The sequence below is a fragment of the Pseudomonas sp. NFACC16-2 genome (assembly GCF_900119205.1).
In the GTDB taxonomy this organism is placed as follows: Bacteria; Pseudomonadota; Gammaproteobacteria; order Pseudomonadales; family Pseudomonadaceae; genus Aquipseudomonas; species Aquipseudomonas fluorescens_Q.
On record NZ_FPIX01000006.1, the window covers coordinates 18,828 to 76,498 of the forward strand.

The 57,671-nt window shown below is 62.1% G+C and carries 50 protein-coding genes (1 of these 50 only partly in view); 26 read left to right on the plus strand and 24 right to left on the minus strand.

The features are described from left to right. Positions 1 to 198: 198 nt before the first annotated feature. The 6 genes from pepN to BT116_RS07435 are packed head-to-tail and all read right to left on the minus strand — an operon-like array spanning position 199 to position 6,733. The gene (gene pepN, locus BT116_RS07410; protein ID WP_072341746.1) at positions 199 to 2,856 is read right to left on the minus strand and encodes an aminopeptidase N; all 2,658 of its coding nucleotides are present in this window, start codon (positions 2,854 to 2,856) and stop codon (positions 199 to 201) included. A gap of 13 nt (positions 2,857 to 2,869) precedes the next feature. Then, positions 2,870 to 3,700, minus strand: coding sequence for a DUF2797 domain-containing protein (locus tag BT116_RS07415; protein WP_072341749.1), 831 nt, complete (start codon positions 3,698 to 3,700; stop codon positions 2,870 to 2,872). After that, positions 3,697 to 3,957 (minus strand): YeaC family protein, encoded by a 261-nt coding sequence (locus BT116_RS07420; RefSeq protein WP_063320747.1) that lies wholly within the window; start codon positions 3,955 to 3,957, stop codon positions 3,697 to 3,699. Before BT116_RS07420 ends, BT116_RS07415 begins: the two co-directional genes overlap by 4 nt. Before the next feature lie 45 nt (positions 3,958 to 4,002). After that, entirely contained in the window at positions 4,003 to 4,875 is an 873-nt protein-coding gene (locus BT116_RS07425; RefSeq protein WP_072341751.1) for a rhomboid family intramembrane serine protease, read from the minus strand. Then, on the minus strand, positions 4,872 to 5,846 hold the full coding sequence (locus tag BT116_RS07430; RefSeq protein ID WP_170845917.1) for a metallophosphoesterase: 975 nt from the start codon (positions 5,844 to 5,846) through the stop codon (positions 4,872 to 4,874). Before BT116_RS07430 ends, BT116_RS07425 begins: the two co-directional genes overlap by 4 nt. After that, on the minus strand, positions 5,843 to 6,733 hold the full coding sequence (locus BT116_RS07435) for an NAD(+) kinase (protein WP_003202709.1): 891 nt from the start codon (positions 6,731 to 6,733) through the stop codon (positions 5,843 to 5,845). Before BT116_RS07435 ends, BT116_RS07430 begins: the two co-directional genes overlap by 4 nt. 270 nt (positions 6,734 to 7,003) lie before the next feature. Here BT116_RS07435 and BT116_RS07440 point away from each other — a divergent pair, with 270 nt between their 5' ends. After that, the gene (locus tag BT116_RS07440; protein ID WP_072341756.1) at positions 7,004 to 7,969 is read left to right on the plus strand and encodes a DUF1853 family protein; all 966 of its coding nucleotides are present in this window, start codon (positions 7,004 to 7,006) and stop codon (positions 7,967 to 7,969) included. Between the two features lie 120 nt (positions 7,970 to 8,089). Here the strand turns inward: BT116_RS07440 and BT116_RS07445 are convergent, their stop codons facing one another. From BT116_RS07445 to BT116_RS07455, 3 genes are all read right to left on the minus strand, one after another. After that, positions 8,090 to 9,373 carry an arsenic transporter gene (locus BT116_RS07445; protein WP_072341759.1) on the minus strand — a complete coding sequence of 428 codons (1,284 nt, stop codon included), beginning with the start codon at positions 9,371 to 9,373 and terminating at the stop codon, positions 8,090 to 8,092. A 37-nt stretch (positions 9,374 to 9,410) separates the two neighbouring features. Continuing rightward, positions 9,411 to 9,761: a metalloregulator ArsR/SmtB family transcription factor gene (locus BT116_RS07450; protein ID WP_072341761.1), complete on the minus strand. Its 351-nt coding sequence runs from the start codon at positions 9,759 to 9,761 to the stop codon at positions 9,411 to 9,413. Between the two features lie 261 nt (positions 9,762 to 10,022). After that, positions 10,023 to 10,580, minus strand: coding sequence for an NADPH-dependent FMN reductase (locus BT116_RS07455; protein ID WP_072341764.1), 558 nt, complete (start codon positions 10,578 to 10,580; stop codon positions 10,023 to 10,025). A gap of 185 nt (positions 10,581 to 10,765) precedes the next feature. Here BT116_RS07455 and BT116_RS07460 point away from each other — a divergent pair, with 185 nt between their 5' ends. Continuing rightward, complete coding sequence (locus BT116_RS07460) at positions 10,766 to 11,029, plus strand: hypothetical protein (RefSeq protein WP_072341767.1); 264 nt, start codon at positions 10,766 to 10,768, stop codon at positions 11,027 to 11,029. 86 nt (positions 11,030 to 11,115) lie between these two features. Further along, positions 11,116 to 12,009, plus strand: coding sequence for a LysR family transcriptional regulator (locus BT116_RS07465; RefSeq protein WP_072341770.1), 894 nt, complete (start codon positions 11,116 to 11,118; stop codon positions 12,007 to 12,009). Here the strand turns inward: BT116_RS07465 and BT116_RS07470 are convergent. The 4 genes from BT116_RS07470 to BT116_RS07485 all read right to left on the minus strand — a co-directional run bounded on the left by BT116_RS07470 (position 11,975) and on the right by BT116_RS07485 (position 15,209). Then, positions 11,975 to 12,589: a GNAT family N-acetyltransferase gene (locus BT116_RS07470; RefSeq protein WP_072341773.1), complete on the minus strand. Its 615-nt coding sequence runs from the start codon at positions 12,587 to 12,589 to the stop codon at positions 11,975 to 11,977. The genes BT116_RS07465 and BT116_RS07470 overlap by 35 nt on opposite strands. A 328-nt stretch (positions 12,590 to 12,917) precedes the next feature. Further along, positions 12,918 to 13,679, minus strand: a complete 762-nt coding sequence (dnaQ, locus tag BT116_RS07475; RefSeq protein ID WP_072341776.1) for a DNA polymerase III subunit epsilon — start codon at positions 13,677 to 13,679, stop codon at positions 12,918 to 12,920. 229 nt (positions 13,680 to 13,908) lie between these two features. After that, on the minus strand, positions 13,909 to 14,361 hold the full coding sequence (gene rnhA / locus BT116_RS07480; RefSeq protein WP_030142629.1) for a ribonuclease HI: 453 nt from the start codon (positions 14,359 to 14,361) through the stop codon (positions 13,909 to 13,911). A gap of 89 nt (positions 14,362 to 14,450) precedes the next feature. Then, positions 14,451 to 15,209: a class I SAM-dependent methyltransferase gene (locus BT116_RS07485; protein ID WP_057452232.1), complete on the minus strand. Its 759-nt coding sequence runs from the start codon at positions 15,207 to 15,209 to the stop codon at positions 14,451 to 14,453. 65 nt (positions 15,210 to 15,274) lie between these two features. Between BT116_RS07485 and gloB the strand changes: the two genes are divergently transcribed. The 8 genes from gloB to fabI all read left to right on the plus strand — a co-directional run bounded on the left by gloB (position 15,275) and on the right by fabI (position 26,073). Then, the gene (gene gloB, locus BT116_RS07490; RefSeq protein ID WP_072341779.1) at positions 15,275 to 16,042 is read left to right on the plus strand and encodes a hydroxyacylglutathione hydrolase; all 768 of its coding nucleotides are present in this window, start codon (positions 15,275 to 15,277) and stop codon (positions 16,040 to 16,042) included. A gap of 99 nt (positions 16,043 to 16,141) precedes the next feature. Continuing rightward, a complete protein-coding gene (locus BT116_RS07495; protein ID WP_072341782.1) occupies positions 16,142 to 17,590 on the plus strand; it encodes a transglycosylase SLT domain-containing protein in 1,449 nt (482 codons plus the stop codon). A 275-nt stretch (positions 17,591 to 17,865) separates the two neighbouring features. After that, the gene (locus BT116_RS07500; protein WP_072341785.1) at positions 17,866 to 19,698 is read left to right on the plus strand and encodes an extracellular solute-binding protein; all 1,833 of its coding nucleotides are present in this window, start codon (positions 17,866 to 17,868) and stop codon (positions 19,696 to 19,698) included. Then, on the plus strand, positions 19,695 to 21,548 hold the full coding sequence (locus tag BT116_RS07505; RefSeq protein ID WP_072341788.1) for an extracellular solute-binding protein: 1,854 nt from the start codon (positions 19,695 to 19,697) through the stop codon (positions 21,546 to 21,548). Before BT116_RS07500 ends, BT116_RS07505 begins: the two co-directional genes overlap by 4 nt. A 4-nt stretch (positions 21,549 to 21,552) precedes the next feature. After that, positions 21,553 to 22,626, plus strand: coding sequence for a microcin C ABC transporter permease YejB (locus BT116_RS07510; protein WP_063320733.1), 1,074 nt, complete (start codon positions 21,553 to 21,555; stop codon positions 22,624 to 22,626). A 1-nt stretch (position 22,627) separates the two neighbouring features. Next, complete coding sequence (locus tag BT116_RS07515; RefSeq protein WP_063320732.1) at positions 22,628 to 23,647, plus strand: ABC transporter permease; 1,020 nt, start codon at positions 22,628 to 22,630, stop codon at positions 23,645 to 23,647. A 1-nt stretch (position 23,648) separates the two neighbouring features. Beyond that, a complete protein-coding gene (locus BT116_RS07520; protein ID WP_072341791.1) occupies positions 23,649 to 25,259 on the plus strand; it encodes an ABC transporter ATP-binding protein in 1,611 nt (536 codons plus the stop codon). Positions 25,260 to 25,278: 19 nt separating this feature from the next. Continuing rightward, positions 25,279 to 26,073: an enoyl-ACP reductase FabI gene (fabI, locus tag BT116_RS07525; RefSeq protein ID WP_003202751.1), complete on the plus strand. Its 795-nt coding sequence runs from the start codon at positions 25,279 to 25,281 to the stop codon at positions 26,071 to 26,073. Positions 26,074 to 26,542: 469 nt separating this feature from the next. Here fabI and BT116_RS07530 read toward each other — a convergent pair whose 3' ends face one another. Beyond that, positions 26,543 to 27,505 (minus strand): GGDEF domain-containing protein, encoded by a 963-nt coding sequence (locus tag BT116_RS07530; RefSeq protein ID WP_072341794.1) that lies wholly within the window; start codon positions 27,503 to 27,505, stop codon positions 26,543 to 26,545. Positions 27,506 to 27,642: 137 nt separating this feature from the next. Between BT116_RS07530 and BT116_RS07535 the strand changes: the two genes are divergently transcribed. Continuing rightward, positions 27,643 to 28,467, plus strand: coding sequence for a helix-turn-helix transcriptional regulator (locus BT116_RS07535; protein ID WP_072341797.1), 825 nt, complete (start codon positions 27,643 to 27,645; stop codon positions 28,465 to 28,467). 239 nt (positions 28,468 to 28,706) lie between these two features. Here BT116_RS07535 and BT116_RS07540 read toward each other — a convergent pair whose 3' ends face one another. Next, positions 28,707 to 29,294: a LysE family translocator gene (locus tag BT116_RS07540; protein ID WP_072341800.1), complete on the minus strand. Its 588-nt coding sequence runs from the start codon at positions 29,292 to 29,294 to the stop codon at positions 28,707 to 28,709. 143 nt (positions 29,295 to 29,437) lie between these two features. On the opposite strand from BT116_RS07540, the gene BT116_RS07545 reads away from it, so the two are divergent. Beyond that, positions 29,438 to 30,892, plus strand: a complete 1,455-nt coding sequence (locus BT116_RS07545; protein WP_072341804.1) for a TrkH family potassium uptake protein — start codon at positions 29,438 to 29,440, stop codon at positions 30,890 to 30,892. A 70-nt stretch (positions 30,893 to 30,962) separates the two neighbouring features. Here the strand turns inward: BT116_RS07545 and BT116_RS30415 are convergent, their stop codons facing one another. Beyond that, positions 30,963 to 31,445, minus strand: a complete 483-nt coding sequence (locus tag BT116_RS30415) for a hypothetical protein (protein ID WP_072341808.1) — start codon at positions 31,443 to 31,445, stop codon at positions 30,963 to 30,965. 145 nt (positions 31,446 to 31,590) lie between these two features. On the opposite strand from BT116_RS30415, the gene BT116_RS07555 reads away from it, so the two are divergent. The 3 genes from BT116_RS07555 to BT116_RS07565 all read left to right on the plus strand — a co-directional run bounded on the left by BT116_RS07555 (position 31,591) and on the right by BT116_RS07565 (position 33,999). Further along, entirely contained in the window at positions 31,591 to 32,673 is a 1,083-nt protein-coding gene (locus tag BT116_RS07555; protein ID WP_072341811.1) for a bifunctional transcriptional activator/DNA repair enzyme AdaA, read from the plus strand. 23 nt (positions 32,674 to 32,696) lie between these two features. Further along, complete coding sequence (locus tag BT116_RS07560; RefSeq protein ID WP_072341814.1) at positions 32,697 to 33,311, plus strand: DNA-3-methyladenine glycosylase family protein; 615 nt, start codon at positions 32,697 to 32,699, stop codon at positions 33,309 to 33,311. 199 nt (positions 33,312 to 33,510) lie between these two features. Beyond that, on the plus strand, positions 33,511 to 33,999 hold the full coding sequence (locus BT116_RS07565; protein ID WP_072341817.1) for a GFA family protein: 489 nt from the start codon (positions 33,511 to 33,513) through the stop codon (positions 33,997 to 33,999). Positions 34,000 to 34,122: 123 nt separating this feature from the next. Here the strand turns inward: BT116_RS07565 and BT116_RS07570 are convergent, their stop codons facing one another. Continuing rightward, positions 34,123 to 34,728 (minus strand): MiaE family protein, encoded by a 606-nt coding sequence (locus tag BT116_RS07570; RefSeq protein WP_060741958.1) that lies wholly within the window; start codon positions 34,726 to 34,728, stop codon positions 34,123 to 34,125. Between the two features lie 178 nt (positions 34,729 to 34,906). Between BT116_RS07570 and BT116_RS07575 the strand changes: the two genes are divergently transcribed. Then, positions 34,907 to 35,770 (plus strand): universal stress protein, encoded by an 864-nt coding sequence (locus BT116_RS07575; protein WP_072341820.1) that lies wholly within the window; start codon positions 34,907 to 34,909, stop codon positions 35,768 to 35,770. 169 nt (positions 35,771 to 35,939) lie between these two features. Here BT116_RS07575 and BT116_RS07580 read toward each other — a convergent pair whose 3' ends face one another. After that, entirely contained in the window at positions 35,940 to 36,410 is a 471-nt protein-coding gene (locus tag BT116_RS07580) for a DUF1289 domain-containing protein (RefSeq protein ID WP_003202781.1), read from the minus strand. 407 nt (positions 36,411 to 36,817) lie between these two features. Here BT116_RS07580 and acnB point away from each other — a divergent pair, with 407 nt between their 5' ends. Further along, on the plus strand, positions 36,818 to 39,427 hold the full coding sequence (acnB, locus tag BT116_RS07585; RefSeq protein WP_072341823.1) for a bifunctional aconitate hydratase 2/2-methylisocitrate dehydratase: 2,610 nt from the start codon (positions 36,818 to 36,820) through the stop codon (positions 39,425 to 39,427). A gap of 199 nt (positions 39,428 to 39,626) precedes the next feature. Here acnB and BT116_RS07590 read toward each other — a convergent pair whose 3' ends face one another. Beyond that, positions 39,627 to 40,907: a serine/threonine transporter gene (locus tag BT116_RS07590; RefSeq protein ID WP_072341827.1), complete on the minus strand. Its 1,281-nt coding sequence runs from the start codon at positions 40,905 to 40,907 to the stop codon at positions 39,627 to 39,629. Between the two features lie 378 nt (positions 40,908 to 41,285). Here BT116_RS07590 and BT116_RS07595 point away from each other — a divergent pair, with 378 nt between their 5' ends. Next, the gene (locus tag BT116_RS07595) at positions 41,286 to 42,239 is read left to right on the plus strand and encodes a 2-hydroxyacid dehydrogenase (protein WP_072341830.1); all 954 of its coding nucleotides are present in this window, start codon (positions 41,286 to 41,288) and stop codon (positions 42,237 to 42,239) included. Here BT116_RS07595 and tssA read toward each other — a convergent pair. The 5 genes from tssA to BT116_RS07620 all read right to left on the minus strand — a co-directional run bounded on the left by tssA (position 42,236) and on the right by BT116_RS07620 (position 49,763). Beyond that, positions 42,236 to 43,318: a type VI secretion system protein TssA gene (gene tssA, locus BT116_RS07600; RefSeq protein WP_072341833.1), complete on the minus strand. Its 1,083-nt coding sequence runs from the start codon at positions 43,316 to 43,318 to the stop codon at positions 42,236 to 42,238. The genes BT116_RS07595 and tssA overlap by 4 nt on opposite strands. Further along, positions 43,315 to 47,139, minus strand: a complete 3,825-nt coding sequence (locus BT116_RS07605; RefSeq protein ID WP_072341837.1) for a type VI secretion system protein — start codon at positions 47,137 to 47,139, stop codon at positions 43,315 to 43,317. The genes tssA and BT116_RS07605 overlap by 4 nt, the downstream gene beginning before the upstream one ends. After that, positions 47,136 to 47,900 (minus strand): DotU family type IV/VI secretion system protein, encoded by a 765-nt coding sequence (locus BT116_RS07610; RefSeq protein ID WP_072341840.1) that lies wholly within the window; start codon positions 47,898 to 47,900, stop codon positions 47,136 to 47,138. Before BT116_RS07610 ends, BT116_RS07605 begins: the two co-directional genes overlap by 4 nt. Positions 47,901 to 47,918: 18 nt before the next feature. After that, on the minus strand, positions 47,919 to 49,250 hold the full coding sequence (gene tssK, locus BT116_RS07615; protein WP_072341844.1) for a type VI secretion system baseplate subunit TssK: 1,332 nt from the start codon (positions 49,248 to 49,250) through the stop codon (positions 47,919 to 47,921). A 63-nt stretch (positions 49,251 to 49,313) separates the two neighbouring features. Then, the gene (locus BT116_RS07620; RefSeq protein WP_072341846.1) at positions 49,314 to 49,763 is read right to left on the minus strand and encodes a type VI secretion protein; all 450 of its coding nucleotides are present in this window, start codon (positions 49,761 to 49,763) and stop codon (positions 49,314 to 49,316) included. Positions 49,764 to 49,987: 224 nt separating this feature from the next. Between BT116_RS07620 and tssB the strand changes: the two genes are divergently transcribed. The 7 genes from tssB to tssH all read left to right on the plus strand — a co-directional run. Continuing rightward, entirely contained in the window at positions 49,988 to 50,548 is a 561-nt protein-coding gene (gene tssB / locus BT116_RS07625) for a type VI secretion system contractile sheath small subunit (RefSeq protein WP_003202799.1), read from the plus strand. 29 nt (positions 50,549 to 50,577) lie between these two features. Continuing rightward, the gene (tssC, locus tag BT116_RS07630) at positions 50,578 to 52,059 is read left to right on the plus strand and encodes a type VI secretion system contractile sheath large subunit (protein ID WP_063320710.1); all 1,482 of its coding nucleotides are present in this window, start codon (positions 50,578 to 50,580) and stop codon (positions 52,057 to 52,059) included. A 227-nt stretch (positions 52,060 to 52,286) separates the two neighbouring features. Beyond that, the gene (locus tag BT116_RS07635) at positions 52,287 to 52,784 is read left to right on the plus strand and encodes an Hcp family type VI secretion system effector (protein WP_014337905.1); all 498 of its coding nucleotides are present in this window, start codon (positions 52,287 to 52,289) and stop codon (positions 52,782 to 52,784) included. A gap of 13 nt (positions 52,785 to 52,797) precedes the next feature. Continuing rightward, positions 52,798 to 53,241, plus strand: a complete 444-nt coding sequence (gene tssE / locus BT116_RS07640) for a type VI secretion system baseplate subunit TssE (protein ID WP_072341848.1) — start codon at positions 52,798 to 52,800, stop codon at positions 53,239 to 53,241. Beyond that, complete coding sequence (tssF, locus tag BT116_RS07645; protein WP_072341850.1) at positions 53,225 to 55,015, plus strand: type VI secretion system baseplate subunit TssF; 1,791 nt, start codon at positions 53,225 to 53,227, stop codon at positions 55,013 to 55,015. Before tssE ends, tssF begins: the two co-directional genes overlap by 17 nt. Next, the gene (gene tssG / locus BT116_RS07650; protein WP_072341852.1) at positions 54,979 to 56,004 is read left to right on the plus strand and encodes a type VI secretion system baseplate subunit TssG; all 1,026 of its coding nucleotides are present in this window, start codon (positions 54,979 to 54,981) and stop codon (positions 56,002 to 56,004) included. The genes tssF and tssG overlap by 37 nt, the downstream gene beginning before the upstream one ends. Further along, positions 56,005 to 57,671, plus strand: partial view of a type VI secretion system ATPase TssH gene (gene tssH / locus BT116_RS07655; protein WP_072341854.1) — the 5' portion only. It continues 877 nt past the right edge of the window; 1,667 of the gene's 2,544 nt are visible here — the first part of the coding sequence; the start codon lies at positions 56,005 to 56,007; the stop codon falls past the right edge of the window. It begins immediately after the preceding gene.

A 57,671-nucleotide genomic window follows, 5' to 3' on the forward strand; every position in this document is an offset into this window, starting at 1 on the left:
TGAGGAACGATCTTCCACCGCCGCCGCGACCCGATCGTTCCCACGCTCTGCGTGGTAATGCATCCCGTGACGCTCTGCGTCACATCCAGAAGCGGAACGCGGAGCGCGGGAACGATCAAAAAGGGAACCAGGATCAGGCCTGCTTCGCAGGCCCGCGGGGCGGGATCTCCCTCGCCACAAAGGTAAGGCAGTGCCGGTTTATGCCAGGCTCTTGCTCACCACTTCGAACACATCGGCCGACAGCCCGCCGGACGCCAGGATGCGTTCCAGTTCGCCTTTCATCAACGCCTGGCGGGCGCTGTCGTATTTGCGCCAGCGAGTCAGCGGGGCCAGTTGCCGGGAGGCGATCTGGGGGTTGAGGCCATTGAGCTGAATGACCAGGTCCGCCAGGAAGCGATAACCCGAACCGTCGGCGGCGTGGAAGTTGATCAGGTTCTGCCCGGCAAACGCGCCGATCAGCGCCCGCACCTTGTTCGGGTTCTTGATATTGAACGCCGGGTGCTCCATCAATGCCTTGACCCGCGCCAGGCCACCCGGCAACGGGCTGCCAGCCTGGACGCTGAACCATTGGTCCATGACCAACGGGTTGCCCTTGAAGTTTTCCGCAAAGACTTCCAGGGCCTTGGCCTTCTCGGCTTCGAATGGCGAGTTGACCAGCACCGCCAGCGCAGTCAGGCGCTCGGTCATATTGTCGGCGGTGTCGAACTGCTCCAAAGTCGCACTCAGCACCTCAGGCTTGCCGGTGAGCATCAGGTACGACAGCGCGATGTTCTGCAACGCGCGACGGGCGAAATGCTCGGCCTCGGCCACGTAAGGCGTTTTCCTCGACAGGTCGCGGTTGGCTGCGTAACGCAGCCACAGGGCTTCAAACAGGTTCTCGGCCAACTGCTGACGGGCGAAGTCACGGGCGGCATGGATCGCCTCGACGTCAGCCACTTCGCTAATTTCCGTCAGGTAGGCTTCGCTTGGTAGCGAGAGCATTTCGGCGACCATGGCCTGGTCCAGGGATTCGTCCGACAGCACGCTGCGCAGAGCACTGACCAGGCGCGGATCCAGCGCCAGGCTGGCACCCTGCTGATGCTGGGCAATCAGTTCCTGCAACACCTGCACCGACAACTGCTGGCCGGCATCCCAGCGGTTGAAGCCGTCGCTGTCGTGCTGCATGAGGAACATCAACTGGTCGCGGTTGTACGGGAAGCTCAGCTTCACCGGCGCCGAGAAACCACGCAGCAATGAAGGCAGCGGCTGTTCGGCGACATCGAGGAAAGTGAAGGTCTGCTGGGCTTCGGTCACCGAGATCACTCGGGAGGTGCCGTCTGCCGCGGCTTCACCGACCAGGCGCAGAGGGATTTCAGCCCCCTTGCTGTCCAGCAGGCCAAGCTCCACGGGAATCACGAACGGCAGCTTTTCCATCTTGTCCGGGGTCGGCGGGCAACTCTGACTGAAGGTCAGGCTGTAGGTCCTGGCGGCGGCGTCATAAGACTCGCTCACCGCCAGCCGTGGTGTACCGGCCTGGCTGTACCAGCGCTTGAACTGGGCCAGGTCGACGCCGTTGGCATCTTCCATGGCCTTGATGAAGTCGTCGCAGGTCACGGCCTGGCCGTCGTGGCGTTCGAAGTACAGGTCACTGCCCTTGCGGAAACCTTCAGGCCCCAACAGGGTATGGATCATGCCAACCACTTCCGAGCCCTTTTCGTACACGGTCAGGGTGTAGAAGTTGGAAATCTCGATAAAACTGTCCGGACGCACCGGGTGCGCCATGGGACCGGCGTCTTCGGCGAACTGGTGGGTGCGCAGGTACGCCACGTCCTGGATGCGCTTGACCGTGGCCGAGTTCATGTCGGCCGAGAACCCGGCGTCGCGGAACACCGTGAAACCTTCCTTGAGCGACAGCTGGAACCAGTCGCGGCAGGTCACGCGGTTGCCCGACCAGTTGTGGAAATATTCGTGGGCCACGATCGCCTCGACCCGCTGGTGCGCAGCATCGGTGGCGGTTTCAGCGCGGGCCAGCACGGCGCTGGAGTTGAAGATATTGAGGCCCTTGTTCTCCATGGCGCCCATGTTGAAATCGTTGACCGCGACAATCATGAAGATGTCCAGGTCGTACTCACGCCCGTATACCTCTTCGTCCCAGCGCATCGACTTCTTCAGGCTGGTCATGGCGTGCTGGCATTTGTCGATGTTTTCCGGCTCGACATAGATGCGCAGCGCCACGGTGCGCTCGCTCAGGGTGGTGAAGGTGTCCTCGACGCACCACAGGTCGCCGGCCACCAGGGCAAACAGGTAGGCCGGCTTCTTGAACGGGTCTTCCCAGGTCGCCCAGTGCCGACCGTCTTCGCCGGGGCCGCTGGCAATCGGGTTGCCGTTGGACAGCAGCACCGGATAGCTGTGCTGCTCGGCCACCACGGTGGTGGTGAACTTGCTCATCACATCCGGGCGGTCCAGGTAATAGGTGATCTTGCGGAAACCCTCGGCCTCGCACTGGGTGCAGAACATGCTGCCGGACTTGTACAAACCTTCCAGGGCGGTGTTGGTTTCCGGGTGGATCCGGACGGTGGTGTCGACCGTGAAGGCCTGGGCCTTGGGGTGCAGGGTCAGGTGGCTGTCGTCCAACTGATAGTCGCCCTGCCCCAGGTCGGCGTCGTCGAGCTTGAGCGAGAGCAGTTCCAGGTGCTGGCCATCAAACACCAGCGGCGGTAGCCCGGCACCACGCTCGGGGTTGCGGCGCATCACCAGTTGCGCATGGACCAGGCTGTGGTCCTCGAACAACTCGAAGGTCAGGTGCGTCTCATCGATCAGGTATTCAGGGGCCTGATAGTCCTTCAGGTAAATCATCTTCGGCTGTTCGGTGCGCATGGGTCGAATCCTTCTACTGATGCACGGCGAGCTGGTAGGCCGTGTATTTACGAATATTGATCACGCCGGTGTCAAAAATCAGGTACTGGCCCTTGATTCCCAGCAGCGTGCCTTCGGCAATCGGGTTCTTGTCCAGGTTGAAGCTGACGATCTTGGCCGGGTATTGCTCCACCGGATAACGGATCTCGATGGGTTCGACGTCCGCTATGGTCTGGATCGCTTGCAAGCCAAATCGTTCCTGCAAGCCCTGCAATCCCTGGGCGCAACTTTCGAACAGCGCGTCGCGGATCGCCGGCAGGTCCACCGCCGCGGCGTCGCCCTTGAGCAAGGCGCGCCAGTTGGTCTTGTCCGCCACCTGGCTACGGAACAGGTCCTCGACAAACCCCGACTGCTGGCGGGTGGCGACCCGCAGGATCGGCAGCGCCTGGCTTGCCCCCTGGTCCAGCCAGCGGGTCGGCAGTTGCGTGGCGCGGGTGATGCCGACCTTCACGCCCGAGGAATTGGCCAGGTAGACCACATGATCGGTCATGCAGAACTGCTCGCCCCAAGCTGGATCGCGGCAGGTGCCCGCCTCGTAATGACAACGCTCGGGGCTCATGATGCACAGATCGCACTGGGCCAGCTTGGTCATGCAGGGGTAACAATATCCCTGGCTGAAGCTGGTCTTGGTCCGGCGTCCACAATGGGTGCAGTGGATCGCACCGAGGTACTCCAGGCGCACCGTGCTGCCGATCAACGGGTTGACCGGCACCTCGACATCGCCCAGGCGAAAGGCGTATTGAACGGTCGGCCCGTCAAGGCGCGCCGACATCTTGCTGATTGCACCGCGGCCAATCTCGATCAATGGATGGCGTCCGACTTGAACAGGATATTCGGCACTTCAGTGGACTTCGAATGGCATTCCTGCGCCCCCATGTAACCGGTGCGCTCGTCTTCGGGCAGGTTCTGGATTTCCCAGGCGATCATCGCCTGCAGCGACAGCTCGCGCTGCTCGGCGGTGAGCTTGTTGCCATCGGCCCATTTACCGATTTCCACCGCCAGTTTCAGGCTCCGGTAGATGTCGGGAGTGATGTTCTGGATCATTTCGTTGAAGGAAGCCATGGGTTCTCCGCGCAATTGCGCATTTTCAAAAGGCACAGGTACCGGTCAAAGGGCCATTTTACGGCGAGCGAACAGCCCGCCCAACAATCCCGTGAAGCACCCGACGAGCAGCCCGCCGACGTGAGCCGCATTGGCGATTTCACCGAAACCGATCAGCGAAACCAGCCCGGACAGGCACAGCAGCAACCACACCAGCATCATCACCAACACCCCGCGGGGCAAGTGATAGGCCGGGTTCGGTGCAAGCAGTTGGTAGATCCAGCAATGGCCCAGCAAGCCGTACAACACCCCCGACAACCCACCGAACAGTGTCGGGCCGCTGAAAAAATACTGGGCAAAATTGGAGACGAGGCTGAACAGCAGCGTCAGCCCCAATAAGTTGATGCCACCCTGGCGCGCTTCGATCCGCCGTCCCAGCTCCCAGTACCACATGCCATTCATGGCGATGTGCAGAAAGCCAAAGTGAATCAGCATCGGCGTCACCAGGCGCCACCACTGCCCCGCCGCCAGGCTATCGGCCAACGGCGTGAACTGGATGTAGTCGCCAACGACGCGGAACTCGAGGAAGGTCAGCCAGCGCAGGATCTCAAGATTCTCCCCCAGCAGGGTGACCGCGCTGACAATCAGGCTCAGCAACAACACCACGGCCGTCATTGGACTTCGCGTCAGTTGCTGGACGAACCCCGCTCGCCGGGAAGTGCCACCCGTGTCGGGCAGTTCCAACTGCTGATCGGGATCGCCGGCGGGAAAACGGGCGTACAACGAACGCACATCCTCACTGATTTCATCCGGTACCCAGAGCACCTGCTCGCCGGCCTCTTCGCTGACACGATGGGGTACCTGCATGCGTTGCAGCAGCTTGACGAAGCCACTCAAGTCCACGGCCAGGGGCAGGCGCAATACCGCGACGACACTCATTGCAGCACCTCCGGCCGCTCGACATCGACCCAGACGAACTTGTGCGGATCCAGGCGGGTTTCCTGGTCGAGGCGATAGGCGACCAACTTGCCGTAGAGCACTGCGCTGTAATCCAGGCAGGCCAGGTTCGGGCGGATCGGCGCGGGTTTGCCGCTGCGCCAGTAGTGGCCGACGAACAACAGCGGTTCGTGGACGCCATAGCGCAGCAGGTTGTTCTTTTCTTCGGGCGACAGCGGCGTGCGGGCCACCGGTTCCGGCAAGGCGTCGGGCTGGAAGACGATGTCGCCGTAGGTCTGCGGGTTGTCTTCCCAGAACTTGGTGCGGAAAAACGAACGGGTCAGGCCATCGCCACCGGTCAGCGTCAGGCCATGGGGCAGGCGCATGTCGGTGCCACGCAGCAAACGATCGAACACCGTGCAGGCAAAACTGCCCGGTTGCGCCGAGGCCTGGAGGAAATGTTCGTCGACACAACCCTCCGGGAACAGGCCACGCAGCGGTTCGATCAGGCCGGCGTCCCAACAGGCATGCACCACCCGGAACCGGCCAGCGTCGACAAACAGCGGCAGCTCGTAGAACCATTTGAGAAAGTCATGCCAGTCGCCGGGATGCTGCTCGAACTGAGTCAGGGTCTCGTTGAGCAGGCGGGCATGGCGTGGTGTGTGTTCGCGCACATAGCGCTGGCCGCTGCCCGGTAATGCCGGTGTGCTCCAGCCCAGGGCATTGAACTCGTGGTTGCCCATGATGCACAGCGCCTGGCCGGCCACGACCATGTCGTGGACGATGTGCAGCGCCTCGCGAATCCGCGGGCCACGGTCGATGATGTCCCCCAGGAACACAGCCATGCGCGACGGATGCCGCCAGACCCCGCCCTGCTTGTGGTAACCGAGTCGGTCCAGCAGGTGTTCCAGGGTCAGGGCGCATCCGTGCACGTCACCGATCAAATCGTAACTGCGCGCAGGATCGAGCATCAGTCGCCTCCACCCCCCAACCGACTTCCCCAGCCGAGCTTGGTCCGGCAGACTTCATAGTAATTGTGATCCAGCGGATGGATCAGGCGCAGCTTCTGCGCTTTTTTGCTGACGGTGATGGTGTCACCCGGCGCGCAGGTGAAATGGTTCTGGCCGTCACAGGACACTTGCGGGTAGATCTGCATATCCTTGGACACGACGATTTTCAGCTCACTGTTGCCATCGACCACAATCGGTCGCCCAGACAAGGTATGGGGGTACATGGGCACAATCACAATAGCGTCGAGCTTGGGGTGCATGATCGGTCCGCCGGCCGACAGTGCGTAGGCCGTGGAACCGGTCGGGGTCGCGACGATCAGGCCGTCGGCCTTTTGGCTGCAGACGAACTGGCCGTCGATGTACAGCTCGAATTCGATCATGCGCGTGGATTTGCCGGGGTGCAGCACCACGTCATTGAGGGCATCGCCCTGGCCGATGGCCTCGGCGTGACGACGGACCTCGGCTTGCAGCAGGAAACGGTTTTCCACCAGGTAGTGGCCGTCCAGCACCTCGGCGACCTTGGTTTCCAGCTCGTCAGGGCGGATATCGGTGAGAAACCCCAGGCTGCCCCGGTTGATCCCCAGCACCGGGATGTTGTGCCGCGCCAAGGCCCGGGCCGCGCCCAGCAAGCTGCCGTCGCCGCCGACCACGATGACCATGTCGCAGACCTCGCCCAGCATCTTGCGCGACGACGTCTGCAAGCCATGGCCCGGCAAGACTTCGGCGATGGTGTCTTCGAGGATCACATGCAGGTGTCGCTCCAGGAGGAAACGTTTGAGACGGCGAACGGTGTCCAACACCTGCGAACTGCCCAGGCGACCGATGATGCCGATATTGCGAAATTGCTCCATGAGGCTCCTGCGAGGGTCTGCGGCGGGCGAAAACCACGATTATGGGCGAAAGCGCTCCATAGACAAAATCCTTTAAGCCTTCACGTGGCGCAATGCTGTTATTCAAGGTTTACCTGAATCACCGTGGCGAGGGAGCTTGCTCCCGCTCGGTTGCGCAGCAACCGCCCCAACGGGCCTGCTTCGCAGTCCAGCGGGAGCAAGCTCCCTCGCCACAGGGGCTTTACCTTCCTGAATTGACAGCATTGGCCGCATAGCGGCTATGCTCGCCAAATGATCCTGTTCCCTGAATTGCTGGACTTGCCCCGCCGCCTGCGCCATCCCGAAGTGCGCGACCTCGCGTGGGCGATCATCGCCCCGCCGATGCTCATCGACACGCCCTGGCCCCAGCGCCATCCCCTGGCCGGCAGTGACTGGGTGCAGGATCCCCATCGACTGGAACACTGGCTGCGACAACTGGACCGCGACAGCTACCCGCTGCTGCACTGCCTGTCCCTGGGACGGACGCGACGCCTGGGCCTGTATTACGAAAGGCTGTGGCAGTTCGCCGTGCAGCACGCTCCCGGCATCGAGCTGATTGCCGCGAACCTGCCGATCCGCCACGAAGGCCATACCCTGGGCGAACTGGACCTGCTGCTGCGCGATCGTGACGGCATCCATCATCTGGAGCTGGCGATCAAGTTGTACCTCGGCCCGCAACAAGGTAACGGGCTGGACGCCGCGCAATGGCTGGGTCCGGGTTGCCATGACCGGCTTGACCGCAAGCTGGCCCATCTGCGCGAACACCAGTTGCCGATCTCGGCCCGCCCGGAAAGCCGCGAGGCCCTGGCGGCACTGGGTATTGAGCCGACCGGCCTCGAGGTATTCCACTCCGAGCTCTGGCTCGGCGGCTACCTGCTCTACCCCTGGCCGGGCCACGCCGACCCGCCGACCGGTGCGCACCCCCGGCATTTGCGGGGCAGTTGGCTGCATCAGCGGGATTGGCCTGCATTCATCGCCCAGCGCCCACCTGGGCGCTGGCAACCCCTGCCCCGCGCCGCCTGGTTGGCCCCGGCCCATTACCCGGCGGAGCAGACCTGGAGCACCGAGCAACTGGAGGCCTGGCGACAGGACCTCGACCCGATGGCGCCGGCGCAACTGATGGTGCGCCTGACTGAAAATGCCGAGGGAGAGTGGGAAGAAGCTGAGCGGCTATTCCTGGTGGCCGATCTTTGGCCGAATGTGCCGGGTAATGGCTGAGCCTTGCTGCCTGTCAGGGCCTCATCGCGAGCAAGCTCGCTCCCACAAGGGATCACATTCCTAGAGGATGTTGCATTCCAATGTGGGAGCTTGCTCGCGATGAGGCCAATTCGGTCTGGTCTAGAAGGACAACCGCACCGCCAGCGCCGCCAACGTCACCAGCAACACCGGCACCGTCAGCACGATCCCGACCTTGAAGTAGTACCCCCAGCCGATCTGGATATTCTTGCGCTCCAGCACATGCAACCACAGCAAGGTCGCCAGGCTGCCGATCGGGGTGATTTTCGGGCCCAGGTCGCTGCCGATGACGTTGGCGTAGATCATCGCCTCCTTCACCACCCCGGTGGCCTGGCTGGCATCGATGGACAAGGCGCCGACCAGCACCGTCGGCAAATTGTTCATGGCCGACGAGAGCAACGCCGTCAGCACGCCGGTGCCCATGGCCGCCCCCCACACGCCATATTCGGCAAAGCCGTCGAGCCAATGGGCCAGGTAGCCGGTCAGCCCGGCATTGCGCAGGCCATAGACCACCAGGTACATGCCGAGGGAGAAGATCACGATCTGCCAGGGCGCTTCCTTCATCGCCTTGCGGGTGGAAATCTTGTGGCCGCGGGCCGCGACCGCCAGCAGCAACGCGGCGCAGACTGCCGAGATCGCGCTGATGGGAATCCCCAGCGGCTCCAGCGCAAAGCAGCCCAGCAGCAGGATCACCAGCACCACCCAGCCGGCATAAAACGTTGCCTTGTCGTGGATCGCCGTCGCCGGATCGTCCAGTTGATCGGGGTCGTAGTCACCCGGGATGTCGCGACGAAAGAACCACAGCAAGATCGCCAGGCTGGCCGCCACGCTGACCAGGTTCACCGGCACCATGACCGCCGCGTAGCGGTTGAAGCCAATGCCGAAGAAGTCCGCCGAGACGATGTTCACCAGGTTCGATACCACCAGCGGCAGGCTCGCGCTGTCGGCAATGAAACCGGCGCCCATCACGAATGCCAGGGTCGCTGCCGGGGAAAACCGCAACGCCAGCAGCATCGAGATCACGATGGGCGTCAGGATCAACGCCGCCCCGTCATTGGCAAACAGCGCCGACACCAGCGCCCCCAGCAACACCATGAAGGCAAACAGCTTGCGCCCGCTGCCCTTTCCCCAACGGGCCACATGCAAGGCCGCCCAGGCAAAGAAGCCGGCCTCGTCCAGCAGCAGGCTGATGATGATCAGCGCGACAAACGTACCGGTAGCGTTCCAGATAATCTGCCAGACCAGTGCAATGTCACCGACCTGCACCACCCCGCTCAACAACGCCAGCAGCGCGCCGAGCGTCGCGCTCCAGCCGACGCCAAGCCCCTTGGGCTGCCAGATCACTAACGTAATGGTCAGCAGGAAAATCAATGACGCGATCAGCATGCGCAACAGCCTTGGAAGGAGGATTGAAAAGACGAAATCAGCAGCAACGCGCCACCGGACGATCAGCCATGGCACCCAATCGCTCGACATCCGCCATCAGCCACGCCGTGTTGGCTGCCAACGCCTGCTCCAGCAAATTGTTGACCCAGGCCGGCAACTGCGGATGCAGACGGTAGTAGACCCATTGCCCCTGGCGCCGATCGCTGAGCAGGCCGGCGTTACGCAACTGCGCCAGGTGCCGGGAGATCTTCGGCTGGCTCAGGTCCAGCGCGGCGGTGAGTTCACAGACACACAACTCGCCTTCACGGGCCACCAGCAGCGCAATGCGCGTACGGGTGTCGTCGGCCAGCGCCTTGAAGACATCGACGGGATTGTGGGAATCAGACATGGCTAAGGACGGCCTGGAGGTACGAAGGGGCGAATATATGGAAATTCGAATATCCAGTAAAGCGGGGATTTGAAGTTGCACCTGCACTTGCAGATGTACATGCACTTGTGGCGAGGGGATTTATCCCCGTTGGGGTGCGAAGCAGCCCGGTGTGTTAGACACTTGGGTGGGGGGCGCTTCGCACCCCAGCGGGGATAAATCCCCTCGCCACATAAATCCCCTCGCCACAAAGGTGCTTGGCTTGAAGTTCCAGAGGAGCCATCAGGCCTTCTTGTGCTGCTCGACCCACTTGCCATAGGCATCGATGAATGTCTGCAGGAACGGCCGCACGGACTCCGAGAGATTGCCCGCCTCATCGAACGCCGTCCCGGCGCCGCTCAGGTAGGCTTCCGGTTGCTGCATGCAAGGCACATTGAGGAACACCAGGGACTGGCGCAAATGATGGTTGGCACCAAAACCACCGATGGCGCCCGGCGATGCACTGATCACCGCGCCCGGCTTGCCACTCAGGCAACTCTGGCCATAGGGACGCGAGCCGACATCGATGGCATTTTTCAGCGGCGCCGGTACCGAGCGGTTGTACTCTGGGGTGACGAACAACAAGGCGTCGGCCGCGCCCACCTGCTGGCGGAATGCGGTGTAGGCTGCCGGCGGCGCTACATCAATGTCTTCGTTATAAAGTGCAAGCTCGCCGATCTCGACGATGTTCAGCTTGAGGTTCGCTGGCGCCAGGTCAGCCAGTGCCAGCGCCACCTTGCGGTTGATCGATGCCTTGCGCAGGCTGCCCACCAAAACGGCCACCGTGTAGACATTACTCATGAGAGGCTTCTCGACTATCGGCTCAAAGGAGCCTGTAGTTATAGATGATCGGGGTGACAATTGGACCAGTGGAGCGACGAAAACCTGTCGGCTGGACTATTTTTTTCATGTAGGAAAACTTACCGCGCTTGACCAGGGTCTACAGAACCGCAAATCGAGTGATTTATTTCCAGAGGTTCTAAGCGATGGCAGCAGTACTTGTCGGACAATTTCATGCGCGGGACGCCGAAGGTCGCGTCTATTCGGTGCATGAGTTTCAGGAATCGACCCCGTCGCCCGACGGAAACGGCAAGGAGCCTGTCACCACTTATAAGTTGGCTATCGGTGATCGAGTCAACAAACTCGAAGACGGAAAATTCATTCTGGTGCAATCTCAGATCGAACTGACCCGCGAACCGGAAACGTCACTGCAAGCTCAAGCACCCACTGAAACGCAAATAGCTTCATAACCGGCAGTTATGAGCAGAAGTCGTGCCCGGACTTGGGTTAGGATTCAGCCACTCAATGGCTCACCCGCCGAACATGGACTTCTTGCATGCGTTTACGCCACATCGAAGTGATCCAGGCGCTGCTGCAGACCGGTCACCTCGGCACGGCGGCCGAATGGCTGCAACTGCCGGTGGCGGAGGTCGAGGCGATCCTGCGCGATGCCGAGGCACAGTTGGGCTTCATGCTGTTTGCCAGCGTGCGCGGGCGCCTGCAGGCCACCCGGGAAACCCTTGAACTGCGCGACGGTATCACGCGGGTGTACGACACCCTCGAACCGGTGCAGCGCCTGGCCAGCAGCCTGAAACATTATCAGGCGCCACCCTTGCGCATTATCTGCACCCCGCCGCTGGCCCAGCAGTTGTTGCCCCAGAGCATCGCCGCCCTGCGTCGCCGCCATCCCGATGCGCCCTGCACCCTGCTCAGCCAACCGACCCGCGACATCGTCCACAGCCTGCTGTTGCGTGAAAGTGACCTGGGCCTGAGCTTGCACGACCCCGAACACCCCGACATCCATTGCCAGATGATCGCCCAGGGCAAATTGCAATTGCTGGCACCTCACGGCTGGCTGCAACCACGACAGAAATACATTTCGCTCCAGGACCTGGCAGGCCAGCCGTTGGTAGGCCTGGATGGCCATGACCCGCTGAGCCCGGCGTTCGAGCATAAACTGGCGGCGCTGCGTCCGGCGCCGATGATCCAGATCCGCGTCCAGACCCATCAAATGATGCGCGCGATGGTCGAGGCCGGCGAAGGCCTTGCCATCGTCGACCCGTTCACTGCCTCGGGTGCCAAGGGCAGTGGCCTGGACGTCTGCCCGGTATCGCCCGCCATTGCGATTGGTCTCTATTCCCTGAGCCTGAACGGCACGCCGCCCTCACCCGCTGTCCAATCGCTGCTGGAACGGATTACGGAACAAGCCGAGGCGTTGCTGAGCCACTGATCGACATGCCCAGCGGATCGTCGAACAGCCGGTACCAGAACAACGCCACTTCGGCGGTATGCCGGTCAATGCCGCGATAGCGCAGGTGATCGATACCACCGAGCACGTAGCCGCAACGCTCATAGAGCCGGCATGCACCCAGATTGTTGTTCTGGGTTTCGAGCATGATGCCCGGCAGTTTTTTCTTGCGGCTCCAGAACTGGGCGACATCGAGCAATGCCTTGGCCACCCCGTGACGACGGGCCGGGGCGTGCACCGCCAACTCGTCGATGTGGGCGTAGCCGTTCCAGTTGGTACTGACGACCAGATGCCCCACGGGCTGGTCGTCGAGATAGGCCATGAAAATCTCGCTGTCCGGGGCATTGCGGAAGCTGCTGAATTCCTCGGGATCGATGCCATAGCACTTGCGATAGGGAACAATGGGCGTCACCGGCCATTGGCTGACGGGCCGGCCAATCTGCGCCGTCGCGTAGTCGCTGACTTCGAAGCTGAAGTCACTGCCCCAGATATAAGCGGCAAAGCCGTCATCGACGACGCGCACCGACAACCCGGGGTATTTGGGATTCATGACCGGTTGCATACTGGGGAAGGTCCTCATTCCTTGAGACAACCAACGGCGTGGTGCCATCCATTGCCCTTGTCTTTCAAATCTTCACACATCAAGCGGGATCCATAGCCTGCCAGTTACCTCAGGGTAGAAGGTCGTGGCGATTGTGGCGAGAAATGAACGATGGATGCAGTAGCTCACACAAGGATTGCCTGGATCATTGTGGCGAGGGAGCTTGCTCCCGCTCGGTTGCGCAGCAACCGCTCCAGGGGGCCTGCTTCGCAGTCCAGCGGGAGCAAGTTCCCTCGCCACAGGCTCTTTACTTACCTTGAATGAACAGCCTGGCTCTCACAGGGTTTCATCAGTGCGTGGCGGCCTGTGCCTCGGCCAACTGCGTCCACAATGCCGGAGCGCCTGCAGACTTGGCGATGGCTTCCAGACGCGCGGCATGTTCGGCCAGGTCGCTTTCGCTGGCGCGGATAATCCGCGATGGCTGGCGGTCAGCGGGCAAACGCCGGATCTCCGTGGCCTGGTTGCCGGAGCCTTCGCCGGTACCATTGCCGTCCGAGGCGTTACCGGCCAGGGACAGGCTGGTCTGGCCGCCGGTCATGGTCAGGTAGACGTCGGCCAGGATCTCGGAGTCAAGCAAGGCGCCGTGCAGTTCACGACCGGAGTTGTCGACGCCATAGCGCTTGCACAAGGCGTCGAGGCTGTTGCGCTGCCCAGGGTGACGTTCCCTGGCCATCATCAGGGTGTCGAGGATGGTGCAATGCCGGGTAATGTCAGCCCGGTCGTGCTGGCCCATCAGGGCGAATTCGTTGTTGATGAACCCGACGTCGAACGCCGCGTTGTGGATGATCAACTGCGCACCCTGGATGAATTCGAAGAACTCGTCGGCCACTTCAGCGAAACGCGGCTTGCCCACCAGAAATTCGTTGGTGATGCCGTGCACGCCGATGGCGCCTTCGTCGCTTTCGCGATCCGGTTGCAGGTAAACGTGGAAATGGCGACCGGTCAGGCGCCGGCCGATCAGCTCGACACAACCGATTTCAATAATCCGGTGACCATCGGTCACCGGCATGCCGGTGGTTTCGGTATCCAGTACTACAGATCTGTTGGCCATCAGTGTTCAGCTCTCAGCGGGCAGTCTTGCAAAAGCGCGGATCTTAACACGCTCCGAGGGAATGACTGACCACAGCTTATGGCGAGGGGATTTATCCCCGCTGGGCTGCGAAGCAGTCCTAAAGCCAGGCACCACGGTGCGCCAGGAAGATTGAAGGGGGTCGCTTCGCGCCCCAGCGGGGATAAATCCCCTCGCCACAAGTGCGCATGCTTCAGTGGCCATGGTTGCATCAAGCCTGCTTGTAGCCCCGCACCTCATCCACCCCACGGTTGGCCAACTGGTCGGCCCGTTCGTTGCCGTGGTGGCCGATGTGGCCGCGCACCCATTTCCAGGTGACGTTGTGACGGTTGACCTGTTCATCGAGCAACTTCCAGAGGTCGGCGTTTTTTACCGGTTCCTTCGCCGCCGTCTTCCAGCCGCGCTTCTTCCAGTTCGCCATCCATTCGTTGATGCCTTTCATGACGTACTGGGAGTCGGTCACCAGCAGCACATCGCAGGGCCGCTTGAGCTCCTCCAGGCCACGGATGGCGCCCATCAGTTCCATGCGATTGTTGGTGGTATTGGCTTCGCCGCCCCAGAGCTCCTTCTCCACGCCCTTGCACACCAGCAACGCGCCCCAGCCGCCCGGACCAGGGTTGCCCTTGCAGGCGCCATCAGTGAAGAGTTCTACGCTATCGCTCATGCCAATCTATCCAGGAAAAAAAGCAAAGGCCCGCCGATCAGGCCCGACAACACCCGCAGCCCAATGCCGGCAAGCACCAGTGAAAAAGGTTACGGCTCGATGTGGCGACGATTGACCTTGGCCATCGGCAAAGGAATCAGCTTGCCCATCGGCTCGCGTCGCGCCTGGCGCACCGGGCGCAGCCCGACCGCGATCTTGCGTGCCACCAGCAGGTAGAAACCACCACCGGAGAGCTGCCAGTCACCGGCCTTGCGCTCCCAGCCAGCCAGGCGCGCCTGCCACTTGGGCGACGCGAGCGGCGGACGATAGCACCCGAAGCGGCGTTTCTCCAGCGCAAAGCCCAGCAGGTTGAGCCAGTCGCCGACCCTCGACGCCGAGATGCAGCGAGCCTGGCGCAAGGCATCATGGGCAAACACATGACGCAAGCCCCAAGCGCTCCAGGGGTTGATGCCGATGATCAACAGATGCCCGCCGGGACGCACGCTGCTGGCGGCTTCACGCAACAGACCGTGGGGCGACAGGCAGAAATCCAGGCCGTGCTGCATGACCACCACGTCGGCGGCATGTTCGCTCAACGGCCAGGCCTGCTCCTCGCAGACGATTTCCACCCCGGGCAACGGCGCCCCCAGGCGCACGTTGCGCTGGACTTGCGGCGCCGACGGCGGCGTTTGCGCCGAAGGGCCGTAGTGCACCAGATAGCCGCCGAAGAACCGACCCAACTCGTCTTCGAGCATGCGCCGTTCTTCTTCCAGCAAAAATTGCCCGACAGGGCCGGACAGCCATTCACGGGCGGCGCTGATCAACGCCAGCCAGTCAGGATCAGCCTGAGCGAACGCTTCATCGGTCATTGCATTCTCCAACGCGTCAGGAAGTTCTAAGATGCGCCTTTGTTTTCCGCTTGGCGAATTCCACGATGATACAGATCAGTGCCCTGCCCGCATTCACCGATAACTACATCTGGTTGTTACAGGACCACGCCACCCTGCGCTGCGCGGTGGTCGACCCAGGTGACGCCGCTCCGGTGCAGGCCTGGCTCGAGACCCACCCGGGCTGGGTCCTGAGCGACATCTTGATCACCCACCATCACCATGATCATGTCGGCGGCGTCCAGGCGCTGAAGAATGCGACGAACGCCACCGTCTACGGCCCGGCCAGCGAAAACATCCCGGCGCGGGACAAGGCCCTGCATGACAACGACAAGGTCAGCGTGCTCGGCTGGGACTTCGATGTCTACGCCGTGCCTGGCCATACCCTCGGGCACATTGCCTACTACCACCATGGCCTGCTGTTCTGTGGCGACACCCTGTTCGCCGCCGGTTGCGGCCGGCTCTTCGAAGGCACGCCTGCGCAAATGCACCATTCGCTCAGTCGCCTCGCCGCCCTGCCTGAAGATACGCTGGTCTACTGCACCCATGAATATACCCTCGGCAACCTGAAGTTCGCGGCCGCCGTGGAGCCCGGCAATCCGGACGTCGCTGCCCGCCTGGAAAAAGTCAGCCAGCAACGCAGCGAAGGCATCATGACCCTGCCCTCGACCCTCGCCCTGGAAAAACTCACCAATCCGTTCCTGCGCACGACTGAAACATCCGTTAAACAAAAAGCAGACGAACGGAACGGCCAGCGAAACCAGACGCCGAGTGAGGTTTTTGCGGCCTTGAGGGCTTGGAAAGATACGTTCTAAGGCAGCTATCGATTGATACAAAAATTCTGAAAGGTTGACCTGTTGGGGTGCGCTTCCTAGAATCGGCCGACATTTTTGCCCGGAACTTACTTCCAGCCAATGTCGTCATCTATACGCAGGTCCGTCCAGTCAGACACATTGACCCGCTTGGCTCAAGCCATCGCGGTGGCTGTGTCCGCCACATTGGCGGGCTGCCAGAGCACGGGGCAGCTGCCGCAGACCGACGCGGCGCATACACCGAATATCGCCGCTCGCGCCAAACAGAAGCCGGTATGGCTCACTGAGAAACCCAGCCCTCAAGTCCCCCAGGACGTCTGGGAGCGCATGCGCCAGGGCTTCCAGCTGCAGGAAACGGCCGGCGTCAACCCGCGTATCGAGCAACAGCGCCTGTGGTTCGCCAGCAACCCTTCCTTCATGGAAAACGCCGGTGAGCGCGGCAGCCTGTACATCCACTACATCGTCGAACGCCTCGAAGAGCGCAACATGCCGCTGGAGCTGGCGCTGCTGCCGGTGATCGAGAGTGCCTACAACCCCATGGCCTATTCCCGGGCCAACGCAGTGGGCCTGTGGCAGTTCATCCCGTCCACGGGGCGTTACTTCAACCTGCGCCAGACCCGCTTCTATGACGGGCGTCGCGACATCACCGCCTCCACCACGGCCGCCCTGGACTACCTGACGCGCCTGCACGACATGTTCAACGGCGACTGGTTGCTGGCGCTGGCGGCCTACAACGCCGGCGAGGGTACGGTCAGCCGCGCCATCGAGCGCAACGAGAAGCTTGGCCTGCCCACCGACTACTGGAACCTGCCGCTGCCCAGCGAGACCCAGGCCTATGTGCCGAAATTGCTGGCGCTGTCCCAGGTGGTGCTCTCGCCCGATGCCTATGGCGTGAACCTCAACCCGATCGCCAACGAACCCTATTTCCAGGTCGTCGAGATCAACCAGCGCATGGACCTGTCCAAGGTCGCGGCGGTGGCCAACATCGACGAAGACGAGCTGTTCCAGCTCAACCCGGCCTTCAAGCAACGCACCACCATCGACGGCCCCCAGCACCTGCTGGTGCCCACCTCCAAGGCCCAGCTGCTGACCGCCAGCCTGTCAACCATGCGTCCTGAAGAGTTGATCAGCCAGCGCTCGCTCAAGCCGGTTTTTGAATCGGCCGACGACAGCGATATGGAAGGCGCCTTGCGCACCTACCGTGTCAAGCGCGGCGAAAACCTCGCCCAGATCGCCAAGGCCAACAACGTCCAGACCAAGGACCTGCAACGCTGGAACAAACTCAGCGGCAACAAGCTCAAGGTCGGCCAGACCCTGGTGATGCAGGATGCCAAGGCCAGCAAGGCCCCTGGCAAGCGCATCAGCACCGTGGTGGCCGCCAACAGCAAGGACCAGAAGAAGCAGACCCAATACAAGGTCAAGCAAGGTGATTCGCTGTACGTCGTCGCCAAGCGCTTCAACGTGGAAATGCAGCACCTCAAGCGCTGGAACCCGCGGATGGGCAAGGCACTCAAGCCTGGGCAGATGCTGACGGTGTACTCCCCGCACTAAGCCTCGCGGTGGCCGAGGAGCTTTTTGTGGTGAGGGGATTTATCCCCGTTGGGCTGCGAAGCAGCCCTAAAGCCAGGCACCACGGTGTTTAAGGAAGTTTGGATGGGGTCGCTTCGCAACCCAGCGGGGATGAATCCCCTCGCCACAGGTTCGGTGCTCGACCGATATCCACCACCTTACTGATACTACCCGCTAACCCCCGCCTTTTTCCTGCCGATACAAGCTGTTACTGTACAGGCCATAAAAGCCCAAGCCGCCTGGATCGGATCTCAGACTTGATACGTCCCCTCCTCTTGCTCCTGATCAGCCTGGCCTTGAGCTCTCCCGCCAGCGCAACCATCAGCGAAAGCCATGGCTATGCGCAGTTCGGCACGCTCAAGTACCCGGCCAGATTCACCCACTTCGACTGGGTCAACCCGCAAGCGCCCAAGGGCGGTGTCTTGCGAGTCATGGCATTCGGCACCTTCGATACGCTCAATCCCTACACGTTCAAGGGCAGCAGCCCGGTTTCCACGCCGAATTTCCTGCAATACGGCATCAATGAGCTGAACGAACCACTGATGGTCGGCACAGGCCAGTACGCACCGTCCGGTGATGAACCGACGTCGAGCTACGGCCTGATCGCCCAGTCGGTGGAGTACAGCGAGGACCGCAGCTGGGTGGTGTTCAACCTGCGCCCCGAAGCGCGCTTTCACGATGGCGTGCCCATTACCGCCTATGACGTGGCGTTCTCCTACAGGACGCTGCTCAAGGAAGGCCATCCGCAATACCGCACCAACCTGCAGGAAGTGCTACGGGTCGACATTCTCAACCCACTGAGAATCCGCTTTGTCTTCAAGCGCGCGGGCAATCCGCTGCTGATCCTGCGCCTGGGGGAACTGCCGGTGTTGCCCCAGCATTACTGGAAAGACCGCGATTTCAAGGCGACGACCTTCGAACCGCCCCTGGGCAGCGGGCCATATCGCATCACCAAAGTGCAACCTGGCCGCCAGCTGGTGTTCGAACGAGTCAAGGATTACTGGGGCAAGGACCTGCCGGTCAATCGCGGCAAGTACAACTACGACCGCATGGACGTGGAGTTCTATCGTGACAGCGAAGTTGCCTTCGAAGCCTTCAAGGCTGGCGAGTTCGATATCTACATCGAACACCAGGCCAAGAACTGGGCCAATGGCTATGACTTTCCGGCGATCAAGCGCGGCGACATAATCAAGGCGCAGATTCCCCACCAGATCCCGACCCAGACCCAAGGCCTGTTCATGAACACCCGGCGCGGCACGTTTGCCGAAGTCAAGGTACGTGAAGCCCTGGGGCTGATGTTTGATTTCGAGTGGACCAACCGCACCCTGTTCAGCGGCGCCTACAAGCGCACCCTCAGTTATTACCCCAACAGCGAGTTCTCCGCCACTGGCCTGCCGGTGGGCCATGAATGGCTGCTGCTCAAGCCGTACCGGGAACAATTGCCGGCCAAACTGCTCACCGAACCCTTCAGCTTGCCCAAGACCGACGGTCGCGGCATTCCCCGGGAAACCCTGCGTAAAGCCCTGGGGTTATTGAAGCAAGCCGGTTGGAACCTCAACGGCCAACGCCTGCTGAACGCCGACAGCCAGCCCCTGAGCTTCGAAATCCTGCTGGTGAACCCGAACCTGGAGCGCATCCTGCAACCCTATGTCGAGAACCTCGCCAGCATCGGCATCCAGGCCCGGCTGCGCACGGTGGACCGTGCCCAGTACAAGCAGCGCCTGGACCAGTTCGACTTCGACATGATCCTGCTGACCTTGAACCAGACCCTCAGCCCGGGCCTCGAGCAATGGCAGTACTTCCACTCCAGCCAGGTCGGGGTCAAGGGCAGCAAGAATTACTCCGGGATCGCCAACCCAGTGGTCGACCATCTGCTGGAAAAGCTGCTCGCCGCCCAGACCCGCGACGAACAGGTCGCCGCCGGCAAGGCTCTGGATCGCGTGCTGCTGTGGCAGCATTACTGCATTCCCAACTGGTATCTCAATTATCATCGCCTGGCGTACCGCAACCGGTTCGCCTTCGTCACCACGCCGCCCTACACCCTGGGCCTGAGCGCATGGTGGCTGAAATCTTCGGAGAAAGATCAATGAAGCCTTTACGCGCCCTGCTCCTGCAGGCCAGCAGCCTGTTGTTCGCCGGGCTCGCCTGTGCCGCGCCGCAGCATGCCGTGACCTTGTACAACGAGCCGCCGAAGTACCCGGCCAACTTCAAGCATTTCGACTACGTCAACCCGGACGCGCCCAAAGGCGGAATCTTCCGCCAGGGCGGTTTTGGGGGCTTCGACAGCCTCAACCCGTTCATCAGCAAAGGCGTGCCGGCCGATGACATCGGCTTGATCTACGACACCCTGGCCAAGCAGGGCCTGGACGAACCATTCACCGAATATGGCCTGATCGCCGAAAAAATCGAGAAAGCCCCGGACAATGGCTGGGTACGCTTTTACCTGCGCCCCGAAGCCCGTTTCAACGACGGCCATCCGGTACGCGCCGAAGACGTGGTCTTCAGCTTCCAGACCCTGACCAAGGACGGCGCGCCGATGTTTCGCGGCTATTACAACGACGTCGCCGACGTCATCGCCGAAGACCCGCTCAAGGTTTTGTTCAAGTTCAAGCACACCAATAATCGTGAACTGCCGTTGATCCTCGGCCAATTGCCGGTATTGCCGAAACACTGGTGGGCCGAGCGCGACTTCAGCAAGGGCAATCTGGAGATCCCCCTGGGCAGCGGCCCCTACAAAGTCGCTGAAGTGAAGGCCGGACGCTCGATCCGTTATGAGCGAGTGAAGGATTATTGGGGCAAGGACCTGCCGGTCAATCGCGGCTTCTATAATTTCGACGTACTGGCGACCGACTATTACCGCGACAACACCGTCGCGGTCGAGGCCTTGAAAGCCGGGCAGTTTGATTTCTGGCTGGAGATGACCGCCAAGAACTGGGCCAACGCCTACAACATCCCGGCCGTGACCGAAGGCCGGTTGATCAAGGAACAGATCCCCAACGGCAACCCCACCGGCATGCAGGGTTTTGTCTACAACCTGCGCCGGCCGATTTTCCAGGACGTACGGGTGCGCAAGGCCTTGAGCCTGCTGCTGGACTTCGAGTGGACCAACAAGCAGCTGTTCAACGGCGCCTACGCCCGCACCCGCAGTTATTTCGAGAATTCGGAAATGGCCGCCACCGGGCTGCCCGGCGAAGACGAGTTGAAGATCCTCGAGCCCCTGCGCGGCAAGATTCCCGAACAGGTCTTCACCGACGCCTTCCAGCCGTCGGTGTGTGACGGCAGCGGCATGATCCGCGACCAGCAGCGCAAGGCCTACCAATTGCTGCAAGAGGCCGGCTGGCGCATCGTCGACGACAAGATGGTCGATGCCCAAGGCAAGCCGGTGGTGCTGGAATTTTTGCTGGCCCAGACCGAGTTCGAACGGATACTGCTGCCGTTCAAGCGCAACCTGAGCGACCTGGGCATTGAGCTGATCATCCGTCGGGTCGACGTCTCCCAATTCGTCAACCGCGTACGCTCCCGGGACTTTGACCTGGTGGTGGGCAGCTTCCCGCAATCCAGCTCACCGGGTAACGAACAGCGCGAGTTCTGGATGTCGGCCGCCGCCGACAAACCCGGCAGCCGCAACACCATGGGCCTGAAGGATCCAGCCGTTGACCAGTTGGTGGAACAACTGATCAACGCCGATTCACGCAAGAGCCTGGTAGCTCACGCCCGTGCGCTGGATCGGGTTTTGCAATGGGGCTACTACGTGATCCCGAACTGGCACATCAAGACCTGGCGCGTGGCCTACTGGAACCACATCGGCCATCCGAAAATCACGCCGACCTATGACATCGGCACCACCACCTGGTGGGTCAAGCCGGAGGTCAAGCCGGCCGATGAAGTAGAGAAGCAGGTCATCGAGCAGCAAATCGCCGCCCCTGCGAGCGTGGAGTAACGAAATGCTGGCTTACATTTTTCGGCGACTGCTGCTGATCATCCCGACCCTGTTCGGCATCCTGCTGATCAACTTCGTCATCATCCAGGCCGCGCCCGGCGGGCCGGTGGAACAGATGATCGCCAAGCTCGAGGGTTTCGAGGGCGCCACCAGCCGTATTGCCGGCGGCGGTGCCGAAGTGTCGGTGGCCGGTTCCTCCTACCGCGGCGCCCAAGGCCTGGACCCGGCGCTGGTCAAGGAAATCGAGCGTATGTACGGCTTTGACAAGTCGGCACCCGAACGCCTGTGGATCATGATCAAGAACTACGCCCACCTGGACTTCGGCGACAGTTTCTTCCGCGACGCCAAAGTCATCGACCTGATCAAGGAAAAGATGCCGGTGTCCATCTCCCTCGGGTTGTGGAGCACGCTGATCATGTACCTGGTGTCGATCCCGCTGGGGATCGCCAAGGCCACGCGGCACGGCAGCCATTTCGACGTCTGGACCAGCTCGGCCATCATCGTCGGCTACGCGATCCCGTCATTCCTGTTCGCCATCCTGCTGATCGTGGTGTTTGCCGGCGGCAGCTATTTCGACTGGTTCCCCTTGCGCGGGCTGACCTCCAACAACTTCGACGAGTTGAGCATGGGCGGCAAGATCCTCGATTACTTCTGGCACCTGGCCTTGCCCGTGACCGCCCTGGTGATCGGTAACTTCGCCACCATGACCCTGCTGACCAAGAACAGTTTCCTCGACGAAATCAACAAGCAATACGTGGTCACCGCCAAGGCCAAGGGCCTGACCCGCCACCGGGTGCTCTATGGCCACGTATTCCGCAACGCCATGCTGCTGGTGATCGCCGGTTTCCCTTCGGCATTCATCGGGATCTTCTTTACCGGCTCCCTGCTGGTGGAAGTGATCTTCTCCCTCGACGGCCTGGGCCTGATGAGTTTCGAAGCGGCGATCAACCGCGACTACCCGGTGGTGTTCGGCACCCTATTCATCTTCACCTTGCTGGGACTGGTGGTGAAACTGATCGGCGATTTGACCTACACCTTTGTCGATCCGCGCATCGACTTCGAAAGCCGGGAGCATTGAGATGAACCTGTCCCCTCTCAATCGCCGCCGCTTTGAACTGTTCAAGGCCAACAAGCGTGGCTGGTGGTCGCTGTGGCTGTTCCTGATCCTGTTCGGGCTGAGCCTGGGCGCCGAGTTGATCGCCAACGACAAGCCGCTGGTGGTGCATTACGACGACGGCTGGTACTTCCCGGCCCTCAAGCGCTACCCGGAAACCACGTTCGGCGGCGAATTCCCGCTGGAAGCCAACTACAAGAGCCCGTACATCCGTGAACTGCTGGCGGCCAAGAACGCCTGGGTGCTGTGGGCACCGATTCCGTTCAGCTACCAGAGCATCAACTACGACCTGAAGGTCCCGGCCCCGGCACCGCCCTCTTCCGTGAACTGGCTGGGCACCGATGACCAGGGCCGCGATGTCCTGGCCCGGGTCATCTATGGCTTCCGCATCTCGGTACTGTTTGCCCTGACGCTGACCGTGCTCAGCTCGATCATCGGCGTGATCGCCGGCGCCCTGCAGGGCTTCTATGGCGGCTGGGTGGACCTGGCTGGCCAACGCTTCCTGGAAATCTGGTCCGGGCTGCCGGTGCTGTACCTGCTGATCATCCTGGCCAGTTTCGTCCAGCCCAACTTCTGGTGGCTGCTGGGCATCATGCTGCTGTTTTCCTGGATGAGCCTGGTGGATGTGGTCCGTGCCGAATTCCTGCGCGGGCGCAACCTGGAATACGTCCGCGCGGCGCGGGCACTGGGCATGCAGAACGGCGCGATCATGTTCCGTCACATCCTGCCCAACGCCATGGTCTCGACCATGACGTTCATGCCGTTCATCCTCACCGGCGCCATTGGCACCCTCACCGCCCTGGATTTCCTCGGCTTTGGCCTGCCGCCCGGCGCACCGTCCCTGGGGGAGCTGGTGGCCCAGGGCAAATCCAACCTCCAGGCGCCCTGGCTGGGCATCAGCGCGTTCGCCGTGCTGGCCGTGATGCTGAGCCTGCTGGTGTTCATCGGCGAGTCCGCTCGTGATGCCTTCGATCCGAGGAAATGAAATGAACCAGGATAATCTGATCGAAGTGCGTGACCTGGCGGTAGAGTTCATTGTTGGCGAACGCCGCCAACGTGTGGTCGAGGGGGTCAGCTTCGATATCAAGCGCGGCGAAACCCTGGCCCTGGTGGGTGAAAGCGGCTCGGGCAAATCAGTCACCGCCCATTCGATCCTGCGGTTGCTGCCCTACCCGCTGGCCCATCACCCCACCGGGAGCATCCAGTATGCCGGCCAGAATTTGCTGGGCTTGAAGGAAAAAACCATCCGTCATATCCGCGGCAACCGGATCGCGATGATCTTCCAGGAGCCGATGACATCCCTCAACCCGCTGCACTCCATTGAAAAACAGATCAATGAAGTGCTCGGCATCCACAAGGGCCTGAGCGGCAAGGTCGCGACCCGCCGGACCCTCGAGTTGCTGGAACTGGTCGGCATTCCCGAGCCCCACAAGCGCCTCAAAGCCCTGCCGCACGAGCTGTCCGGCGGCCAGCGCCAGCGGGTGATGATCGCCATGGCCCTGGCCAACGAGCCGGAACTGCTGATCGCCGACGAGCCGACCACCGCGCTGGATGTCACCGTCCAGCTGAAAATCCTCGAATTACTCAAGCAATTGCAGGCGCGATTGGGCATGTCGCTGCTGCTGATCAGCCACGATTTGAACCTGGTGCGAAGAATTGCGCATCGCGTATGTGTCATGCAGCGCGGTTGCATCGTCGAACAGGCATCGTGCGAAGAGTTGTTCCGCGCACCGCAGCATCCGTACACTCGGGAATTGCTGGGCGCCGAACCCAGCGGCACCCCGGCGACCAACGTCGTCGGCCCGCCGCTGTTGCAGGTCGAGGACCTGAAAGTCTGGTTCCCGATCAAGAAAGGCCTGTTCAAGCGCACGGTAGACTACATCAAGGCCGTGGACGGTATCCGCTTCAGCCTGCCCCAGGGCCAGACCCTGGGCATCGTCGGCGAAAGCGGTTCCGGCAAGTCCACCCTGGGGTTGGCGATCCTGCGGTTGATCGGCAGCCAGGGCGGGATCCGCTTCGAAGGCAAGCAGCTGGACAGCCTGACGCAGCAACAAGTCCGGCCGCTGCGCCGGGAGATGCAAGTGGTGTTTCAGGACCCGTTTGGCAGCCTGAGCCCACGGATGTGTGTGAGCCAGATCGTCGGCGAAGGCCTGCGGATCCACAAGATCGGCACCGAAGCCGAACAGGAACAAGCGATAATCGCGGCATTGAAGGAGGTAGGCCTGGACCCGGAAACCCGGAACCGCTACCCCCATGAATTTTCCGGAGGGCAACGGCAGCGTATCGCCATTGCCCGGGCCCTGGTGCTCAAGCCGGCGTTGATTCTGCTGGATGAACCGACGTCGGCCCTGGACCGTACCGTGCAACGCCAAGTGGTGGAGCTGTTGCGGTCGTTGCAAACCAAGTACAACCTGACGTACCTGTTTATCAGCCATGACCTGGCTGTCGTCAAAGCGCTGAGCCACCAGTTGATGGTGGTCAAGCATGGCCAAGTGGTCGAACAAGGTGATGCCCGCAGCATATTCGCCGCGCCGCAGCACCCCTATACACAGCAGTTGCTGGAGGCCGCCTTCCTGGCCCCAACAACTGCCGAATAACCTGAAAGAGGAGCAACACATGGGTTTTCTCGCCGGTAAGCGCGTACTGATCGTCGGTGTCGCCAGCAAGCTGTCCATCGCATCCGGCATCGCCGCCGCCATGCATCGCGAGGGCGCTGAGCTTGCCTTCACTTATCAGAACGACAAACTCAAGGGTCGTGTCGAAGAATTCGCACAAGGCTGGGGCTCGAGCCCTGAGCTGTGCTTCCCGTGCGACGTGGCCAGCGACGAAGAAATCGCCAAGGTCTTCGAAGAACTGAGCAAGAAGTGGGATGGCCTGGACTGCATCGTGCACTCCGTGGGCTTCGCTCCGGGCGACCAACTGGACGGCGACTTCACCGAAGCCACCACCCGCGAAGGTTTCCGCATTGCCCACGACATCAGCGCCTACAGTTTCGTGGCCCTGGCCAAGGCCGGTCGCGAAATGATGAAAGGCCGCAACGGCAGCCTGCTGACCCTGTCGTACCTGGGCGCCGAGCGCACCATGCCGAACTACAACGTCATGGGCATGGCCAAGGCCTCCCTGGAAGCTGGCGTGCGTTACCTGGCCGGCTCCCTGGGCCCGGACGGCACCCGCGTCAACTGCGTATCGGCAGGTCCCATCCGTACCCTCGCCGCTTCCGGCATCAAGAACTTCCGCAAGATGCTGGCCGCCAACGAAGCGCAAACCCCGCTGCGTCGCAACGTCACCATCGAAGAAGTCGGCAACGCCGGCGCCTTCCTGTGCTCGGACCTGGCGTCGGGCATCAGCGGTGAAATCATGTACGTGGACGGCGGCTTCAACACCACCGCCATGGGCAACATCGAAGAGTAATCTTCACCCGCGCCACGCGTAAAAAAACGCCGCTCGTCCTGGAAAGGCCAAGCGGCGTTTTTTATTGCCGATTGTCTGATTATGCCGCAATACCTTGTGGGAGCGAGCTTGCTCGCGATGGCGATGAGTCTGCTGGCATTGGTATGAATGTACCGACGCCTTCGCGAGCAAGCTCGCACCACCACGGGAATTGGGCGCAGCGCGGGTCAAGGGAATGCCTCGAATCAGTGTCAGTCTCAAGAGCAAATCGGTTGGTCGACCGGGATGCTTTTGTGGCGAGGGAGCTTGCTCCCGCTGGGCTGCGCAGCAGCCCCTCTCAAGCTCACTCAATCAACCTGATCCACCGCGTCGCCGGGCTCCAGGGCCGCTGCGCGCCCCAGCGGGAGCAAGCTCCCTCGCCATTGAATGAGGGGTGAGTCTCGGTTCTTCGACCAACATAAATCTCTGTGTGATCGGGGGTTGGCTTGTGCTAGCTGCGTAGCGCCTGTTTCTGGGCATACATCGCCGCATCCGCGTCAGCCAATAGATTGTCGATTGACCGATGGCGCTGGGCGTCGTATTCGATCTGGCCCACGCTGAAACGAATGTCATAGCCACGCTGCAACATCGCATTGCGCTCATCGAGGATTTCCTTGAGGCGCGCCATGATCGCCGAGGTCTCGACATAGGAAGAGCCAGTGAGCAGCGCCACGAACTCATCACCGCCCAGGCGACCGATCACATCACTTTCGCGAAAGGCGATACGCAGCACATCAGCGAAGGTTTTCAGCGCGCTGTCACCCTCGGCATGCCCATAGCGATCGTTGATCGGCTTGAAGTCGTTGAGGTCGAAGAACAGCAACGTTGCCGGTCGCGACAAGCGATCACACACATTCAGCGCATGCTGGGCCAACGTCCTGAAGCCACGTCGATTGGATAGCAGCGTGAGCTCGTCCATGCTCGCCATCTGCACCGCGACCATTTCCTGTTCGGCCATGCGCGCCAAGTCGCGCAGCAGTTCGCGCTCCTCATCATTGAGTTTGCGCGGCCGGGTGTCGAGCAGGCACAACGTACCGAGCTTGCTACCGTCCTCCAGCCCCAGCGGATGCCCGGCGTAGAAACGAATGCCAGGCTTGTCCGTGACCAAGGGATTGTCGTGAAAGCGCTCGTCCTGCTCCGCGTCGCAGATTTCCAGGATCTGATCCTGCAAGATCGCATGCCCGCAAAAGGAAACTTCCCGCGGGGTTTCGCTGGCGTCCAGGCCGGCGCTGGACTTGAACCACTGCCGGTTGGCGTCCACCAGGGACACCAGGGCGATGGGTACGTCAAACAGACGTCGGGCAAGACGGGTCAGGCGGTCAAACCGTTCTTCAGGTGCGGTATCAAGCAGCTTGAGCGAGTGCAGATTTTTGAGGCGAGCGGCTTCGTCATCCGGTTTGCGTGGCGCAAGCATCGGAAACTCCATTGGCAGGACTTCATGAAGTCTAGCCCAGGACCCCAGCCCTTCAACCGAACGGGCTAAATCCGACGGGCATTTGCCGATCAGGACTAATACACTGCCACTCAAGTTCAAGACGAGGACGCTGACCGATGAAGCACGCCCCCCATGACGACGCCCCACGCTTCTGGCGCGACGCGGCCCTGCCCTTCATCGAAGCCCGGGCCATCGGCGATGGGCGCAAGGTCTGCTATTCGCGCCATTCCCATGACCACTTTTCCATCGGCGCGATCACCGCTGGGCGCAGCACCTACCTTCACGAACGATCGAAATTCCAGGTGGAAAGTGGCACGGTAGTGCTGATGAACCCGGGCGACGTCCACGCGTGCAACCCAATCGACGATCAGCCGTGGTCCTACGTGATGTTGTACGTCGACACCCAATGGCTCAGAGACTTGCAGCGCCGTGTCGGCTTTGACGAAAGCCTGGATTTCCAGGGCTTCGCCACCACCCACAGCCGCGACGTGGAACTGTTTACCGCGTTGGAAAAACTGTATGGACAATTGGTAGACGAGCAGCTCGACGCTGGCGACAAGCACGCCGCCGCCGAGGCATTTTTCATTGACCTGCAACAACGGCTCAACCCTGCCGGTCGCCCGGATCGTGGCAGCCATCCGAGCCTGATGCGTGCGGCACAGTTTATCCACGACCATTGCAGCGAAGCCTTGAAGCTGGAAGACATCTGCACCGCCGCGCAACTGTCACCGTCCTACCTGAGCCGAGCCTTCAAGCGCCATTATGGGATGACGCCCCACGCCTTCCTGGTCAACCGCCGAATCCAGTTTGCCCGGCGCCAATTGCGCGAAGGCAAGCTGATCGCCGACGTGGCGCTGGACAGCGGGTTTGCCGACCAGGCGCATTTCCAGCGTGCCTTCAAGCAACACCTGGCGGCCACTCCGGGCCAGTATCGCGGTTGAACTTCTCCTGTTTTGTGGTGAGGGGATTTATTCCTGCTCGCCCGGGCAATATCGCAGTTGAGCTTCTCCTGTTTTTGTGGCGAGGGGATTTATCCCCGCTCGGCTGCGCAGCAGTCGCAAACCGGCCAACGCGGTTCGCCTGTTGTAGCGCGGCGCCTGGTTTTTGGGGCTGCTTCGCAGCCCAACGAGGATAAATCCCCTCGCCACAACAGTGTTCCAACCGAAACCGTGGGTTTGACTCAAGGCAGCAGCAGATACACCGCACTGGCCACCAATAACACCGCCATCGTCCGATTGAACAGGCGCATGGTCGCCGGATTACGCAGCCAGCTGCGCAGAAAACTCCCGGCGTAAGCCCAGCAGCCCACCGAGACGTAGCAGATCACCAGGTAGATCGCCGCAAACTGCCACACCAGCCACGCCTCGCCACCGGCCACGAATGCCCCCATTCCCGCCACGCAGGCCAGCCACGCCTTGGGGTTGAGCCATTGCATCAACGCGCCATAGAACATCGAAGGCGCCCGTGCCTCGTCCTCGCCTCCCAGGTGCCCGTTATCCATCACCAGTTTCCAGGCCATGAACAACAGGAACGCCACGCCGCCCAGTTGCACCACCCGTGTGAGGCCAGGCCAGCGTTGCAACACTTCATGCAAGCCCAGCCCCATCAGCACCAGCAGCAAGACAAACCCCAGGGTTGCACCGCCCACATGGCGCAACGTCGCACGAAACCCGTACCGCGCCCCGGAGCTGAGGGCGACGATATTGACCGGGCCAGGTGTAATGGAGGCGACCAGGGCAAACGCCGCCATGGAAAGAATCAAACTCATCGCACACCTTCTTTGTATCTGTGAGGGGGCGATCAAGGTAAATTGCCAATCGCAGGCGGTATTGAACAAAACTGCCCAAGGGGGCTACCCATCAGCCCTCCACAAAAACAATACTGCGCGGTTCATTCATCCAGGCGTGTTCTATGTCCATTGCGGTAGTGCGGTTTATTGGCTTCATCCTCGGTATTTTCCTGATCACCCTGGCTGCCAGCATGGCAATCCCGCTTTTGACGCTGGTGATATATGAGCGCAACGATGACCTCTCGGCGTTTTTGTGGTCGAGCCTGATCACCTTCGTCTGCGGCATCGCATTGGTAGCGCGTGGTCGGCCAGCACACACCCAGATGCGCCCGCGGGACATGTACCTGTTGACCACCGCCAGTTGGGTCATCGTTTGCAGCTTCGCCGCCCTGCCCATGGTGTTCATCCAGCACATCAGCTACACCGATGCCTTTTTCGAGACCATGTCGGGCATCACCACCACCGGCTCGACCATCCTGACCGGCCTGGACACGGCCTCTCCCGGCCTGTTGATCTGGCGCTCGATGTTGCACTGGCTCGGCGGGATCGGCTTTATCGGCATGGCGGTGGCGATCCTGCCATTGCTGCGGGTCGGCGGCATGCGGCTGTTCCAGACCGAGTCGTCGGACTGGTCAGAGAAAGTCACGCCGCGCTCCCATGTCGCGGCGAACTACATCCTGTGGATCTATGTCGGCCTGACCGCGCTCGCCACCCTGGCCTTGTGGCTGGCCGGCATGACGCCCTTCGAAGCGATCAACCATGCGATGTCGTTGATTTCCACGGGTGGCTTTTCCACATCGGATGCTTCCCTGGGGCATTGGCCCCAACCGGCCATTCACTGGGTGTCGGTGGTCGTCATGATGGCAGGCGCGCTGCCCTTCACTTTGTACGTCGCCACCTTGCGCGGCAACAAACGCGCGTTGCTCAAGGACCAGCAAGTCAGGGGATTCGTCGGATTCCTGGTCATCACCTGGCTCATCGTGGGGACCTGGCTGAGCCTGAACAGCGACTACAGCTGGTGGGATGCGGTCCGTATCGTGGCCGTCAACGTGACGTCGGTGGTCACCACCACGGGCGTGGCGCTGGGCGACTACACGCTATGGGGCAGCTTTGCCTTGCTGCTGTTCTTCTATTTGACGTTCGTTGGCGGTTGCTCGGGATCGACGGCCGGCGGACTGAAGATCTTCCGCTTCCAGGTAGCCGGCGAGTTATTGATGGGCAGCCTGAAACAACTGATCCATCCCCGGGCGGTGATCCAGAAAAAATACAACGATCACCCCATCGACGAAGAAATCGTCCGCTCGCTGCTGACCTTTTCGTTCTTCTTCACCATCACCATTGGCGCTATCGCCCTGGGGCTGGCGCTGATCGGTCTGGACTGGACCACCGCCCTGACCGGCGCGGCCACCGCCGTGTGCAACGTGGGGCCCGGGCTGGGCACGATCATCGGACCCGCCGGCAACTTCTCGACCTTGCCGGATGCGGCGAAGTGGCTGCTGACCATAGGCATGCTGCTGGGTCGGCTGGAAATCCTGACGGTGCTGGTGTTGTTCACGCCGGTGTTCTGGAAGTATTGAAGACATCGGGCACAAGACAAAAAAAGCCGCGATGCCCTGAACAGGCATCGCGGCTTTTTTTTTCAAGCGATCAGCGGTCGTTCTTGATCGAAGAGCTGGTCGCGTTGGTCAGGCCCTTGGTGTTGTGGGTACCTGGTGTAGCGGTGGAAATCGCCGATGCCTTGGTCAGGCCACGGGTATCACGGTCCTTGGCGATGCTTGAGGTCAGCGAAGCCTTGCTGCTGCGGTCGGTGCGCGTGGTGCCCGTGTGCTTGCCGCTCAGGCCATGATCGCGGGTACGGGTACCGGTGTGGTCGCTAGCCAATCCTTTGCCAAGGCCGCTGGAATCACCCGACTTGTCATGGCCCTGGCCACCACCAATGCCACCACCGATGCCACCGTGGCCACCGCTATTACCACCGCCGTTTCCTCCACCGTGGCCACCACCTCCATTGCCACCGCCTGCGGCATAGCTCGAACCGATAGGCGACAACTCAGCAGGCAGCAAGGCCGAAGCACCGAACGCCAAGGCACAGACCGCAACGGCGATGAGAGATTTCTTATGTTTGGACATGATGTCTCCGAAAGACAAAAACAACGGTTGAACCTTTAAGACTCTCAGGTTCAATTATTGTTCGTGACCGCCCGACCAAGTGAACGGAAATTCACTGTCGATTTTTCGGTGGAGTCGTTCCAGGCACGGTTCTATGCTCAGGCCCATGAACCTACACGACTCGCTGCTCCCGCCCCATGCCGAGATGGTCCGCGCCATGCTCGAACGAGACACCGCCTACGAGGGGGTGTTCTTCACTGCGGTCAAGACCACCGGTATTTTCTGTCGCCCCAGTTGCACCGCGCGCAAGCCGAAACCGGAGAACGTGGAGTTCTTCGCCCATGCCGACGAAGCCATGTCGGCCGGTTACCGGGCCTGCCTGCGCTGCAAGCCCCTGGACGCCGCCGCCATCGCACCAGACTGGATCCAGGCCCTGCTCAAAGCCGTGGACGCCGAACCCGACCTGCGCTGGACCGATGCCCTGTTGCTGGAACAAGGTATCGAGCCACTGAAATTGCGCCGCTGGTTCAAGCAACATTTCGGCATGACCTTTCACGCCTATCTGCGCACCCGCCGCCTGGGCATCGCCTTGGGCGGCATCAAGGACGGCAGCTCCATCGACAATGCCGCATTCGACTCCGGCTATGAGTCATTGAGCGGTTTTCGTGACGCCTTCGTGAAATCCTTCCACATCACACCGGGCCGCGCAGCCCTCAGCGAACCTTTGCTGTTCACCCGCCTGACCACACCGTTGGGCCCCATGCTGGCCATGGCCGAACGACGAGGCCTGGTGCTGCTGGAATTCCTCGACCGCCCGGCCCTGACCAAGGAGCTCGAAGAGCTGCAGCTACGCTACGGCTACACGGTTGCGCCGGGGCACAACGCGCATTTGCAACAGATCGAAACCGAACTGGCCGAGTATTTCGCCGGCAAGCTCACGGCGTTCAACGTTCCGCTGCACATGCCGGGCAGCGCCTTCGCCGTACGGGTCTGGGCTGAACTGCAAAAGATTCCCTATGGCGAAACCCGCAGCTACGGCGGCATCGCCACGGCGCTGGGCAGCCCTGGCGCCAGCCGCGCCGTGGGCCTGGCCAATGGGCAGAATCGCTTGGCCATCGTCATTCCGTGCCACCGGGTGATCGGTGCGGATGGCTCGTTGACCGGTTATGGTGGCGGCCAGCCGCGCAAGGCGTTTCTGTTGCGGCTGGAAAAAGCCGCGGTGCAGGTTTCACTGCCCCTGGCGTTTTGAGCGCTCCGGAGAACGAACACTTGATGCCTGTGCCCTATCACGACGCCAGTGCCTTCCTGGCCAACCTCGACGAAGACTGGCGACGGCATGTCGCGACGATCGGCCCTTGCCTGCTGCAGCCCAAACCGGCCCGCGATCCCTATGAAGCCCTGGTCCGGGCGATTGCCTACCAGCAACTGCATGCCAAGGCAGGCGATGCGATTCTGGGCCGGTTGCTGGCGTTGTTCCCGGCACAGACATTCCCCACCCCCGTGCAAATCCTGGCGACAGACGTTGCTCAATTGCGCGGTTGTGGATTTTCCGCCAGCAAGATCGTGACCATCCAGGGCATCGCCCAAGCGGCCCTGGACGGGGTGGTGCCGGATTACGCCACGGCGCGGGCGATGGAGGACGAAGCATTGATCGAGCGCTTGGTCAGCCTGCGCGGCGTCGGGCGCTGGACCGTGGAGATGCTGCTGATCTACAGCCTGGAACGACCCGACATCCTGCCGGCTGATGACTTTGGGGTGCGCGAGGGTTATCGACGGCTCAAGGGGTCGGCGCAACAACCCAGCCGCAAGCAGATGGTCGAGATCGGCCTGGCCTGGAGCCCTTATCGGACGGTGGCGGCGTGGTATTTGTGGCGGGTGCCGAAATGATGTTGGCTGCACCGACGCCTTCGCGAGCAAGCCCGCTCCCACACTGACCGAGAGTGGGCAGAAGATCTATGACCGACACAGATCCCTGTGGGAGCGGGCTTGCTCGCGAAGGCGGTCGCATGGTCACCCTCAATTCAACTGTCAAGACACAGATTGTCTAGGCTGTACTGAGTCATTTCCAACCCCACTGGAGGTTCCCATGCAGCTCGAAGGATCCTGCCACTGCGGCGCCGTGTCGTTCAGCCTGGCCTGCGCCCACCCCTACCCTTATCAACGCTGCTACTGCTCGATCTGTCGCAAGACCCAGGGCGGCGGCGGTTATGCGATCAACCTGGGGGGCGATGCCCGAAGCCTGAAGGTGCGCGGTCGCAAGCACATCTCGATCTACCATGCACGGCTCAAGGACGAAGGCGATAAACGCGCCCACCGCAGCAGTGCCGAACGGCATTTCTGTTCCCTGTGCGGTTCGGGGTTGTGGCTGTTCAGCCCCGAATGGCCGGAACTGGTGCACCCGTTTGCCTCAGCCATCGACACACCGCTGCCGGTACCGCCGGAGCACACCCACTTGATGCTCGGTTCCAAGGCGCCGTGGGTGGAGGTCGAGGCGCATAAGGGCGACCAGCAGTTCGATGTCTATCCCGAGGAGTCCATTGCTAAGTGGCATGAACGCCTGGGGCTGGTCACTTAGAGATGCAGTGCTGCATAAGGACCCATCGCGAGCAAGCTCGCTCCCACATTGGACTTGGGAAGTTCACAAATCCCCTGTGGGAGCGAGCTTGCTCGCGATGACGCCAGTACCGGCAGCTCTGCACTATCGAGCCGGCACACCACTGTGGAAACGAAACTCCACATCCGGCGATTCGATCAGCTCCCGCTCGGCCTCACGGACCTTGTCGATCACCTGGGCAATGTCCTTGGCGTCACCGTACTGGTAAGCCAGTTTCAGGTAGCCCTGGAAATGCCGGGCTTCGCTTTTCAGCAAACCGAAATAGAACTTGCCCAGCTCTTCATCCAAATGCGGCACCAAGGCCTCGAAACGCTCGCAACTGCGGGCCTCGATGAAGGCGCCAACCACCAGGGTGTCCACCAGCTTGACCGGTTCGTGGCTGCGTACCACCTTGCGCAGCCCCGAGGCATAACGCCCGGCGGAGAGCTGACGCAAACCGATCTTGCGCTTCTTCATCAAGCGCATGACCTGCTCGTGATGCACCAGCTCTTCCCGGGCCAGGCGCGACATCAGATTGATCAGGTCGACGTGGGAATGATATTTGGCGATCAGGCTCAGGGCAGTGCTGGCCGCCTTGAACTCGCAATTCTTGTGGTCGATCAGCAACGTTTCCTGGTCAGCCAACGCGGCCTGGACCCAGGCATCGGGGGTGCGGCAACCAAGGAATTCGTGAATTTCGGGAAGATTCATGGGGCTCACGGGAAAAGGTAGTCGAGCGAAGGGCGCCGATTATACCGGCCTGCCCCCAGACCACCAGCCACCGCCGTTGATATGCATCAAGTCAAAGACTCACCCACAGCAACTAGACTGCCCCACAACAACTATAGTTGAGCAACGCCAGCCTTTTCATTGCAGGAGAACGCCGATCATGCAAGCCATTCGCAGCATCCTGGTGGTTATTGAGCCCGAACATTCGGAAAGCCTGGCGCTCAAGCGCGCCAAACTGATCGCCGGAGTGACCCAGGCCCACCTGCACCTGCTGGTGTGCGACAAAAAGCATGACCATGCCGGCCTGCTCAGCGTGCTCAAGGCCGCACTGCTGGCCGACGGCTACAGCGTCACTACCGAGCAGGCCTGGAACGAAAGCCTCCACGACACCATCATCGACGTGCAGCAGGCGGAAGGTTGCGGCCTGGTGATCAAGCAGCACTTCCCCGACAGCCCGCTGAAAAAAGCCCTGCTGACCCCGGCGGACTGGAAACTGCTCCGTCACTGCCCAACCCCGGTGCTGCTGGTGAAAACCGCCGGCTCCTGGAAAGACAAGGTGATCCTGGCCGCCGTCGACGTTGGCAATGCCGACGGCGAGCATCGCCACCTGCACTCCACCATCATCGATCATGGCTATGACATCGCCCTCCTCGCCAAGGCGCACCTGCATGTGATCAGCGCCCACCCCACACCGATGCTTTCGTCCGCCGACCCGACGTTCCAGCTCAAGGAAACCATCGAGGCCCGCTATCGCGAACAATGCCGGGCGTTCCAGGCCGAATTCGACATCGATGACCAGCACCTGCACATCGAAGAAGGCCCGGCGGACGTCTTGATTCCGTATATGGCGCGCAAGCTGCAGGCGGCGGTGACGGTGATCGGCACCGTGGCCCGCTCGGGGTTGTCCGGGGTGCTGATAGGAAACACCGCCGAGGCCGTGCTCGATACGCTGGAAAGCGATGTGCTGGTGCTCAAGCCGCAGGAGGTCGAAGACCATCTGGTGGAGTTGGCGGTCAAGGAATAAAGCGAATGGGCTTTTTGTGGCGAGGGAGCTTGCTCCCGCTGGGTTGCGCAGCGACCCTCGCTCTTGATCTAAAAAAATCTCTGGTCCTGGAAATCCAGGCGTCTGCTGCGCAGCCGAGCGGGAGCAAGCTCCCGGGCACAAAAGCGCCTTTGCATAAATGGCCGGGGAGTCAGCCGCCAATCGCATCCTTCAGGAACCCCGGCGCTATGTAGCGCTGGTAATGGGCTTCGGACAGGAGGAAAAATTCCCGATCAATGGCGTCGCGCAGGTCCGGCAGGTCCCAGTCGCGAAACTCCGGCATCAGCACCATGCCGTAGGCTTCCAGGTTGTTGATCACCCGCGCCCCCCTGGCGATCAACTGATAGGCCCAGCAATATTCCGACTGGTGCGGCACAAAGCGGATCTTGCGCGACTCCAGTTGCTGGCGCAGCAATACCGGGTCGAAAACCTCCAACTTGGCCACCATCACCTGCACCAACAGCTGCTCGAGCCGCATCCACACCGCGCGCTTTTCGTCCTCGTTGTAGCCGTTCCAGTGAATCACTTCATGGTGGAACCGCTTGCAGCCACGGCACACCAGGTCACCGTAGACAGTGGAGCAAAGGCCGACGCAGGGGGTCTTGATGAGCTGGTTGGGCATAAGCAAACGCACACGCAAAAGCAGGACAGGCCGGCATGTTAGCCCTTTGTCTAAGATTGATCACCCCTCAAACTTCCAGGCCCAACTTACCTTTAATTTTTTTTTCCCGTAGAATCAGCCAGCCTTTTAAGGCGCCAATGTCCGTTAGAAGCTGTTTTCAAAGCGTCACGAGCACAGTCGTTCCTTCAGAGCGGTGTTGGCGAAGGGTCTTTCCAGCGGGGAAAGCCCAACGCCAACCCTCATCAGCTCCCGTTCTGCAGGCGTAAAACTTTGAAAGCAGCTTCTGTGAGGAACGTGCGGAAACTCTGGCGTGATGGCTCAAAAAGCCGTCGACGCGCATGAGTACCGCGGGTTCCTGGATGAGCGTCCCGGACACCCATTTGGGACCACTGATGAGGGTAATAACTGTGCTTGAAGCCTACCGCAAACATATCGAAGAGCGCGCAGCCCTGGGTATCGTTCCCCAGCCGCTTAACGCCGAACAAACCGCAGGCCTGATCGAGCTGCTGAAAAATCCTCCGGCTGGCGAAGAAGCTTTCCTCGTTGACCTGATCACCAATCGCGTTCCGCCTGGAGTCGACGAGGCTGCCTACGTCAAGGCCGGCTTCCTGTCCGCCCTGGCCAAGGGCCAGGCCCAATCCCCTCTGCTGGACAAGAAGCGTGCCGTTGAACTGCTCGGCACCATGCAGGGCGGCTATAACATCGTGACCCTGGTGGAGCTGCTGGACGACGCCGAGCTGGCGCCGGTAGCCGCCGAAGAACTCAAGCACACCCTGCTGATGTTCGATGCCTTCCACGACGTGGCTGAAAAAGCCAAGAACGGTAACGTTCACGCCAAAGCCGTGCTGCAATCCTGGGCTGACGGCGAGTGGTTCAAGAAGCGCCCGGTGCTGGCCGACAAGATCAGCCTGCGCGTGTTCAAGGTCACCGGCGAAACCAACACCGACGACCTGTCCCCTGCTCCAGATGCCTGGTCGCGTCCTGACATCCCGCTGCACGCCCTGGCCATGCTGAAAATGGCCCGTGACGGCATCGTTCCGGACGAGCAAGGCAAGACCGGCCCGATGAAGCAGATCGAAGAAATGCGTGGTCAAGGCTTCCCGATCGCCTACGTCGGCGACGTGGTCGGTACCGGTTCCTCGCGTAAATCGGCGACCAACTCGGTGCTGTGGTTCTTCGGCGACGACGTCCCTTTCGTTCCGAACAAGCGCGCCGGCGGTTTCTGCTTCGGCAGCAAGATCGCACCGATTTTCTACAACACCATGGAAGACGCCGGCGCCCTGCCGATCGAATTCGATGTGTCCAACATGCACATGGGCGACGTGATCGACCTGTACCCGCATGCTGGCAAAGTCTGCAAGCACGGCACCGATGAAGTTCTGACCACCTTCGAAATGAAGACCCCGGTCCTGTTGGACGAAGTCCGTGCCGGCGGTCGTATCCCGCTGATCATCGGCCGTGGCCTGACCGAGAAGGCACGCGCCGAGCTGGGTCTGCCACCGTTCGACCTGTTCAAGAAGCCTGAAGCCCCCGCTGAAAGCACCAAGGGCTTCACCCTGGCGCAGAAGATGGTCGGCAAGGCTTGCGGCCTGGCAGAAGGCCAAGGCGTACGTCCTGGCACCTACTGCGAACCGAAAATGACCACCGTGGGCTCCCAGGACACCACCGGTCCAATGACCCGTGACGAACTGAAAGACCTGGCGTGCCTGGGCTTCTCGGCTGACCTGGTGATGCAGTCCTTCTGCCACACCGCGGCCTATCCAAAGCCGATCGACGTCACCACCCACCACACCCTGCCTGACTTCATCATGACCCGCGGCGGCGTTTCCCTGCGTCCGGGCGACGGCATCATCCACTCGTGGCTGAACCGCATGCTGCTGCCAGACACCGTGGGTACCGGTGGCGACTCGCACACCCGCTTCCCGATGGGCATCTCGTTCCCGGCCGGTTCTGGCCTGGTCGCGTTCGCCGCTGCCACTGGCGTCATGCCGCTGGACATGCCGGAATCGATCCTGGTGCGCTTCAAAGGCAAGATGAAACCTGGCATCACCCTGCGTGACCTGGTTCATGCCATTCCGTACTTCGCCATCCAGAACGGCCTACTGACCGTCGAGAAGAAAGGCAAGAAAAACGCCTTCTCCGGCCGCATCCTGGAAATCGAAGGCCTGGAAGGCCTGACCCTGGAACAGGCTTTCGAACTGTCCGACGCCTCGGCCGAACGTTCGGCTGCCGGTTGCACCATCAAGCTGTCGAAAGAATCGATCACCGAGTACCTGCAGTCCAACATCACCCTGCTGCGCTGGATGATCGGCGAAGGCTACGGTGACGCCCGGACCCTGGAACGTCGCGCCCAAGCGATGGAAGCCTGGATCGCCAACCCGCAACTGATGGAAGCCGATGCCGACGCCGAATACGCCGAAGTCATCGAAATCGATCTGGCCGACATCAGCGAGCCGGTGCTCTGCGCGCCGAACGACCCGGACGACGCCCGTCTGCTCTCCAGCGTGGCTGGCGAGAAGATCGACGAAGTGTTCATCGGTTCGTGCATGACCAACATCGGTCACTTCCGCGCTGCCGGCAAGTTGCTGGATCAAGTCAAGGGTCAGCTGCCAACCCGTCTGTGGCTGTCGCCGCCGACCAAGATGGACGCTCACCAACTGACCGAAGAAGGCTACTACGGCATCTACGGCAAGGCTGGCGCACGCATGGAAATGCCAGGCTGCTCGCTGTGCATGGGTAACCAGGCACGCGTTGAGCCGAACAGCACCGTGGTGTCGACGTCGACCCGTAACTTCCCGAACCGCCTGGGTGACGGCGCGAACGTCTACCTGGCTTCGGCCGAACTGGCGTCCGTTGCTTCGATCCTGGGTCGCCTGCCGACCGTCGAGGAGTACATGGAATACGCCGGCAAGATCGACAGCATGGCAGCGGACGTGTACCGCTACCTGAGCTTCGACCAGATCGCCGAGTTCCGTGAAGCGGCTGCAAACGCCAACATCCCGGTCGTTCAAGCCTAAGGCTTAGACGCTCGACGAAAAACGCCGCCCTTCTTGCGAGGGGCGGCGTTTTTTTATGCCTGTCATTTCGATACCAGCCGAACCACCGCTATCGCGAGCAGACTAACGTTGGTCTATCTGACAGGCCGATCTCCCTCGCCACCGGGGAATGGTGGCGATTGGCAGATTTGTGCTCGCTACCACAACCCGTGTGGGCCGGTCAGGCCATCAGGGAGTAGACCAACGCCGTAATCGCCACCAAACCCACCCATACCACAAAGACATTGGAAGCCTGACCGCGATAGCGGGCCATGGCCGGGACTTTGCGGATGGCGTACATCGGCATCAGGAACAGGATGGCCGCGATGACCGGGCCGCCCAGGGTTTCAATCATGCCCAGGATGCTCGGGTTGAGCGTGGCGACGATCCAGCACACCAGCAGCATGAACGCCGCCGTCAGGCGGTCGAGGGTCTTGGGCGCCGGGCGGCGGCCGCTCTTGACGATCAGGCCCTTGAGGCCTTCGCTGGCGCCGATGTAATGGCCGAGGAAGGATTTGGAGATCGCCACGAAGGCAATCAGCGGCGCGGCAAAGGCAATGGTCGGGTTGCTGAAATGGTTGGCCAGGTACGACAGGATCGACAGGTTCTGCGCCTTGGCCTCGGCCAGTTGCGCCGGGGACAGGGTCAGCACACAACTGAACACGAAGAACAGCACCATCACCACCATCAGCACATGGGCGCGCGACAGGATCTGCGAACTGCGCTCCTCGGCATTGGCGCCATAACGACGCTTCTGGTCCACCGCAAAGGCCGAGATGATCGGTGAATGGTTGAACGAGAACACCATCACCGGAATCGCCAGCCACAGGGTATGCAGCAGGGCCGATGGTTCAGGCGGCGTGGACGCCGTGGTCAGGATACCGCCGCTCCAGTGCGGAATCAGGAACACCGCCAGAAACAGCAGCGCAACGATGAACGGGTAGACCATCAGGCTCATGGCCTTGACGATCGCCTGCTCGCCGCAACGCACCACGGTCAGCAGGCCCAGGATCAGCACCAGGGACAGCACAACCCGAGGAGGCGGCTGGATATGCAACTGATGTTCCAGGAAACTGCCCACCGTGTTGGTCAACGCCACACTGTAGATCAGCAGGATCGGGAAAATGGCAAAGAAGTACAACAGCGTGATCAGCGCACCGGCCTTGAGGCCGAAATGTTCTTCCACCACCTCGGTGATGTCCGCGCCGTCGCGACCGGATAACACGAAACGGGTCAGGCCCCGGTGGGCATAGAACGTCATGGGGAACGCCAGCACAGCCAGGATCAGCAACGGCCAGAAGCCGCCCAGGCCCGCATTGATGGGTAAAAACAGAGTACCTGCACCGATGGCGGTGCCAAACAGGCCCAGCATCCACGTGGTGTCCTGGCGACTCCATTGGCTGAGGGTGGCTGGGACTGTCGTTTCAAAGCGCTCTTCGACGCTATTGGCCTGATCATTCATCCGGGCGGATCTCCGTATTCCGGTCACATGCACCCGGCCGGGACGAGTCGGAAAAGCCCGACAGGCAGCGCCCTGGCCGAAACAGGGGCGCGATTGTCCGGGATTCACGAGCAGAAGCAAAGACTTAGCTGAGGAGCGGTTATGCGTATCAGATCGCTGCCATGGAATTATCCCTGCATTCCCTGTGGGAGCGAGCAGGGCCGCCAGAGCCAGGCCGGCTGTCAGGGCGCAACCCTAAGCAGCCGTGAGCGCAGCAATGGATAGGTACCCCGTCAACAAAATACGAAATGCACATAATAAAAAGCCAAGCCCCCTGCCCCCGGCTCCTACAATCAGGTTGAATACTTGAAATCGCCCCAGCGCCTACAGGAGCCCAGCATGACCGCAACCGTTCTGGTACTGGTTGAAACCGTCAATGAATACCTGCCGATCCTCGAGAAGCAGGGTTACCACCTGGAATTGGCGCCCACGCCTGCCGAACGCAAGACGGCGATTTTCGAACACGGTGAACGCTTCAGCGCAGTACTGACCCGCGGCCCCCTGGGCCTGACGGAGGAAGAGATCGCCGCCCTGCCCAACCTGAAAATCATCTGCGTGATCGGTGCCGGTTACGAACAAGTGGACCTGCAGGCCGCGCGCCATCGGGGCATCGTGGTCACCAACGGTGCCGGGGTCAACGCGTCGTCGGTGGCTGACCATGCCATGGCGCTGTTGCTGGCGTTGGTGCGCGACATACCCCATTCCGATACCGCCCTGCGGCGGGGCGAATGGCCAAGGGTTGCGCGCCCTTCCCTGGCGGGCAAGCGGCTGGGCGTGCTGGGCCTTGGTGCGGTGGGCATGGCGATCGCCAAACGGGCCGCCCTGGGCTTTGACATGAGTATCAGCTATCACAATCGCCGGGTGCGCAATGACGTGCCCTACACCTTCTGCGCCACTCCCACGGAACTGGCGCGGGTTTCGGACTTCCTGATCGTCGCCACGCCAGGCGGCCTGGATACCCGGCAATTGATCAACAAGCAGACCCTCGATGCGCTTGGCCCAAACGGGTTTCTGGTGAACGTCGCCAGGGCCAGCGTAGTGGCCACCGCCGATCTGATCAGCGCCCTGGAACACCGGCGAATCGCCGGAGCGGCCCTGGATGTGTTCGATCACGAGCCCGAGGTGCCGCAGGCGCTGAAAAACCTGCCCAACGTCGTCCTCACACCCCATGTGGCCGGCCTGTCGCCAGAAGCGACCCGCGCAATGGTAGAGCTGGTGGGCCAGAACCTGACCGCGTTCTTTTCCGGTAAACCGGTGTTGACGCCAGTGCCGTGGCCCGGCGAGGAGCGTTAAAGAACGCCCAATAACGTCCACAAGCGCCGGGATTCGGCATCGGCACTGATCAGTTCACCCAACAACTCGCTCAACGGCTTGTTGCCCCACTCCACGCCGCGCCGGATCAGGTAGGGCACCGGGCTGTGGGGTTCGGTACGAGCCAGGTAACCGGCGATGACCAGTAACTGTCGATAGGCCTCTTCACGATTGGCCGGCTCCTGGAAGACCTGGGCGGGTGCCGCCTGCGCCTGGGACGTCGACGTCGTGGACGGCGGGGGTGTTTGCACCGGCGCGACGGTGGGTTGCTGTGGGTGCATCGCGATGAACTCCTCTACCAGTGCTAGCAAGGCCTGCATCACGTCCTGCAGGGATTTGTAGCCCGGGGCCAGATTGCCCAGGTAAGCATCGCTCCAGGCTTCGAGCCGCTGCAGGTGTTGCAGGCTCAACATCAGGCTGCCTTGGCGATGCAGCCAGAACGACAAGGGTGTGTTGCGAATCAGTTCGGCGAGTTTCTTTTGATCGTTGCGCGCAGCTTCCGCCGAGGCCTTGGCGTTCTTGCTGTCGTTGACCAACACTTGCTGGCGCTGCAAGCGTTGCCAGTCGTCCAGGCAGAAAGCGGCGAAGGCCTGTTCCCGGCCGTCGAACAACGGCACCCGCGTCAGCAGCACTTCGCTGTAGCGACGGGCCAGCCACTCCAGCGGAATCACCCGCCACGACTGGTCGCCTTCCTCGGCCTGGGGGTGCAACTGCTCCGGATAACGCTCACACAGCCCCGCCACCAGCGCCAGGCTGCCCGGCAATCCCTCCAGCCCGGCCATATGCAGCCAGGCCTCCCCCAGCCAGGCACTAATCATCAAGTCCTTGCTACGCTCCAGCAGCAACGTGGTCGCGAGCCGTTCCAGGTCCGGCCACAGGGCGCGCTTGATCGAAGACTGCCACACACCGGTGGGCAAGCTGGTGTCGTCCTCCCGGCGCAGTTCGCGCAGTTGGTCGTATTCCGGTTCGTAGCGCAGGTCCGGGCCACAGGGCGACTCGGCGCTGATCGGCTCGAGCAACTGAGTGATCAACTCAGGCAAAGGCGATATCGGCAAGCTCACAGGCCCTCCTCACGGGTGGCGATGGCGGGGCTCGATACGGTCGCCATGAAAGGTGAACGGGGCGCCCGCGTCGGCAGCGGCGGGATCGACAACGGCAGCTTGGAACCCTGGCTCATCAACGACAGGCGCACGAACATCAGTGTCTGTTCCGCCGTGCGGGCCTGGGTCTGGGCGGTGACCGGCAGTTGCAGGGCCAGGGGAAAATCGGTGTAGTCGACATTTGGCTGGCGCTGGACCGACACCAGCGAACGCATCAGGCGCAGCAATGACCAGGGCCCCTGGTACTCCCAGCCGGCCTCCAGGTCGCGCACCACCAGGTTCGGTTGCAATGGGTCATTGGCCGGACGCTGGTAGCCGTTGCGGGCCCAGCGCAAGGTCAGGCGCACGGGCTGGCCGACCATCCAGCGCAGGTTCTGCTGGCCGCCGCCGGGGTAGCTGATCTGTTGGTTGCCGGCGTCCAGACTCCAGGTGATCACCTGGTCGGCGCCGCGCTCTTCATCGCGATCGGTGCGCCAGCGCACGTCCATTTCCACCCCCAGGATGCCACTCTTGTCCCTTACGAACAGCGGCCCGAGCCAAGTACCGGCCTGTTTCAAACGGTTGAGGAAATCCTCGGCCGCCAGCCGCTCTGGCGTCTGGCTCAACGTCAGCCCGGCCTGGGCCAAGGGCAGGCGCGTGTCGATCAGTTCCAGCAAATGCTGGACACGCGCCGGATCGGCATCGCTGGCCCGCACATCCTGAGAAAATGGGAAGCGCCCGGCCAGGTACTGATTGAAATAGTTGGCCACGTCATTCCAGGCGCTCGCGGCCTGGTTCTGTTGCAGGTACAGGCACCGTTGCAGGGCACCCTGCTGCAACGCGACCGTGCGCTGGGCCAGGTCGCCGCGCCCGCTGGGCAGGCTGGCGGTCTGCAAGATCTGCGCGCAGGACGTGGTGTCCATGGCGATGAAGTCCCGGCTGACCAATTGCTCCAATTGGGCCGCCGAACTGGCCGGGTTCTGGTTCTTGTACTTGAGCAATTCATCGTTGAGGGCCATGAAGCGCGCTACCTGGTCGTGCTCCAGGGCCGACAGGTTGTCCTGCTGGACGATCAACCATTCCAGGGCGGGCATTCGCTGTTCGGCGACCTGCAGCATCACGCCGAACTGCTGGCTCAGGCTCAGCTTCAAGTCTTGTGGATCGCTGGCACCGTACAGCTGCAAGCCGAAGTTCTTCGAACCGTCCCAGCGCTGGACATCGGCCCGCTGGCTGAACAGTGGCTGGGCATCGATTTCGTCAAGGCCACTCTTGATCTGCGCCAATGCCCGGCGATTGAGCAGACGCTGGAAACGGATCGCCAGGTCGCCGCGATGTACATCCATGAAGGCTTTTTGTAGCGCCACGGCCTGGGTCGTTTGTACATTGAAGCCCATGCCGGGCAACGACGCGTCGCTTTCATCCAGGCTCAACCACATGGCCCGGGCCGCGGCGCCTTCGGCGGCCTGCATCAGCGCGTCACGGTAATCCGGCGGAATGCGCGGCAGTTCTTCGCCGGCATAGCTCTTGTAGCTGGCGAAGTAGTTCAGGGCGACACTGAAATCATCACTGCCAGCGCCTTGGCCCATCGCATCGGGGTTGCTGTCCGACGGATCCTTCTGCATGGCCAACGCCACGAAATCGCGCTTGAACAGCGCCTGCACCGCACCGTCCAGCGCCGTGACATGGTCCTGCAAGACCAGCAGGCCGCTGCCCTGTTGCACCAGCAGATTGTCCCGGGAGCCGGTCTGGACGATCCACTGGTCACGAAAACTCTGCTGCAACTTCGCCGCCTGGCTCTGCAGGTCCTGCTCGATATCCGGCCCCAGCAAAGTGCTGTGGCTGACCTTGTCCAGCATCTGGCTGTAGCCGGGCACCAGGTCCTGGCCCTTGCCTCGCCCCCAGGCCGAGTTGGTCAGGCTGACCAGGGTCTGCAAATCGTCGATCAGCGCCATCAGGTCTTCGAGTTCACTCAACGAATTGCCACTGCCGGCCTCCAGCCGTTGCAGGTGCAGCTTGAGGTAACCGGCCTGGCGCACGAAGTTGTCCGCCAGGAAGTAATGGTCCAGCCAGCGCTGCATCAGGCCGGTGAAATTATCGGAGATCACCGGGCGCGCGGCGTTCAGGTCCAGCCCTTTCAAATCGCCGTTCTGGGCATCGAACAGCACCCGGTTGTAGAAATGTGCACGGCTCAAGGTGCCGGTGTTGAGTCCCAGGGACAACGCGGTATTGCTCAGTTGCACCAGTTCGTCCAGCGGCGCCTTGGGGTCGTTCACCACCTGGCTGAACATCTGGTTGTGCTGTTCCAGGCGTACCGCCAGGTCCACCAGTGCCTTGGCCTTCACGTAGCTCTGCCATTGCGCCGGGTCTTCACTCTCGACATTGCCCCGCCGCTCGGTGTTACGGATGGACTTGAGTTGCTCAAGGTCTGCGTTCAACAGATCCCGCAACGGCAAGATCCAATGATGCCGGGCGGTCAGGCGCAACCCATTCTCCAGTTGCGTGTCCACGGAAGAGAACCACGAGGTGGGAAAGACCACCGAGACGAAGCGCCAGCGCGGGGCCTTTTCCAACATGTTCCAGTAGTTCTGCACGTTATGCCGGGTCGGTTCCAGCTGCGGTTCGTCAGGGTCGACCACGAGGTGGTTCTTATGGGTGCTGAGGATCAAGCGCGACAGCCCTTCGGCTTCCTCCACCGAATCGTGCCAGACCCAGACCATGCCACCCAACCAGACCAGGCCCACCACCAACGCCACCGCTGCGACCAACCGATGCCCGCGCTGGCGCAGGCGCAACAGCCGCGGTACAGGTTGGGCCAAGCCACGCTCAGCCACCAGCCGTCGTGACCACAATTGCCGGGCGAACACGGTTTGCCGCTGGACACTCTCGGCGGCGGTCAAACCATCACCGCTGACAGCCGGCGCCTGGCTGGCAGTGAAATACACCCCGCGACAACGCGGCGCTTCGCCTTGGGCATTGCCCTGGAACACCGGCTCCAGCAGGATCTGCGAGGCCCGTCGCAAGCCTTCGAAGCGCTCCGGCAAACCATAAAGATCGCTGCCCAATTGCCCCGACAGCGCACCGATCTCGATGATCGACTGCGACAGCGCCGCATTGACCTGATCCAGGGCCTGGTCACTCCACTGCGACTGCCAGGCCGCATCCGGCAAATAGGGCGAGGACCAGCCCAGCATCGATTCACGCGCCTCGGCGGGCAGCGCGCTGACCAGTTCCTGGACCCCGGGCAGCTCTTCCATCCCGGTGATTACTACGTACACCGGCAGGCTGAGGCCGAACCGTTGCAACAGGTCGATAAAGCACCGCCGGACCTTGAGGCTCAGTTCGGTGGTGTGTTCGATGTCATCAAGGGTGCTGAACGGCACGGTCCAGATCACCGCATCCAATGGTCGCTTGCTGCGCAAGCGCAACATCAGCCCCAACAGGCGCCACCAGTTACCCCGTTGCCGGTTCATGCCTTCATCGGGCAGGAACAACGCCTGGGGCACCACCAGCACCGAACCCTCGGCATCGGAAAACCAGCGCCCGAACCAGGCGGCCTTGTCGGTCGGTTGCAAGCGCCATTGAGCGCACAATTGGGCGCCGTCGGTTTCGTTACCGAGCATCATCAGCCAAGGCATCTGATAGCGGTCCCGGGTGCCCTGCTCCTGCTCCATGCGGCGCACCGCCCCATAGAAACTGCGAATCGCCGCCCCGCCTTGGGTCCGCAGCCACCAGATCAGGGCCGCGATCAACAACACCACGACGATGGCGAGCACCACCAGGGCAACGATGCTCAGCGGGCTCATGAGTCCTGCTCCTGGGCCACCGCCGACTCGTTCAGTTGCAACACCGGTTCGAGTTCCAAACGTATGTCACGCCAGAACACCTGCCCCAACCCGGTCAGCAACAACACCATCGCCAGGATCGCCAGCCCCAGGCGAAAGCCATCCGGCAACGATTGCTGCACCGGCATGCGCATTGGCGGCGTCGCCGCAGACAGCGCCAGGCGCTGGCTGACATCGACATAATCGGGTTCGTGCTGCCAGGCAAAGGTGAACAACGCCAGGCGCCATTTCTCATGCTGAACCTGGCCGGGCTCGCCACGCAATCGCCCCTGGAACCCGAGGATCAGGCATTGCAGGTAGACATTCGCCAGGTCCCGGGTGCCGGGCATCTGCTCGTCCAGTAGTTTCTTGATCGCCGCCGGCAAGCGCTCACCGGCCTGGCGACTGGCATACATGCGTGATTCGAGGGGGTGCTGCTGCCAGGCCAGTTGTCCGGGCCAAGGGCTGAACAGCAAGGTTTCGTCCACCAGCGCCACGAAGGCGTAGACCAGCGACTTGACCTGCTCGGTAGCGGCATCGCCGACGGTGGCGAAGGCCACCCGCCACAGACGCTGGGCGCTGCGCCCGGAAAACTCCACCACCCGATTGACCAATACCGCAGGGTCGCTGTCCTTGGGCAAGTCTTGCCACTCCTGGGACCACTTCAGCCAGGCCTGGCGAAAAGCACTGCTCAGCGGCGCCTCATGCAGACTCCGAACCGCCCCGCCACTTCCATCAGGCATACGACTCCCCTTTTGCGATCAGGCACTTTCACTGGCTTGCGCCACGAACAACACCACTTGCCACGGGCTGCTGGCCTGGGCCGATGCCGGCGCCACGATGTGCAGCGGCAATTGCGCGTCGAACCATTGGCCGCTGGCGGCCACCACAAACAAACGGGTGTCGTCGCCCACGCTGTAGGCCACCTGTTCGTTGCGGCTCATGGCCTGGTGGGGCAGACCGCTCATGCGTTGTCGGCTCAGCAGCGGGATGTGCCGCGCCGACGCGATGATCGCCCCACGCAACCACTCGCCCGCCGCCTGCTCGCTGGCGCCGTTGGGCATGCGCAGGCCGATCACCAGGCGTTGGTCCGGTTGGTCGTCAGGCAACTGGATCGAGAAGACCTGCTCATTGCGCTCGAAGGCCAAGCTGCGATAGCCGGCGCGAACCAGTTCCAGGGTGGTTTCCAGCCAGTCGAGCAACGGCTCGTAGCCGCGCTGCAATTCGAGGAAATCCAGCGGTGCGAAGGCCGGGACACCCGCCAGTGGATCGAGGGCCGACCAGCTCCCGGCCAGCCCCAGCAGCAAACCGTAGAGCGCCTGGGGCGTCGCCACCCGGGTGTTCAGCGCGCCTTCGACTTCCGGCAAGCGCGCCCACAAGGCGGTCAATTGCCGGCGGATCTCCATGGCATCGTCCTGATTGCCAGCCGCCTGGGCCTGGCGCAAGCGACCCGCGAGAAACATGCACTTTTCCCGGGCCCGGGCACACACCCCGGCGACCCGGCGACCGAGGGCCGACTCCGGCAACAGGATCGGCGTCGGCGGGGTGTATGGCACGCGCCAGAAGCCGCCGCCCTCCTTGCGGATGCGCAACAGCGGCAGGCAGATCGAATCCGCCTTGCTCAGTTGCGTGCACAGCCTCGGGTTGGGTCGCCAGACGGTGATCGACTCGGGAAATGCGCCGCTGGTGAGGTCCGGCAACGCCTCGCCGACCACCGATTGCAGGCGCCCCTTGAGCGGCACCAATTGCCCAGCGCGCCACAGCGGGCTGACGGCCAGGTACACAGTCACGGTGGCGTCGTCGGTCTTGTCGATCGCCTCGCCGATGTCCAACTCCAGGGTCGGCCCGACACCGGCCTGCAGGTTGACCGGCAGGCCGTCCGGCAAGGTGCCCTGCAATTGCAGCAGCCGCACCTGGCCGGCGCTGAGGGCCGAAGGATCGACTTCCAACTGGCTGACACCCCAGAACCAAGGGTTGCAGGCCCCGGCAAAATACGCAGCCAGGGCCTCGGCACGCAGCCCTTGCAATTGAAAATGCTGGGGCAGCAATTGCATGCCCTCATGCCAGCACACCGCGTCAGGTAACAGACTCATACGACTCCCTTCGACATCCCAATTCGCCGCGCTGGGCGGCCCGCGGTCACTCAAGGCTGGCTGTCATCGAGCCCCATCATTGACGAGGGTCATCTCCCGACTGTCGAACTTCAGCCAGGCCTGGCGCTGATCGTCCAGCCGAAGCCGGTGGGCTCCGGGAGTGTTATAGCTGGCGAAGACCAAAAGTCCAGCGGCGCGCCGGCCCTCCAGCGGAAAGGGTTGGCGGTCGATGAATTGCCCCGGAACCAGCTCCAGCCCCCACACCGACATGAGTTGACGATAGTCGCGCTGGAACTGTTCGCGCTCCGCGAACCATTGGCTGGCGGTGATGCCCGACAGCTGCTTGAGCAAGTCCGGGTCGTTCACCGCGATGAAGTCCACGGCGATCGGCGTGTCGTCATTGGCACGCGGCGCGACGTCCAGGGTCAGGCTGTCCAGGTCGACGCTGGGGGCAAAAAGCGAGCAACCGGTGAGCGTCAGGCTCAAAAAAAATCCGAAAAAAAACCCACGCAAAATGAATCTTCCTTTTCTCAGCGGTCTGAAATTGTTTTTGCTTGCTTTTTTATAGACCTGTTCTAGCGTCTTGGGTAGTTCGACCCACACGGTCGAATGCGCCAGGTTCGTCAAGGGAATGACAGGTTTTCTGCCGTCCATTTGCAACCTGTGGATCAGCAAGGGAATGCGATGAGCGGGACTCCCGATGCATTGCGCCCACACATGCATCGGAGTCGGCCGCCATGGCAGAAAGTACCCAGCACAAGCTCGACAGAGTCCGTCCTCCCCGCGTCCAGATCACCTATGACGTGGAAATCGGCAACGCCATCGAGAAAAAAGAATTGCCACTGGTGGTCGGCATTCTGGCCGACCTCTCAGGCAAGCCACTGGACCCGCTGCCCAAGCTCAATGAGCGGCGCTTTACCGAAATCGATCGGGATAATTTCAACGAGGTGCTCGCCTCCATCTCCCCCCGCGCCACGCTCCAGGTGAACAACACCCTCAGCGGCGACGACAGCAAGCTCAACATCGAACTCAACTTCCGCCACATCGACGACTTCGACCCGGTCAAGGTCGTGGAGCAGGTCACGCCGTTGCGTCGGTTGTTCGAAGCGCGCCAACGCCTGCGGGACTTGCTGACCAAGCTCGATGGCAACGACGACCTGGACAAGCTGCTGCGCGACGTGATCGCCAACACTGAAGGTCTGCAGGAGATCAAGTCGGCGCGTCCCCAGGACGTACCGCCAGAGCTGCCCGCCGTGGCCGCCAACGATGACCCTGCCCCGGCCGAACCACAGGCCTGATCGCGCGCATCATTAAGGGAGATAACACCATGCCTGCTTCATCCAGCGCTCAAACCAGCGAGAGCACGACCCAGACCCTGTCCCTGCTGGACAAGATCATCGCCGAAGGCCGCATGGCCCACGACGACAGCCAGCAAGATTACGCCCGCGACATGCTGGCCGAATTCGCCACCCAGGTCCTCGACGAAGGCATGGCCATCGACAAGGACACCGTGGCGATGATCAACGACCGCATCAGCCAGATCGACCAATTGATCAGCGCCCAGCTCAACGAAGTGCTGCACCATCCTGACCTGCAGAAACTCGAAGCCTCCTGGCGCGGCCTGCACCTGCTGGTGCAAAACACCGAGACCAGCACTCGGCTCAAATTGCGCCTGCTCAACGTCACTCAGAAAGAACTGCAGAACGATCTGGAAAAAGCCGTCGAATTCGACCAGAGCGCACTGTTCAAGAAGATCTACGAGGAAGAATACGGCACCTTCGGCGGGCACCCGTTCAGCCTGCTGGTGGGTGACTACACCTTTGGCCGGCATCCGCAGGACATCGGCCTGCTGGAAAAGCTCTCGAACGTCGCCGCCGCTGCACATGCCCCGTTCATTGCCGCCGCCAGCCCGCGGTTATTCGACATGACCAGCTTCACTGAACTGGCGATCCCCAGGGACCTGTCGAAGATTTTCGAGAGCCAGGAGCTGATCAAGTGGCGCGCCTTCCGTGAAAGCGAAGACTCGCGCTACGTGTCGCTGGTGCTGCCGCACTTCCTGCTGCGCCTGCCGTACGGCCCGGACACGCTGCCGGTGGAAGGCATCAACTACGTCGAAGACGTCAACGGCACGGACCACAGCAAATACCTGTGGGGCAACGCCGCCTGGACCCTGGCGCAACGCATCACCGAAGCCTTCGCCAAATATGGCTGGTGCGCAGCCATTCGCGGGGCCGAGGGCGGTGGCGCGGTCGAAGGCCTGCCGGCCCATACGTTCCGCACCAGTTCCGGGGATCTGTCGCTCAAATGCCCGACCGAAGTGGCGATCACCGACCGCCGTGAAAAAGAACTCAACGACCTGGGCTTCATCTCCCTGTGCCACAAGAAAAACAGCGACGTGGCGGTGTTCTTCGGCGGCCAGACCACCAACAAGGCCAAGGTCTACAACACCAACGAGGCCAACGCCAACGCGCGGATCTCGGCGATGTTGCCGTACGTGCTCGCGGCCTCGCGCTTCGCCCATTACCTGAAGGTGATCATGCGCGACAAGGTCGGCAGCTTCATGACCCGCGACAACGTACAGACCTACCTCAACAACTGGATCGCCGACTACGTGCTGATCAACGACAACGCGCCACAAGAAATCAAGGCGCAGTACCCGTTGCGCGAAGCGCGAGTGGACGTGACGGAAGTGGCCGGCAAGCCAGGGGCCTACAAGGCCACGGTGTTCCTGAGGCCGCACTTCCAGCTGGAGGAGCTGACCGCCTCGATTCGCCTGGTGGCCACCCTGCCGCCACCGGTAGCTGCCTGACGGTTGAACTTGTGGCGAGGACGCTGTTGTGGCGAGGGGATTTATCCCCGCTGGGGCGCGAAGCGGCCCTAAATACCGGCCACTCGGTGTATCCGGCAGATCAAGCTGACTGCTCAAGGGGCTGCTGCGCAGCCCAGCGGGGATAAATCCCCTCGCCACAGGGGTTCGGCATTCGTTTCTAGGGGTATTGGGTACCACCTACTTGTCTTCTTCAGGAGTTCCACACAATGGATGCAATCATTCTCGACCTCGGCGGCGACATCAAGGGCGACAGCCTGCTGGAGGGTTTCACGGACAAGATCGAGGTCATGTCCTACAGCCATAACGTGGCGATGCAGGTCACCAACGACGTCAGCAACTCGGAGCGTACCTCCGGTCGGCCCCATATCGGCGAATTCACCCTGACTAAATTCATCGACAGCTCCACCCCTTCGCTCAACGAGTATTGCTGCGCCGGCAAGCCGATCCCGCAGGCCGTCATCACCATCGGCCGCAACGCCGCCGAAGGCAGCGGCCAGATCATGCCGTTCATTGTCTACACCCTGACCAACGTCGTGCTGTCCAACGTCAGTGTCAGCGGCGGCACCGGCGGCAAACCGGTGGAAACCCTGTCGCTGAACTTCACCAAGATCAAATGGGAGCTCACCGCGCAGAAAGACGACGGCACCAAGGAAGGCACGGCGGGCACGACCTGGGACCTGGCCGCCAACAAAATGACCAAGTAGGGAAACCACGCCCATGGCTGGCTTCGGGCTGCGCCCGCCCCTGTTCGAACGCCTGGCCAGCCCGGCGGACGATTCCGGGCGGGCGTTCGACCGACAGGCGTTGCAAGACTCGGTGCATGCCGAACTGTCGCGCCTGTTCAATACCCGACGCGGCCCGCGGGCGCTGACCGAACCGCCGAGCATCCTGGACTACGGCATCGCCGACTGGACCGCGCTGCAACAGCAGCGCAGCGATGACCGCCGACAACTGACCCGGGAAATCCGCCAGGCCATCACCTGCTTCGAACCTCGCCTGCGCCTGGGCGAGGTCGAGGTCTGCCCGGTGCCGGGCCGTGCGCAGCAACTGTGCATACGGCTGTTGGGCGAGCTGCGCGGCGACCAGCATGCCTGGCCCGTGGCCTTTGTCATCGAGCACGCCGGCGACGGCCTTGAGGTACGACATGAGCGACTCGATTGACCCGCAACTGTTGGACTATTACCAACGCGAACTGACCTGGTTGCGGCACGCCGGGAGCCTGTTCGCCGAGCGCTACCCCAAGGTCGCCCGGCGCCTGGAGTTGTCCCCGGGCGAATGCCCCGACCCGCATGTCGAGCGCCTGCTGGAAGGTTTCGCCCTGTTGGCCGCCCGCTTGCAACGCCGGCTGGACGACGACTACGCCGAATTCAGCGATGCCCTGCTCGAACAGCTCTACCCGTTGGCCATGCGGCCCTTGCCGTCGTGCGCCATCGTGCAGTTCGAACCCGACCCCAGCAAAGGCAACTTGAACGAGGGCTATCCGCTGCCCCGCGACACACCATTGTTCGTCACTACGGACAAAGGCCAGAGCATTCATTTTCGGACCACCGCCGCCGTGCACCTGTGGCCGGTTGAAATCAGCGAGGCATTGCTGCTGGGCAGCGACGAAACCCAGGCGCTGACCGGAGTGGTCCGGGCACGCTCGGCCTTGCGCCTGGAACTGCGGTGCCTGGGCGAAAGCCAGTGGTCGACACTGGAAATCGACTCGCTGCGGGTACACTTGGCAGCGTCACCGATCATTAACGCCGGGCTGTACGACCTGATGGGCGCGCACGCCATCGAGGTCCTGGCCGGTGCGCCAGGCAGCGTGCCGGCGTCGCTGACAGGCTTGCCACAGATCGTCGGCTTCGCCAATGACCAGGTCTTGCTGCCGGATGAAGACGGCGTACATCCCGGCATGCGCCTGCTGGCGGAGTACTTTGCCTTCCCGGATAAATTCGGTTTCTTCGATCTGCCACTGGCCGGCGCCACCAGCGACGGTCCGTCGTTGTACCTGTACATCGTTTTCGACCGCCCTCCCACCAGCCGCCTGCCGCTCCAGGCCAGCGACATCGCCCTGGGCTGCACGCCGGTGATCAACCTGTTTCCCAGGACTTCCGAGCCGCTGCGCCCGGATGGCACCCGCAGCGAGTACCGGTTGGTGGCCGACAGTCATCGGGAAAACAGCGTCGAGATCCACAGCATCCGTGGCATGCGCGCCATGTCCAGCCAGGGCGTGCGCAAAGTGCCGGCCTATTACGGAAGCCAGCATGGCAGCGACCAGACCTGCTATTGGCATGCGCGACGGGTCAGTGGCATGAGCCCGAACCGATTGGGCACCGACTTGATGGTCAGCCTGGTGGACACCCAGTTCGACCCGCTGGCCGAAACCCGCGACTACAGCCTCACCGCCGAACTGCTGTGCACCAACCGCCACCTGGCCCAGAGCCTGCCGGCCGGTACCCCGCTGGGTTTCGAGCGCCCGGGGCCGGTGGCCTGGGCGCGCCTGCGCAACCCACCCAGCCCGCAAAGCCTGCCGCGCCTGGACGGCGAATCGCGCTGGCGGCTGGTGTCGCAATTGACCCTCAACCATTTGTCGCTGGTCGAAGGCCCCCAGGCATTGGACGCACTGAGCGAGATCCTCCAATTGCACAACCTGCGGGACGAGGCCAGCGCCCATCGCCAGATCGAAGGGGTATCGGGGCTGAGTTGCGACCGGGTCATCGCCCATGTCGGCGAAGATGCCTGGCGCGGCTGGCGCAACGGCCTGGAGGTGCGCCTGCAACTGGATCCGCAACACTTCGTCGGTAGCAGCGCCGTGCTGTTCTCCGGGGTACTGGCGCAATTCTTTTCCCTTTACGCCACCGCCAATCGCTTCGTGCGCACCGTGCTGGTCCAGTCCGACAAGGAGGTGAAGACATGGCAACCCCAAGCCGGCAAACCCCTGGTGCTCTGAACCTGAGCCAGCGCCTGCGGCGCGACCCGCAACGTTTCGAATGGCTCCAGGCCTTGCTGTTGCTCGAACGTGAACATCCCCAGGCCGAGCCCCTGGGCAGCGGCACCGCGCCGCACGCCGAAGCCTTGCGTCTGCGCGGGCCCTTGACGCCGCTGTTCGCCGCCAGCGAAGTGGAAAGCCTGGGCCAGGAACCCGGCCTGCCGCCAACCCTGACCACGCCGATTTTCGGCCTCGGCGGCCCCGACGGCCCGTTGCCCTACGCCTACCAGGAATGGCTGCAACAACGAGCCCGGGCGAAGGATCATGCCCCTGCGGAATTCCTCGACCTGTTCCAGCATCGCCTGCTCAGCCTGCTTTACAAGGTGATGCGCAAACATCGCATCGCCTTGGGTTTCACTGCCCCGGGATCGTCCGCCGTACACGCGCAACTGCGGGCGTTGACCGGCCTGCTACCCAAGGCCTTGCAGGAGCGCCAGGCCGCCCCCGACTCGGCGGTACTGGCCTGCACCGCGCTGTACGCCGATGGCCGGCGCTCCCTGGACGGGTTCGCGGCGATTGTCCGTGAACAGTTCGGGCTGCCCGTGGAGCTGACGGCCTACGAAGGTGGCTGGCGTGAAATCCCGCCGGCCAGCCGCAGCCGCTTGCCACCGGGCGGGCGCAACCTGTGCCTGGGCCGCAACGCAGTGGCCGGCAGCCACGTCTGGGACGAACATGCCGGCGTGCGCCTGACCCTCGGCCCGCTGACCACGGGCCAGGCCAGCGGACTGCTGCCCAACGGCGAAACCCATCCGCTGCTCGCCAGCCTCTACGCCCTGTACTTCGGCCCCGACCTGGATTGCACCCTGGTGCTGCTGATCCGCGGCGCCGGCCCGCTGCAACTGGACCGCCAGGCAGCGCCACGGCTGAACTGGAACGGTGGCCTGCAACACCAGACGACCCTCGCCGTGCAACGGATCGAAACCCGCCTTCGTCAGCCGGAGATTGCCTGAATGGAACTGGCCAGCCTGATCGGACGCCTCAACCCGGACAACCGCCGCGCCCTGGAACGAGCCGCGCAACGTTGCATGCAGCGCAGCCATCACTACGTGGAAATCGAGCACCTGCTGTTGGAACTGCTCGACATCGAGGGCGGTGATTTTGCCTGCCTGCTGCCACGTTTCGGTCTGGAGCGTGACGCGGTGGCAACGGAAACCAACAAGGCACTGGACCTGTTCAAATCCGGCAGCACCCGCACACCCGCCTTATCGGCGCAAACCATCGGCCTGCTGGAAGACGCCGTGGTCCAGGCCAGCGTGCTGGGCCTGGACAGCATCCGCTCCGGGCTGTTGCTGCTGGCCCTGCTGGACCGTGATGAGCGCCGCAGCCTGCTGCTCAACAGCGCCTCGTCGTTGCTGCGCATTCCCCGCGACGCCCTGCGCGCCCACCTATTGGAGTGGACCGAAAGCTCCCGTGAACATGTCGGTGGCGTGCGCCCGGCCAAACCCGGCGAGCCTCCCCAGAAACAAGACCCGATGCTGGACCAGTACACCCAGGACTTGACCGCCGACGCCCGGGCCGGACGCATCGACCCCATCGTCGGTCGCGACGGCGAGATCCGCCAGTGCATCGACATCCTGCTCCGGCGCCGGCAGAACAACCCGATCCTGGTGGGTGCACCCGGCGTCGGCAAGACTGCGGTGGTGGAAGGCCTGGCCCTGCGTATCGCCGCTGGGGATGTGCCGCCGTCGTTGCAGGAAGTCACCCTGCGCGTCCTTGACCTGGGCCTGTTGCAGGCCGGTGCCGGCGTCAAAGGTGAATTCGAACAGCGCCTCAAAGGCGTGATCGACGCGGTACGCAGTGCCGAAAAGCCGATCATCCTGTTTATCGACGAAGCCCATACGCTGATCGGCGCCGGCGGTGCGGAAGGCGGGAGCGACGCGGCCAACCTGCTCAAACCGGCCCTGGCCCGGGGCGAACTGCGCACCTTGGCCGCCACAACCTGGCTGGAGTACAAAAAATATTTCGAGAAAGACCCGGCCCTGGCCCGCCGCTTCCAACTGGTGCAGGTCGAAGAACCGGACGAACTTACCGCTGTGGAAATGCTCCGCGGCGTCGCGAGCAAACTGGAACAGCACCACGGCGTGCAGGTGCTGGACGCGGCCATCCACGAGGCGGTGAAGCTGTCCCACCGCTACATCTCCGGGCGACAGTTGCCGGACAAAGCCATCAGCGTGCTCGACACCGCCTGCGCCCGGGTCGCCCTCGGCCAGCACGACGTGCCGCCGCCGCTGGAAAGCCTGCGCCATCGGCAGAATAGCCTCAAGGACGAGGTCGAACGCCTGCGCCGGGAACAGGCCACCGGGCTGGATCATCGCGAGCGCATCACGCTGCTCGAAGCCGAATCGACCAGCAACGTGCAAGCCATCCGCGAGCTGGAAACCCGCTGGGGCGAAGAGCGCGAAGCCGTGCGCGAATTGCTCGACACCCGACGCGAACTGCTTACCCTGAGCGAACGCGCCGACAGTGAAAAAGCCGACACCGAGATCGATAACCGCATCGACCACTTGGCCGCCGAACTGCTGCGTCTGGAGGCCGGCCTCGATGCCATTCGCCAGGACGATCCGCTGGTGCCCGAACAGGTGGACAGCAAGACCGTCGCCGCCGTGATTGCCGGCTG

Bases quoted from the DNA above. Each gene is read 5' to 3' on its own strand.
- pepN (WP_072341746.1), bottom strand. From the start codon at position 2,856: ATGCGCACCGAACAGCCGAAGATGATTTACCTGAAGGACTATCAGGCC.
- BT116_RS07420 (WP_063320747.1), bottom strand. From the start codon at position 3,957: ATGGCTTCCTTCAACGAAATGATCCAGAACATCACTCCCGACATCTAC.
- BT116_RS07425 (WP_072341751.1), bottom strand. From the start codon at position 4,875: ATGAGTGTCGTCGCGGTATTGCGCCTGCCCCTGGCCGTGGACTTGAGT.
- BT116_RS07435 (WP_003202709.1), bottom strand. From the start codon at position 6,733: ATGGAGCAATTTCGCAATATCGGCATCATCGGTCGCCTGGGCAGTTCG.
- BT116_RS07440 (WP_072341756.1), top strand. From the start codon at position 7,004: ATGATCCTGTTCCCTGAATTGCTGGACTTGCCCCGCCGCCTGCGCCAT.
- BT116_RS07445 (WP_072341759.1), bottom strand. From the start codon at position 9,373: ATGCTGATCGCGTCATTGATTTTCCTGCTGACCATTACGTTAGTGATC.
- BT116_RS07450 (WP_072341761.1), bottom strand. From the start codon at position 9,761: ATGTCTGATTCCCACAATCCCGTCGATGTCTTCAAGGCGCTGGCCGAC.
- BT116_RS07455 (WP_072341764.1), bottom strand. From the start codon at position 10,580: ATGAGTAATGTCTACACGGTGGCCGTTTTGGTGGGCAGCCTGCGCAAG.
- BT116_RS07460 (WP_072341767.1), top strand. From the start codon at position 10,766: ATGGCAGCAGTACTTGTCGGACAATTTCATGCGCGGGACGCCGAAGGT.
- BT116_RS07465 (WP_072341770.1), top strand. From the start codon at position 11,116: ATGCGTTTACGCCACATCGAAGTGATCCAGGCGCTGCTGCAGACCGGT.
- BT116_RS07470 (WP_072341773.1), bottom strand. From the start codon at position 12,589: ATGCAACCGGTCATGAATCCCAAATACCCCGGGTTGTCGGTGCGCGTC.
- dnaQ (WP_072341776.1), bottom strand. From the start codon at position 13,679: ATGGCCAACAGATCTGTAGTACTGGATACCGAAACCACCGGCATGCCG.
- rnhA (WP_030142629.1), bottom strand. From the start codon at position 14,361: ATGAGCGATAGCGTAGAACTCTTCACTGATGGCGCCTGCAAGGGCAAC.
- BT116_RS07485 (WP_057452232.1), bottom strand. From the start codon at position 15,209: ATGACCGATGAAGCGTTCGCTCAGGCTGATCCTGACTGGCTGGCGTTG.
- gloB (WP_072341779.1), top strand. From the start codon at position 15,275: ATGATACAGATCAGTGCCCTGCCCGCATTCACCGATAACTACATCTGG.
- BT116_RS07495 (WP_072341782.1), top strand. From the start codon at position 16,142: ATGTCGTCATCTATACGCAGGTCCGTCCAGTCAGACACATTGACCCGC.
- BT116_RS07505 (WP_072341788.1), top strand. From the start codon at position 19,695: ATGAAGCCTTTACGCGCCCTGCTCCTGCAGGCCAGCAGCCTGTTGTTC.
- BT116_RS07510 (WP_063320733.1), top strand. From the start codon at position 21,553: ATGCTGGCTTACATTTTTCGGCGACTGCTGCTGATCATCCCGACCCTG.
- BT116_RS07515 (WP_063320732.1), top strand. From the start codon at position 22,628: ATGAACCTGTCCCCTCTCAATCGCCGCCGCTTTGAACTGTTCAAGGCC.
- BT116_RS07520 (WP_072341791.1), top strand. From the start codon at position 23,649: ATGAACCAGGATAATCTGATCGAAGTGCGTGACCTGGCGGTAGAGTTC.
- fabI (WP_003202751.1), top strand. From the start codon at position 25,279: ATGGGTTTTCTCGCCGGTAAGCGCGTACTGATCGTCGGTGTCGCCAGC.
- BT116_RS07530 (WP_072341794.1), bottom strand. From the start codon at position 27,505: ATGCTTGCGCCACGCAAACCGGATGACGAAGCCGCTCGCCTCAAAAAT.
- BT116_RS07535 (WP_072341797.1), top strand. From the start codon at position 27,643: ATGAAGCACGCCCCCCATGACGACGCCCCACGCTTCTGGCGCGACGCG.
- BT116_RS07540 (WP_072341800.1), bottom strand. From the start codon at position 29,294: ATGAGTTTGATTCTTTCCATGGCGGCGTTTGCCCTGGTCGCCTCCATT.
- BT116_RS07545 (WP_072341804.1), top strand. From the start codon at position 29,438: ATGTCCATTGCGGTAGTGCGGTTTATTGGCTTCATCCTCGGTATTTTC.
- BT116_RS30415 (WP_072341808.1), bottom strand. From the start codon at position 31,445: ATGTCCAAACATAAGAAATCTCTCATCGCCGTTGCGGTCTGTGCCTTG.
- BT116_RS07555 (WP_072341811.1), top strand. From the start codon at position 31,591: ATGAACCTACACGACTCGCTGCTCCCGCCCCATGCCGAGATGGTCCGC.
- BT116_RS07560 (WP_072341814.1), top strand. From the start codon at position 32,697: ATGCCTGTGCCCTATCACGACGCCAGTGCCTTCCTGGCCAACCTCGAC.
- BT116_RS07565 (WP_072341817.1), top strand. From the start codon at position 33,511: ATGCAGCTCGAAGGATCCTGCCACTGCGGCGCCGTGTCGTTCAGCCTG.
- BT116_RS07570 (WP_060741958.1), bottom strand. From the start codon at position 34,728: ATGAATCTTCCCGAAATTCACGAATTCCTTGGTTGCCGCACCCCCGAT.
- BT116_RS07575 (WP_072341820.1), top strand. From the start codon at position 34,907: ATGCAAGCCATTCGCAGCATCCTGGTGGTTATTGAGCCCGAACATTCG.
- BT116_RS07580 (WP_003202781.1), bottom strand. From the start codon at position 36,410: ATGCCCAACCAGCTCATCAAGACCCCCTGCGTCGGCCTTTGCTCCACT.
- BT116_RS07590 (WP_072341827.1), bottom strand. From the start codon at position 40,907: ATGAATGATCAGGCCAATAGCGTCGAAGAGCGCTTTGAAACGACAGTC.
- BT116_RS07595 (WP_072341830.1), top strand. From the start codon at position 41,286: ATGACCGCAACCGTTCTGGTACTGGTTGAAACCGTCAATGAATACCTG.
- BT116_RS07605 (WP_072341837.1), bottom strand. From the start codon at position 47,139: ATGAGCCCGCTGAGCATCGTTGCCCTGGTGGTGCTCGCCATCGTCGTG.
- BT116_RS07610 (WP_072341840.1), bottom strand. From the start codon at position 47,900: ATGCCTGATGGAAGTGGCGGGGCGGTTCGGAGTCTGCATGAGGCGCCG.
- tssK (WP_072341844.1), bottom strand. From the start codon at position 49,250: ATGAGTCTGTTACCTGACGCGGTGTGCTGGCATGAGGGCATGCAATTG.
- tssB (WP_003202799.1), top strand. From the start codon at position 49,988: ATGGCAGAAAGTACCCAGCACAAGCTCGACAGAGTCCGTCCTCCCCGC.
- tssC (WP_063320710.1), top strand. From the start codon at position 50,578: ATGCCTGCTTCATCCAGCGCTCAAACCAGCGAGAGCACGACCCAGACC.
- BT116_RS07635 (WP_014337905.1), top strand. From the start codon at position 52,287: ATGGATGCAATCATTCTCGACCTCGGCGGCGACATCAAGGGCGACAGC.
- tssE (WP_072341848.1), top strand. From the start codon at position 52,798: ATGGCTGGCTTCGGGCTGCGCCCGCCCCTGTTCGAACGCCTGGCCAGC.
- tssF (WP_072341850.1), top strand. From the start codon at position 53,225: ATGAGCGACTCGATTGACCCGCAACTGTTGGACTATTACCAACGCGAA.
- tssG (WP_072341852.1), top strand. From the start codon at position 54,979: ATGGCAACCCCAAGCCGGCAAACCCCTGGTGCTCTGAACCTGAGCCAG.